At 54.2% G+C, this 56,454-nt stretch carries 57 protein-coding genes and 3 tRNA genes (2 of these 60 running past the window's edge); 10 read left to right on the top strand and 50 right to left on the bottom strand.

Annotated features, from left to right (window positions below):
- A protein-coding gene (gene nfsB, locus ACWKX3_RS11955) for an oxygen-insensitive NAD(P)H nitroreductase (protein ID WP_006177019.1) crosses the window boundary here: on the top strand, positions 1-348 show its 3' portion. Its footprint begins 306 nt before the window's first position; 348 of the gene's 654 nt are visible here — the last part of the coding sequence; its start codon lies beyond the left edge, outside the window; the stop codon is at positions 346-348.
- A gap of 49 nt (positions 349-397) precedes the next feature.
- Here the strand turns inward: nfsB and ACWKX3_RS11950 are convergent, their stop codons facing one another.
- The 4 genes from ACWKX3_RS11950 to ACWKX3_RS11935 all read right to left on the bottom strand — a co-directional run bounded on the left by ACWKX3_RS11950 (position 398) and on the right by ACWKX3_RS11935 (position 3,034).
- Complete coding sequence (locus tag ACWKX3_RS11950; protein ID WP_006177018.1) at positions 398-685, bottom strand: helix-turn-helix domain-containing protein; 288 nt, start codon at positions 683-685, stop codon at positions 398-400.
- Positions 657-995 carry a type II toxin-antitoxin system RelE/ParE family toxin gene (locus ACWKX3_RS11945; protein ID WP_220711169.1) on the bottom strand — a complete coding sequence of 113 codons (339 nt, stop codon included), beginning with the start codon at positions 993-995 and terminating at the stop codon, positions 657-659. Before ACWKX3_RS11945 ends, ACWKX3_RS11950 begins: the two co-directional genes overlap by 29 nt.
- Positions 996-1,133: 138 nt before the next feature.
- Positions 1,134-2,168 carry a YfhO family protein gene (locus ACWKX3_RS11940; RefSeq protein ID WP_220711168.1) on the bottom strand — a complete coding sequence of 345 codons (1,035 nt, stop codon included), beginning with the start codon at positions 2,166-2,168 and terminating at the stop codon, positions 1,134-1,136.
- Positions 2,165-3,034: a helix-turn-helix transcriptional regulator gene (locus ACWKX3_RS11935; protein WP_006177015.1), complete on the bottom strand. Its 870-nt coding sequence runs from the start codon at positions 3,032-3,034 to the stop codon at positions 2,165-2,167. Before ACWKX3_RS11935 ends, ACWKX3_RS11940 begins: the two co-directional genes overlap by 4 nt.
- Before the next feature lie 107 nt (positions 3,035-3,141).
- On the opposite strand from ACWKX3_RS11935, the gene ACWKX3_RS11930 reads away from it, so the two are divergent.
- Both ACWKX3_RS11930 and ACWKX3_RS11925 read left to right on the top strand, forming a co-directional pair.
- Entirely contained in the window at positions 3,142-4,578 is a 1,437-nt protein-coding gene (locus ACWKX3_RS11930) for an MFS transporter (protein WP_220711167.1), read from the top strand.
- Between the two features lie 66 nt (positions 4,579-4,644).
- Positions 4,645-5,889, top strand: coding sequence for a mechanosensitive ion channel family protein (locus ACWKX3_RS11925; RefSeq protein WP_006177013.1), 1,245 nt, complete (start codon positions 4,645-4,647; stop codon positions 5,887-5,889).
- Here ACWKX3_RS11925 and ACWKX3_RS11920 read toward each other — a convergent pair whose 3' ends face one another.
- From ACWKX3_RS11920 to ACWKX3_RS11880, 9 genes are all read right to left on the bottom strand, one after another.
- A complete protein-coding gene (locus tag ACWKX3_RS11920; RefSeq protein WP_220711166.1) occupies positions 5,890-6,861 on the bottom strand; it encodes a LacI family DNA-binding transcriptional regulator in 972 nt (323 codons plus the stop codon).
- Between the two features lie 75 nt (positions 6,862-6,936).
- Positions 6,937-8,079 carry a Gfo/Idh/MocA family protein gene (locus ACWKX3_RS11915; RefSeq protein WP_220711165.1) on the bottom strand — a complete coding sequence of 381 codons (1,143 nt, stop codon included), beginning with the start codon at positions 8,077-8,079 and terminating at the stop codon, positions 6,937-6,939.
- Positions 8,072-9,097, bottom strand: a complete 1,026-nt coding sequence (locus ACWKX3_RS11910; protein ID WP_454541856.1) for a sugar phosphate isomerase/epimerase family protein — start codon at positions 9,095-9,097, stop codon at positions 8,072-8,074. The genes ACWKX3_RS11915 and ACWKX3_RS11910 overlap by 8 nt, the downstream gene beginning before the upstream one ends.
- A gap of 15 nt (positions 9,098-9,112) precedes the next feature.
- Positions 9,113-10,351, bottom strand: coding sequence for an MFS transporter (locus ACWKX3_RS11905; protein WP_153688817.1), 1,239 nt, complete (start codon positions 10,349-10,351; stop codon positions 9,113-9,115).
- A gap of 761 nt (positions 10,352-11,112) precedes the next feature.
- A complete protein-coding gene (gene pheP / locus ACWKX3_RS11900) occupies positions 11,113-12,501 on the bottom strand; it encodes a phenylalanine transporter (RefSeq protein WP_006177004.1) in 1,389 nt (462 codons plus the stop codon).
- A gap of 100 nt (positions 12,502-12,601) precedes the next feature.
- Positions 12,602-14,788 (bottom strand): TonB-dependent receptor, encoded by a 2,187-nt coding sequence (locus ACWKX3_RS11895; RefSeq protein WP_220711164.1) that lies wholly within the window; start codon positions 14,786-14,788, stop codon positions 12,602-12,604.
- A 53-nt stretch (positions 14,789-14,841) separates the two neighbouring features.
- Positions 14,842-15,921: a YncE family protein gene (locus ACWKX3_RS11890; protein WP_454541855.1), complete on the bottom strand. Its 1,080-nt coding sequence runs from the start codon at positions 15,919-15,921 to the stop codon at positions 14,842-14,844.
- A gap of 276 nt (positions 15,922-16,197) precedes the next feature.
- Positions 16,198-16,662: a hypothetical protein gene (locus ACWKX3_RS11885; protein ID WP_454541854.1), complete on the bottom strand. Its 465-nt coding sequence runs from the start codon at positions 16,660-16,662 to the stop codon at positions 16,198-16,200.
- A complete protein-coding gene (locus ACWKX3_RS11880; protein ID WP_454541853.1) occupies positions 16,649-17,446 on the bottom strand; it encodes a winged helix-turn-helix domain-containing protein in 798 nt (265 codons plus the stop codon). The genes ACWKX3_RS11885 and ACWKX3_RS11880 overlap by 14 nt, the downstream gene beginning before the upstream one ends.
- A 574-nt stretch (positions 17,447-18,020) precedes the next feature.
- On the opposite strand from ACWKX3_RS11880, the gene ACWKX3_RS11875 reads away from it, so the two are divergent.
- The 7 genes from ACWKX3_RS11875 to ACWKX3_RS11845 all read left to right on the top strand — a co-directional run bounded on the left by ACWKX3_RS11875 (position 18,021) and on the right by ACWKX3_RS11845 (position 26,408).
- Positions 18,021-18,461 carry a winged helix-turn-helix domain-containing protein gene (locus ACWKX3_RS11875; RefSeq protein ID WP_006176999.1) on the top strand — a complete coding sequence of 147 codons (441 nt, stop codon included), beginning with the start codon at positions 18,021-18,023 and terminating at the stop codon, positions 18,459-18,461.
- A gap of 141 nt (positions 18,462-18,602) precedes the next feature.
- Complete coding sequence (locus tag ACWKX3_RS11870; RefSeq protein ID WP_042320891.1) at positions 18,603-20,540, top strand: methyl-accepting chemotaxis protein; 1,938 nt, start codon at positions 18,603-18,605, stop codon at positions 20,538-20,540.
- A 48-nt stretch (positions 20,541-20,588) separates the two neighbouring features.
- On the top strand, positions 20,589-21,431 hold the full coding sequence (locus ACWKX3_RS11865) for an EAL domain-containing protein (RefSeq protein WP_454541852.1): 843 nt from the start codon (positions 20,589-20,591) through the stop codon (positions 21,429-21,431).
- Positions 21,432-22,625: 1,194 nt separating this feature from the next.
- A complete protein-coding gene (locus ACWKX3_RS11860) occupies positions 22,626-23,282 on the top strand; it encodes a class I SAM-dependent methyltransferase (RefSeq protein WP_454541851.1) in 657 nt (218 codons plus the stop codon).
- 874 nt (positions 23,283-24,156) lie between these two features.
- Positions 24,157-24,423, top strand: a complete 267-nt coding sequence (locus ACWKX3_RS11855) for a hypothetical protein (protein WP_088209396.1) — start codon at positions 24,157-24,159, stop codon at positions 24,421-24,423.
- 67 nt (positions 24,424-24,490) lie between these two features.
- Entirely contained in the window at positions 24,491-24,787 is a 297-nt protein-coding gene (locus tag ACWKX3_RS11850) for a hypothetical protein (RefSeq protein ID WP_454541850.1), read from the top strand.
- A 742-nt stretch (positions 24,788-25,529) separates the two neighbouring features.
- Positions 25,530-26,408 (top strand): GNAT family N-acetyltransferase, encoded by an 879-nt coding sequence (locus ACWKX3_RS11845; RefSeq protein ID WP_454541849.1) that lies wholly within the window; start codon positions 25,530-25,532, stop codon positions 26,406-26,408.
- Between the two features lie 42 nt (positions 26,409-26,450).
- Here ACWKX3_RS11845 and ACWKX3_RS11840 read toward each other — a convergent pair whose 3' ends face one another.
- The 37 genes from ACWKX3_RS11840 to ACWKX3_RS11660 form a co-directional block, all read right to left on the bottom strand.
- Positions 26,451-26,972: a tail fiber assembly protein gene (locus ACWKX3_RS11840; RefSeq protein WP_454541848.1), complete on the bottom strand. Its 522-nt coding sequence runs from the start codon at positions 26,970-26,972 to the stop codon at positions 26,451-26,453.
- Positions 26,973-26,981: 9 nt separating this feature from the next.
- Positions 26,982-28,754: a phage tail-collar fiber domain-containing protein gene (locus tag ACWKX3_RS11835; RefSeq protein WP_454541847.1), complete on the bottom strand. Its 1,773-nt coding sequence runs from the start codon at positions 28,752-28,754 to the stop codon at positions 26,982-26,984.
- A 2-nt stretch (positions 28,755-28,756) separates the two neighbouring features.
- Positions 28,757-29,308, bottom strand: coding sequence for a phage tail protein I (locus ACWKX3_RS11830; protein ID WP_454541846.1), 552 nt, complete (start codon positions 29,306-29,308; stop codon positions 28,757-28,759).
- Positions 29,301-30,215: a baseplate assembly protein gene (locus ACWKX3_RS11825; RefSeq protein ID WP_454541845.1), complete on the bottom strand. Its 915-nt coding sequence runs from the start codon at positions 30,213-30,215 to the stop codon at positions 29,301-29,303. The genes ACWKX3_RS11830 and ACWKX3_RS11825 overlap by 8 nt, the downstream gene beginning before the upstream one ends.
- On the bottom strand, positions 30,205-30,552 hold the full coding sequence (locus ACWKX3_RS11820; RefSeq protein WP_454541844.1) for a GPW/gp25 family protein: 348 nt from the start codon (positions 30,550-30,552) through the stop codon (positions 30,205-30,207). Before ACWKX3_RS11820 ends, ACWKX3_RS11825 begins: the two co-directional genes overlap by 11 nt.
- Before the next feature lie 38 nt (positions 30,553-30,590).
- Complete coding sequence (locus ACWKX3_RS11815) at positions 30,591-31,700, bottom strand: contractile injection system protein, VgrG/Pvc8 family (protein WP_454541843.1); 1,110 nt, start codon at positions 31,698-31,700, stop codon at positions 30,591-30,593.
- Position 31,701: 1 nt separating this feature from the next.
- Positions 31,702-31,917, bottom strand: coding sequence for a tail protein X (locus ACWKX3_RS11810; RefSeq protein ID WP_454541842.1), 216 nt, complete (start codon positions 31,915-31,917; stop codon positions 31,702-31,704).
- Entirely contained in the window at positions 31,892-32,353 is a 462-nt protein-coding gene (locus tag ACWKX3_RS11805) for a phage tail protein (RefSeq protein ID WP_454541867.1), read from the bottom strand. The genes ACWKX3_RS11810 and ACWKX3_RS11805 overlap by 26 nt, the downstream gene beginning before the upstream one ends.
- Positions 32,354-32,358: 5 nt before the next feature.
- Positions 32,359-34,257: a hypothetical protein gene (locus tag ACWKX3_RS11800; RefSeq protein ID WP_454541841.1), complete on the bottom strand. Its 1,899-nt coding sequence runs from the start codon at positions 34,255-34,257 to the stop codon at positions 32,359-32,361.
- 114 nt (positions 34,258-34,371) lie between these two features.
- Positions 34,372-34,659: a phage tail assembly protein gene (locus ACWKX3_RS11795; protein WP_222892181.1), complete on the bottom strand. Its 288-nt coding sequence runs from the start codon at positions 34,657-34,659 to the stop codon at positions 34,372-34,374.
- Positions 34,660-34,715: 56 nt separating this feature from the next.
- The gene (locus ACWKX3_RS11790; RefSeq protein ID WP_088209410.1) at positions 34,716-35,222 is read right to left on the bottom strand and encodes a phage major tail tube protein; all 507 of its coding nucleotides are present in this window, start codon (positions 35,220-35,222) and stop codon (positions 34,716-34,718) included.
- Positions 35,219-36,700, bottom strand: coding sequence for a phage tail sheath family protein (locus tag ACWKX3_RS11785; RefSeq protein ID WP_454541840.1), 1,482 nt, complete (start codon positions 36,698-36,700; stop codon positions 35,219-35,221). The genes ACWKX3_RS11790 and ACWKX3_RS11785 overlap by 4 nt, the downstream gene beginning before the upstream one ends.
- 38 nt (positions 36,701-36,738) lie before the next feature.
- Complete coding sequence (locus tag ACWKX3_RS11780) at positions 36,739-37,356, bottom strand: phage baseplate assembly protein V (RefSeq protein WP_454541839.1); 618 nt, start codon at positions 37,354-37,356, stop codon at positions 36,739-36,741.
- Complete coding sequence (locus ACWKX3_RS11775; RefSeq protein WP_454541838.1) at positions 37,349-37,903, bottom strand: hypothetical protein; 555 nt, start codon at positions 37,901-37,903, stop codon at positions 37,349-37,351. Before ACWKX3_RS11775 ends, ACWKX3_RS11780 begins: the two co-directional genes overlap by 8 nt.
- A gap of 8 nt (positions 37,904-37,911) precedes the next feature.
- Entirely contained in the window at positions 37,912-38,574 is a 663-nt protein-coding gene (locus ACWKX3_RS11770; protein WP_454541837.1) for a hypothetical protein, read from the bottom strand.
- A gap of 1 nt (position 38,575) precedes the next feature.
- The gene (locus tag ACWKX3_RS11765) at positions 38,576-38,932 is read right to left on the bottom strand and encodes a head-tail joining protein (RefSeq protein ID WP_454541836.1); all 357 of its coding nucleotides are present in this window, start codon (positions 38,930-38,932) and stop codon (positions 38,576-38,578) included.
- Entirely contained in the window at positions 38,932-39,270 is a 339-nt protein-coding gene (locus ACWKX3_RS11760) for a DUF2190 family protein (RefSeq protein WP_454541835.1), read from the bottom strand. Before ACWKX3_RS11760 ends, ACWKX3_RS11765 begins: the two co-directional genes overlap by 1 nt.
- 72 nt (positions 39,271-39,342) lie before the next feature.
- Positions 39,343-41,463 carry a ClpP-like prohead protease/major capsid protein fusion protein gene (locus ACWKX3_RS11755; protein WP_454541834.1) on the bottom strand — a complete coding sequence of 707 codons (2,121 nt, stop codon included), beginning with the start codon at positions 41,461-41,463 and terminating at the stop codon, positions 39,343-39,345.
- Positions 41,411-42,931, bottom strand: a complete 1,521-nt coding sequence (locus ACWKX3_RS11750) for a phage portal protein (protein WP_454541833.1) — start codon at positions 42,929-42,931, stop codon at positions 41,411-41,413. Before ACWKX3_RS11750 ends, ACWKX3_RS11755 begins: the two co-directional genes overlap by 53 nt.
- Before the next feature lie 8 nt (positions 42,932-42,939).
- Positions 42,940-43,155, bottom strand: coding sequence for a hypothetical protein (locus ACWKX3_RS11745; protein WP_058610440.1), 216 nt, complete (start codon positions 43,153-43,155; stop codon positions 42,940-42,942).
- Positions 43,152-45,275, bottom strand: a complete 2,124-nt coding sequence (locus tag ACWKX3_RS11740; RefSeq protein ID WP_454541832.1) for a phage terminase large subunit family protein — start codon at positions 45,273-45,275, stop codon at positions 43,152-43,154. Before ACWKX3_RS11740 ends, ACWKX3_RS11745 begins: the two co-directional genes overlap by 4 nt.
- Positions 45,275-45,769: a DUF1441 family protein gene (locus ACWKX3_RS11735; RefSeq protein ID WP_454541831.1), complete on the bottom strand. Its 495-nt coding sequence runs from the start codon at positions 45,767-45,769 to the stop codon at positions 45,275-45,277. The genes ACWKX3_RS11740 and ACWKX3_RS11735 overlap by 1 nt, the downstream gene beginning before the upstream one ends.
- A gap of 286 nt (positions 45,770-46,055) precedes the next feature.
- Positions 46,056-46,334, bottom strand: coding sequence for a hypothetical protein (locus ACWKX3_RS11730; protein ID WP_454541830.1), 279 nt, complete (start codon positions 46,332-46,334; stop codon positions 46,056-46,058).
- A 259-nt stretch (positions 46,335-46,593) separates the two neighbouring features.
- A complete protein-coding gene (locus ACWKX3_RS11725; protein WP_454541829.1) occupies positions 46,594-46,872 on the bottom strand; it encodes a hypothetical protein in 279 nt (92 codons plus the stop codon).
- Between the two features lie 242 nt (positions 46,873-47,114).
- Complete coding sequence (locus tag ACWKX3_RS11720; protein ID WP_454541828.1) at positions 47,115-47,747, bottom strand: glycoside hydrolase family 19 protein; 633 nt, start codon at positions 47,745-47,747, stop codon at positions 47,115-47,117.
- Positions 47,747-48,025 (bottom strand): phage holin family protein, encoded by a 279-nt coding sequence (locus ACWKX3_RS11715; RefSeq protein ID WP_454541827.1) that lies wholly within the window; start codon positions 48,023-48,025, stop codon positions 47,747-47,749. Before ACWKX3_RS11715 ends, ACWKX3_RS11720 begins: the two co-directional genes overlap by 1 nt.
- The gene (locus ACWKX3_RS11710; RefSeq protein ID WP_454541826.1) at positions 48,015-48,404 is read right to left on the bottom strand and encodes a phage holin family protein; all 390 of its coding nucleotides are present in this window, start codon (positions 48,402-48,404) and stop codon (positions 48,015-48,017) included. The genes ACWKX3_RS11715 and ACWKX3_RS11710 overlap by 11 nt, the downstream gene beginning before the upstream one ends.
- A gap of 1,540 nt (positions 48,405-49,944) precedes the next feature.
- Positions 49,945-50,019: transfer RNA gene (locus ACWKX3_RS11705), tRNA-Gly, on the bottom strand.
- A 3-nt stretch (positions 50,020-50,022) separates the two neighbouring features.
- Positions 50,023-50,098, bottom strand: a tRNA-Thr gene (locus tag ACWKX3_RS11700).
- A 78-nt stretch (positions 50,099-50,176) separates the two neighbouring features.
- Positions 50,177-50,253, bottom strand: a tRNA-Ile gene (locus ACWKX3_RS11695).
- A gap of 291 nt (positions 50,254-50,544) precedes the next feature.
- Positions 50,545-51,021, bottom strand: coding sequence for a hypothetical protein (locus ACWKX3_RS11690; protein ID WP_454541825.1), 477 nt, complete (start codon positions 51,019-51,021; stop codon positions 50,545-50,547).
- Positions 51,022-51,252: 231 nt separating this feature from the next.
- Positions 51,253-52,035, bottom strand: a complete 783-nt coding sequence (locus ACWKX3_RS11685; protein WP_454541824.1) for an antitermination protein Q — start codon at positions 52,033-52,035, stop codon at positions 51,253-51,255.
- A gap of 84 nt (positions 52,036-52,119) precedes the next feature.
- Positions 52,120-53,043 (bottom strand): hypothetical protein, encoded by a 924-nt coding sequence (locus ACWKX3_RS11680; protein ID WP_454541823.1) that lies wholly within the window; start codon positions 53,041-53,043, stop codon positions 52,120-52,122.
- 43 nt (positions 53,044-53,086) lie between these two features.
- Entirely contained in the window at positions 53,087-53,479 is a 393-nt protein-coding gene (locus tag ACWKX3_RS11675; RefSeq protein ID WP_454541822.1) for a single-stranded DNA-binding protein, read from the bottom strand.
- On the bottom strand, positions 53,476-55,605 hold the full coding sequence (locus tag ACWKX3_RS11670) for a DUF927 domain-containing protein (protein ID WP_454541866.1): 2,130 nt from the start codon (positions 55,603-55,605) through the stop codon (positions 53,476-53,478). Before ACWKX3_RS11670 ends, ACWKX3_RS11675 begins: the two co-directional genes overlap by 4 nt.
- Positions 55,606-55,615: 10 nt before the next feature.
- Positions 55,616-56,263 (bottom strand): hypothetical protein, encoded by a 648-nt coding sequence (locus ACWKX3_RS11665; protein WP_454541821.1) that lies wholly within the window; start codon positions 56,261-56,263, stop codon positions 55,616-55,618.
- A protein-coding gene (locus tag ACWKX3_RS11660) for a hypothetical protein (RefSeq protein WP_454541820.1) crosses the window boundary here: on the bottom strand, positions 56,256-56,454 show its 3' portion. It continues 185 nt past the right edge of the window; 199 of the gene's 384 nt are visible here — the last part of the coding sequence; the start codon falls outside the window, past its right edge — the gene reads right to left on this strand; it ends in the stop codon at positions 56,256-56,258. Before ACWKX3_RS11660 ends, ACWKX3_RS11665 begins: the two co-directional genes overlap by 8 nt.

The following is a 56,454-nucleotide window of genomic DNA, read 5'->3' as shown; positions in this document are numbered from 1 at the left end:
GAAGCTGACGGGCGTTTCGCCACGCCGGAAGCGAAAGCCGCAAACCACAAAGGCCGCTGCTACTTCGCAGACATGCACCGCGTGGATCTGAAAGATGACGACCAGTGGATGGCAAAACAGGTTTACCTGAATGTGGGTAACTTCCTGCTGGGCGTGGCCGCGATGGGTCTGGACGCGGTGCCGATTGAAGGCTTCGACGCGGCGATCCTCGATGAAGAGTTTGGCCTGAAAGAGAAAGGCTTCACCAGCCTGGTGGTGGTACCGGTTGGCCACCACAGCGTGGAAGATTTCAACGCCACGCTGCCAAAATCTCGCCTGCCGCTGAGCACCATTGTGACCGAGTGCTAGTAACCGTGGGCCGCGCGTAGCGGCCCATTACAAGTAGGTTGAACAGGGTTCAATACAGCGTAATCTGCGGATGCTTCACTCCGCATACCAGCGCATAACGCGTTAACGTATCAAGGCTCGCTCGCGTGATGTTGGCTTCCATTCGTGACACCGTTGGCGCACTGACCCCCATCCGTTCCGCAACCTGTGCACGCGTCAGGCCTGCATGGCTTCGCCACTGCGCCAGCATCTCCTGCAGACGCGCTTTGCGCTCTTCTGCGTTAAATGCGGCCTGCACGTCTGCGTGGCTTAACAGCTCGGTTCTCAACTCATCCCAGTCGATTATTTTCTTGCTCATTCAACATCTCCTGTTGCCGTTTCAGTGCCAGACTTATCTCCGCAGACGGCGTTTTCTGCGTCTTCTTGATAAACACGCGCAAAAGAAAAAGGGTTCTCTCACGCTGGTAGACGTATATCCCACGGCTCTGGATAAGCCCGACGGTGCGTATTTCAAACAAGCCATGCGGCAATGGCTTGCTGTCAGGCTCACGCAAAACCGTCGGATTAGCGCGTAATTTATCAAGCTGGCGAATCAGTTTCGCCTGAACCACGGCGGGCAACGCGAGGATCTCTTCCCTCACGGCCTCATGGACGATGAGTCTGAACATCTTTATTCATCCCTGAAAATATTAACATATAAGGCAATTTGCATTAAAGGCTAATTTTGCCTTTCGTGATTTACCTTACCTGCATCATTCAGGAGATGCTGGACTCTCGCTTATTCCCTGAAAGCCCCTCGCAAAAAACTATTTTTCCCTGCTCCCGGCATGCCAGAGTTTTTCCGCATAGCGACCAATCACCGCCAGCGATGCCGCCAGAATCAGGAAGAACACGACCTTGTTCATCTCCTCCCAGAAATATTCGAAATAGCGGGTATAGAGATTGATGGCGAGGAAGGTCAGGCCAAAACCGCGCAGCATGCCGTCGTCGGTTTTCAGGCTGATGAAGATGCTCAGCACCGCCGCCACGGCGAAGAGCAGCGCCCACGGCAGCAACGATGCCTGCGTGACGCCGTACCAGTTGTCGATATCGTTGTTGCCAAAAATCGACAGGATCCACAGGGCGACAAACAGGTAGGTCAGCCCCATCGCCTTACTGGTGGTATAGAGGTGGCGGGGTTGCAGTACGCCGCGCAGGACATAGCACAGTGCCAGCAGCACGCCGCCGAAGACGATAAAGCGCACCGGGTAGCTCATGCCCAGCCAGTACGCTCCCCAGCCGGACATATAGCCCGTTTCGGCACCGAACCAGTTGCCGAGCGAAAGCAAAAAGAAGAGCCAGACCAGCCCCGAGCGCCCGAAATAGCCAACCAGGCCGTACACCGCACACCCGGCCAGGAACAACGGCGCAATGTGGCCGCTGCCGTTATCAAGACGTTCACCAAGCTGCCACAGGGCAATGGCGGTAAAGAACACCCCGAGGAACAGGATGGCTTCCGTGCTGTAGTGCCACGGGGTTTCTCGCCGCTGGCGGCTGAAGCCCCACAGGTAAAACAGCACGGCGGCAAGCAGAGGCAGGCCGATGCGGGCGATAAAGGAAGAAGAGAAAAATGCGATAATGCGCGCCATCAACTCACTGTCGGCAAACAGGCTGCCGATGGCGATGATCACGCAGGCGAGCGCGGTCCAGAAGGCGTAGCGGCTGAGCCGCTGCCAGTCCATCGTTACACGCCTCAGGGTTCCGGCCAGACGCTGATGTTCGTCGGGGGTTAATGCCCCATCCTGCTCCCACGCCGCGAGCGCCCGGCGTAAAACCCGCTCCTGCTTGCGCGTCACGTTCATTTTGCCTGCTCCGCCAGCCAGTCCATGACTCTCTCCCCTGCCTCGTCCACCGGGAGGTACACCAGCAGCCGCGAGCCGTTGCGCGGCGCTGAGTACCAGTACATCTGCTGTAAATGAAAATCCCCCAGCTCAGGATGGGTAAACAACTTGAGCTGGTTTTCCACACCGCGCACGTCGTTGCGCTGGTGCCACAGGGTTTGAAACTCATCTGAAACCGCAAAAAAGCGCGCCAGTTTGGCTTCCCACTGCGGATCGCCCCGGTGCTCGGCCATTGCCGCGCGGAAGTAGGAGACGAAGATCGGCAGCACGTCGTCGCGCTTGCCCAGCCTTGCGCGCCACGCCGGATGGGTGAGGAACAGGTAAATACAGTTGCGATCTTCCGGCGGGATGTCGTTGAAATCGACGCCCATCAAATGACCAAAGCTGTCGTTCCACGCCACGATATCAAAGTTTGGTTTCTGGATGCTGGCGGGCTTTGGCATCAGGGTATCAAGCAGGCGGCGCGTGCCTTCGCTGATCCCCTCGCAGCAGACCGCCTGCGGCGCTTCACCCGGCGGTAATCCGGCCAGCACGAAAAGATGGCGGGCTTCGGTCGGGGTGCATTGCAGCGCTTTAGCAACAGCTGCCATCACCGCGCTCGACGGATTGACGTCCCTGCCCTGCTCCAGCCAGGTGTACCAGGTTACGCCCACGTCTGCGAGCATCGCCACCTCTTCACGGCGCAAGCCCGGCGTGCGGCGACGCCCGCTGCGCGGCAAGCCGAGACGCTGCGGGTCGAGACTTTCGCGCCGTGCGCGTAAAAATGCCCCGAGCTGTTTTCGGGTGTCATCCTGAAGCGAGGTGACAGGTTCAGACATCAGCGCCATAAATCCCCCTGCATGGTAGTGCCAGTACCAGTATAAGCAAGAACTGGTACCCGTTTATCAGATAGACGATGCTACGTCTCTACGCCGTTTGACGCAATGGAGTTACCATGAACAGGTCAGTTATTTCACCAGGTCGTGCAGGCCTGATACTGCTGTTAACCGGGCAGATGCTGCCGCTTATCGATACCTCAATCACCAACGTCGCGCTGGACTCCATCACCCATTCGCTGCACGCCACCGCCACAGAACTGGAGCTGATTGTCGCGCTTTACGGCGTGGCCTTCGCTGTCTGCCTGGCGCTCGGCAGCAAGCTCGGGGATAACCACGGTCGCCGTCGTCTGTTTATGTGGGGCGTGGCGAGCTTTGGACTGGCCTCGCTGCTGTGCGGGATGGCGGGCAACATCGAACAACTGCTTGCCGCACGCATCGTTCAGGGTGCCGGGGCGGCGCTGATCGTGCCGCAAATTCTCGCCACGCTGCATGTGACGTTAAAAGGGCCGGCGCACGCCAAAGCCATTAGCCTGTTCGGCGGTATCGGCGGAATAGCCTTTATCGTCGGCCAGATGGGCGGCGGCTGGCTGGTATCGGCGGATATCGCCGGGCTGGGCTGGCGCAACGCTTTCTTCATCAACGTCCCCATTTGTCTGGTGGTGCTGGCATTGAGCCGCCGCTATGTGCCGGAAACCCGCCGCGAAACACCGTCGCGCATCGACTGGAGGGGCACCGCGCTGCTGGCGATGATCCTCTGCTGCCTGTTGTTCCCGATGGCGCTCGGTCCGCAGTGGCACTGGTCGTGGCCGCTGAAGGCTGCACTGATTGCCATTATCCCGCTGGCCTGGCTGATGGTGCTGAATGCGCGTAAAAAAGAGCGCGAAGATGCCCACCCGCTGATCCCGCCGCGCCTGATGCAGCTTGCGAGCATCCGCTTTGGCGTGCTGATCGCGATGCTCTTTTTCAGCGTCTGGTCCGGCTTTATGTTCTGTATGGCGCTGACCATGCAGACCGGTCTTGGCATGGCGCCGTGGCAGTCGGGGAACAGCTTCATCGCGCTGGGGGTGACCTATTTTGTCTCCGCGTGGTTTGCCCCGCGCCTGATTGCCCGTTATCGCACCAGCACCCTTCTGCTGAGCGGCCTGGCGATCCAGATCCTCGGCCTGCTGGCGCTGATCGCCACCTTCCGCCACTGGGGGATGAACAATACGGCCCTGACGCTGGCACCGGCGACCGGGCTGGTCGGTTACGGGCAGGCGTTAATTGTGAACAGCTTTTACCGTATCGGGATGCGCGATATCCAGCCGGACGACGCGGGCGCAGCAAGCGCCATTTTGAGTACGCTTCAACAGGCGGCGCTGGGGCTTGGCCCGGCGATTTTCGGCGCGATTTTGCTGCACGCGCTGCAAAGCCACCACGGGGATTACACGCAGGCGGTCAACGTCTTCCTGATGGTGGAAACGGCAATGATGATTGCCCTTGCACTGGCAACGGTGCGTATGCGCCATCGCCTGTGCCTGCCGGTGATCACGACCTGCCACGCGACGAAGTAATGCGCCAGAATTTGCATAATATATCCGCAGCCGCCATTATGGGGCTGCAACAATACAGGAGATGTTATGCAGGAATTAATTGCTCAGGTTGAAGAGTTAGGGATTGAAATTAATCACACCACATCGCTGGTGATTATCTTTGGTATTATTTTTCTGACTGCCCTTATCGTGCATTTTATATTGCACAAACTGGTGCTGCGCGCCTTTGAAAAGCGTGCGCAGGCCAGCAGCCATTTGTGGCTGCAAATCATTACCCAGAATAAGTTATTTCACCGTCTGGCCTTTACCATTCAGGGGATAATCGTCAACGTTCAGGCGGCGCTGTGGTTACAAAAAGGCAGTGAAGCGGCGGAAATACTCACCACCTGCGCGAAGCTGTGGGTGATGGTGTATGCCCTGCTGTCCTTCTTCTCGCTGCTGGACGTGATCTTTAATCTGTCGCAAAAAATGGCGACCGCGTCCCAGCTGCCACTGAAAGGCATTTTCCAGGGCGTTAAGCTGGTGAGCGCCATTCTGGTCGGGATTTTGATTATCTCCCTGCTGATCGGTCAGTCTCCCGCGATTCTGATTAGCGGCCTGGGTGCCATGGCCGCGGTCCTGATGCTGGTGTTTAAAGACCCGATCCTTGGCCTTGTGGCGGGCATTCAACTTTCAGCTAACGATATGCTCAAGCTCGGCGACTGGCTGGAGATGCCGAAATATGGCGCTAACGGCACGGTGACGGACATCGGCCTGACCACCGTGAAGGTGCGTAATTTCGATAACACCATCACCACCATTCCGACGTGGGCGCTGGTGTCCGACGCGTTCATCAACTGGAGCGGCATGTCAGCTTCGGGCGGCCGCCGCATTAAGCGCAGCCTGAATATTGATACCACCAGCATTCATTTCCTCGACGAGCAGGAGCAGCAGAAACTGATTCAGGCGAAGCTGCTGAAACCTTATCTGGCCGCGCGTCATGAGGAAATTAACCTGTGGAATCAGCAAAACGGCGAAGGGGAATCGGTATTAAACCTGCGCAAGATGACCAATATCGGCACCTTCCGCGCCTATCTGAATGAATATCTGCGCAATCACCCGCGCATCCGTAAAGATATGACATTGATGGTGCGCCAGCTCGCGCCGGACGCCAACGGTCTGCCCATAGAAATATATGCCTTCACCAATACGGTGGTCTGGGCGGAATATGAAGATATCCAGGCCGATATCTTCGACCATATTTTTGCCGTGGTGGATGAGTTTGGTCTGCGGATCCATCAGTCGCCAACCGGGAACGATATTCGCTCGCTGGCGGTTGTTTCAGCAAACTAATCAGGCGCTGGCGCGGGAAATAAAGCGCCAGTCCATCATCACTCTTTCCGTGGGCGCATCGGGGTTGTCGATCTTATTTAACAGCAGATCGACGGCCTTGCGCCCGATATCCCGCGACGGCTGTTCGATGGTGGTAAGCGAGATCATCTCCGCCAGCTCCGTACCGTCAAACCCCACCACTGCAATATCCTCCGGTACCCGCAGCCCTGCCTGCTGAATAGCGCGCAGCGCGCCTGCCGCCAGAGTATCGGAAACCGCGAATACCGCGTCCGGCGGATCCTCCTTCAACAGTTTTTGCATCGCCGCCATCCCGGCGCCGGAACTGAGATCGCTGGCGTATTCAACCGCCTGATAATCGAGATCGCGCAGGTGGATCACGCTCTTGTAGCCGCGCTCGCGCAGGCGGGCATATTTGTAGCTGAGGTCGTGGTTGATCAGCGCAATGCGCGTGCACCCGCTTTCGGCAAGCTGGCTGACGACGTGCTGAGAAGCATCGACGTCGTTAATGCCGACGCAGGACACCGCCCCGGCATCGGCGTATTCCGCGCACTGCACCCACGGCGCATTGCCGATAAGCGCGGAGAGTTCCGGCAGCTTCGAGAACGCATCCATGGTGATAATCCCGTCGACGATTTTCCCCGTCAGCAGGCTTAACCCCGAGCGGGAGCGTTCGATGTCCGAGCCGGAATTGCAGAGTAAAATGCGGTAGCCGTTCTTTTCGGCCTCTTCTTCGATGCCCTTGACCACCTCGGCACAGAACGGGTTGGCGATGTTCGAAACCATCACCAGAATCATATAGCTGCGGGCGGTGCGCAGCTGGCGCGCCAGCAGGTTCGGCTGGTAGTTGCTCTCCCGAATCGCCTGCAGGACGCGCTCGCGGTTTTTCGCTTTAACCGTGTCGCTGTTGTTCAGCACACGAGAAACCGTCGCCACGGACACCCCGGCCAGTTGAGCGATTTTCTGAATTGACATAGCGACGACACATCCTGCGGTTAGCGTTTTATGCAGGCTATCATAATTTCGCGGCCCGGCGAACCGGGCAGCGCGTCATCGTTCCACCCTCACCCAGCGCTGCTGCTGATGGCTTTTTACAATGGCATCAATGATGTACATGACGTCTGCGCCGTCGTGGAAGGTCGCAAACAGCGGCTGCGCGGGCATGATGCCCGCCTGCACGGCGCGGTAGAACTGCGCCATCATGTTTTTGAAGGCATCCGGCCAGCCCTCGATATGGCCGCCGGGGAAGTGGGCGCTGTCGGCCACGTCGCGGTTCATCAGACCGGGGTCGTCGGTGAGGATCTCGTTTGCCTGCGCGCGATGCCCCACCCACAGCCGCTGGGGCACCTCCTGATCCCACGCCACCGACATCTCGCTGCCGTTGATTTCCAGCATCAGGCGGTTTTTACGCCCGGCGCTGACCTGCGAGACGCTAAAACTGCCCTTGCTGCCGTCGTCGAAGCGGATCAGCACGGAGCCAAAATCTTCGGTGGTGACCGGTTTGTCCTCATACGCCGCGTGTGGATCGTGGCTGAAGGTCTGATTTCCCGCCACGCTGGCCTTGCGCGTCGGCCAGACGATAGAGAGATCGGCCATCACCTCGGTGATACGCCGCCCGGTCACAAACTGCACGGTATCACACCAGTGAGAGCCGATGTCCGCCACCGCGCGGGATGCGCCGCCGAGCGCGGCATCCACCCGCCAGTTGTAGTCGGTTTCCAGCAGCATCCAGTCCTGCAGGTAGCTGCCGTGTGCAGCAAATAGTCGCCCGAGGCTACCCGCGCGCATCATGCTCGCCGCCTGACGCACCATCGCAAACTGGCGATAGACAAAGCTTACGCCGTGTATCACACCCGCCTGCTCCGCCAGCGCCACCAGCTCGCGCGCCTCGTCCGGCGTCATACACAGCGGTTTTTCGGAAAACAGATGCTTACCTGCGCGTAAAATCTGGCGGTTAATCGCGGCGTGCAGGTGGTTTGGCGTGCAGTTGTGCACCACGTGCAGATCCGGGTGCGCAAGCAGATCCTCCACGCGGCCATAGGCGCAGGGGACGTTAAGCGCGCGCGCCTTTTCCTGCGCCTTCGCGAGCGAGCTGTCGCACAGCGCGACAACCTGCACCACACCGAGACGGCGCAGCGCCTCAATATGGGCCGGGCCGATAAAGCCGCTGCCGATAATACCGACGTTAATCATGGCTGCCTCCTGCGGCGAAATCATCAAACGCCCGCCCGGAAACCGGAATGATATGGCGGCGGATAAACTCGCTGCCTTCGCGGGCACCGGTATCGCCATCCTTCAGGCAGCACTCCCACTCCAGCACCGCCCAGCCATCGTAGTCGTACTGGGTCAGCTTGCTAAAGATACCCTTGAAGTCGATCTGCCCGTCGCCGAGCGAACGGAAACGCCCGGCGCGATCGATCCACGGCTGGTAGCCGCCGTATACGCCGCTGCGCCCGTTGGGGCGAAACTCCGCATCCTTGACGTGGAACGCTTTGATGCGCGCGTGGTAGATGTCGATAAAGGTCAGGTAATCCATCTGCTGCAACAGCATGTGGCTGGGATCGTAGAGAATGTTGCAGCGCGGATGGTTATCAAGCAGCGCCAGAAAACGCTCGAAGGTTACGCCATCGTGCAGGTCTTCCCCCGGATGCAGCTCAAAACAGACGTCCACGCCCTGTTCATCGAAGGCGTCGAGAATGGGCCGCCAGCGGTTTGCCAGTTCCTGAAACGCCGCCTGAAACCGCTGCGCGTTGTGCGGCGGCCACGGATAGAAAAACGGCCAGGCCAGCGAGCCGGAGAACGTCGCGTGCGCCTTTAACCCCAGCCTGGCGGAGGCCACCGCCGCCTGTCTGAGTTTCTCCGTTGCCCAGGCCTGGCGCGCCGCGTCGTTACCGCGCACGCTGCCCGGGGCGAAGTGGTCAAACGCATCGCTGTAAACGTCGCTCACCGCAACCAGCTGGCCTTCAAGATGAGTCGACAGCTCGCTTATCACCAGCCCGTGTTCCGCCAGCTTACCGGTAATGTCGTCGCAGTAGGCCTGGCTTTCTGCCGCGTTTTCCACGTCAAAAATGTGCGGATGGTTACAGGGAATTTGCAGGGCTTTGTAGCCCTTCCCTGCTGCCCAGCTTGCCAGCCTGTCCAGCGAGTTAAACGGCGCGTCCCCGCCGATAAACTGCGACAGAAAAATCCCGGGTCCTTTTATCGTCCTCATACCACCTCCTGATCCTTACGCCTTATCATCGTCATACCTGAACGTGAAAAGGAAAATGAGTGCAATCGCCGCGGCAGCCACCGCCGGGATCCACCAGAATGTAACCCACGCCTGCGGCACAGGCTGACCCACTACCAGACGGTTATACAGCGCGCCGGATATCTGCGAGCCGAGCAGCATCCCGATACCGTAGGTAAACATGACGATCATGCTCTGGGCCTGACCTTTAACCTTTTCGCCCGCCACGCGGTCGGTATAGATAAAGCCCACCACAAAGAAGAAATCGTAGCAGACGCCGTGGAGCAGAATGCCGAGGTAGAGCAGGATGCGCCCCTCTTCACTGACGCCCATCGCGAACATGGCGTAACGCACAAACCACGCCAGCATGCCGATGAGCAGCATATATTTCACGCCCAGACGGCGGAACAGCAGCGGGATCACCAGCATGAAGAAGATCTCGGACATCTGCCCGAAGGACATGGCGGTGCTGACGTCGGCAATGCCCGCATCTGCGAGATACGAGGCGGTGTAGGCGTAATAGGTACCGAGCGGTACGGAGATCAGCATCGCGCAGACGGAGAAGACCAGAAAGTGGCGCGTTTTGAGCAGCGCAAAGGCATCCGCGCAGAAAAGATCGCGCACTTTAACCGGCAGGCCTTTCGCTGGCGCGGGCGTGTGCGGCAGCGTCAGGCTGTAAAGCGCCAGCAGCACGGAGCTGGCCGCCGCCACCTGAAAGATGGTGACGCTTGAAGCCACGCCGGTCACGCCGATAAATATTCCCGCCACGATCCAGCCGATGGTGCCAAACACGCGCACCACCGGGAAGGTTTTATCGACGTTCGCCAGGCTGTGAAACGCGATGTTGTTGGTCAGCGCCAGCGTCGGCATGTAGCAGAGCGTATAGCCAAAGAGCAGGCCAATCAGCAATGCGCCGTTTTGTGCAATAAGCGCGCCGGGAACGAACCACAGGATCGCCGCGCCCGCCAGGTGCATCACCGCCATCACCTTCTGCGAGGCAAAGAAGCGATCCACCAGCATGCCAAGTACAAACGGCGAGAGAATGGAGGCGATTGGTCCGGCGGAAAACGCATCGCCAATCAGCAAAGACATGTTGTGCTGGGTCATTACCAGGCCGAGCGTGACCGACCAGCTACCCCAGATAAAAAACTGCAGAAACATCATCAGCGACAAACGCGGCACCAGCAGCCGGTGCTGCCCTATCGCCTGTCCACGACTTTCGGTTGTTGACACCATGATAAGCCTCACCCAGAGAAAGTAATCGATTACAAAACGGTTCAATTAAAAAGTAATCGATTACAAAATAAAGATCCTGGGGATCGAGACGGATTTGGGAGAGGGGTCACGATAAAGAAGACGCGTTTGCTGATTGGGTAATGACGTGTAGGCCCGGTAAGCACAGCGCCACCGGGCAAAGGCTTACGTGCGGTCTGGTGCCCTCGCCCCAACCCTCTCCCACAGGGAGAGGGTGAAAACCCTACCACGTATAGGCCCGGTAAGCGCAGCGCCACCGGGCAAGGGCTTACGTGCGGTCTGATGCCCTCACCCCAACCCTCTCCCACAGAGAGGGGGAGGCAAACCCCTACCACGTTTAGACCCGGTAAGCGCAGCGCCACCGGGCAAGGGGTTACGTGCGGTCTGGTGCCCTCACCCCAACCCTCTCCCACAGGGAGAGGGAGAAAACCCTACCACGTGTAGGCCCGGTAAGCGCAGCGCCACCGGGCAAGGGCTTACGTGTGGTCTGATGCCCTCACCCCAACCCTCGCCCACAGGGAGAGGGAGGCAACCCCCTACCACGTGTAGGCCCGGTAAGCGCAGCGCCACCGGGCAAGGGGTTACGTGTGGTCTGGTGCCCTCACCCCCCCTCTCCCACAGGGAGAGGGGCAACCCCCTACTACGTGTAGGCCCGGTAAGCGCAGCGCCACCGGGCAAAGGATTACGTGCGGTCTGATGCCCTCACCCCAACCCTCTCCCACAGGGAGAGGGAGAAATACGCATCACTTTTTACGTGACAGCTTGAACGCCACAAACAGGAAGACCACCCACACCGGCAGCAGCATGGCGGACAAACGCATGTCGTCGATGGTGCACATCAGCACGAGGATCATCGCCAGGAAGGCGATACAGATGTAGTTCCCCGCCGGGTAGAGCAGCGCCTTAAACTGTGTCTCGCGGCCCTTACGTCGCATTGCCGAACGAAAACGCAGGTGCGCCAGGCAGATCATGATCCAGTTCAGCAGCAGCGTGGCAACCACCAGCGCCATCAGCAGGCCGAACGCCTCTTTCGGCAGCAGGTAGTTGATCAGCACCACCAGCGAAGTGATTGCGCCGGAGAGCAGCAGCGAATTCACCGGCACGCCGCGACGGCTGACGCGAGTCAGGAACTTCGGTGCGTTACCCTGCACGGAGAGGCCAAACAGCATGCGGCTGTTGGAATACACGCCGCTGTTATAGACCGACAGGGATGCCACAAGGATCACGAAGTTCAGCGCAGACGCCACCACGTTACTGTTCAGATCGTGGAAAATCATCACGAACGGACTGCTGTCGGATTTCACTTCCACCCATGGATAGAGCGCCAGCAGCACCACCAGCGAGCCGATGTAAAACAGCAGGATACGGTACACCACCTGGTTGACCGCTTTCGGGATGCTTTTGTGCGGATCGCGCGCTTCGGCGGCGGTAATACCGATAAGCTCCAGACCGCCGAAGGAGAACATGATCACCGCCAGGGACAGGATCAGCCCCTTCCAGCCCGTCGCCAGGAAGCCGCCGTGCTGCCAGAGGTTGTCGATCGTGGCGCGCTCGCCGCCGTGACCGGAGAACAGCAGCCACAGGCCAAAGCCGATCATGCCGATAATCGCCAGCACTTTGATCAGCGCAAACCAGAACTCGGTTTCACCGTACAGGCGCACGTTAACCAGGTTAACCGCATTAATGATGATGAAGAAGGCGGCGGCCCAAATCCACGTCGGGACGTCCGGGAGCCAGTACTGCATATAGATGCCGGCGGCGGTCAGTTCAGCCATGCCTACCAGCACAAACATCACCCAGTAGTTCCAGCCGGAGAGGAACCCCGCGAACGGCCCCCAGTATTTGTAGGCAAAGTGGGCGAACGACCCTGAAACCGGCTCTTCGACAACCATCTCGCCGAGCTGGCGCATGATGAGGAAGGCGATGATCCCGGCGATGGCGTAGCCCAGCAATACCGCAGGACCTGCAATCTGAATGGCGGGACCGATGCCGAGGAACAGCCCGGTGCCGATCGCGCCGCCCAGGGCAATTAACTGAATATGTCGATTTTGCAAACCACGTTGCAGCGTCGGATGCTGATCCGACGAGGCTTCAGGGCTGTCGTTGCCTGAAGCGGATGACGCGTCTTTCACGTCCTACCCCTGTCTCTTTTTTAGAAGGGGCACGTTTTAACACTTCATGCTGGAGGTAGCAAGGGATTGGGGCATCCCTGCCCCGATAACGAGGTGGAACCTAGAACTCGTAGCCCACCGACACCTTAAAGGTGCGCGGCTCGCCCTGAGTGACGTAAGTGCCGGAATCGTCAACGCTGGTCCAGTAATTTTCATTGGTCACGTTGTCGATACCCGCACGAACGGTCATCTGGTTTTCATTGTGGTTAACGGCGAAGCGATAGCGCATGCCGAGATCCAGCGTGGTGTAACTGTCCAGCTTTTTGCTGTTAGCCAGGTCGGCGTACTGCGTGCCGGAGTGGTTCACGCGCGCGGTCGCGGTCAGGCCATCGATAGGCTTGATGTCGTATTCCGCGCCCAGTACGGCATAGAAGTTTGGAATGCCGATCGCATCGTTGCCCTGGTTGAGGCCGTTGTTGGTTTTGGTTAATTCCGCCTGCAGCCAGGTGGCGCTGGCGTTCAGGCGCATCCCCAGCATCGGCTCACCGAAGACGTTCAGCTCGACGCCGCGGTTGCGCTGCTCTGCATCCAGCCCGTAGCGTTTGGTTTCGCTGTCGAGGATCGCCGACGGCATTTTGATTTCGAACAACGCCAGGGAGCCGCCCACGCGGCCAAAGTCGGCCTTCACGCCCACTTCGTTCTGCTTAGAGTGCACGATACCGGTGCTCTGGCCGTAGTTAACGGCGGTGTTGGGCGCGGTTTCGCCCGGCTGCAGCGCTTCGGTGTGGTTGGCGTAAAGAGAGATCTCATCCCAGGGTTTGTAAACAACGCCGTAGGTGGGCATCCAGCGACTGCCGTCGAAACTGTCTGCCGCATTTTCCGCCCCGGTGATTTTGTTGTAGCCGCGAATAACCACTTTCTGATGACGCGCTCCGGCGGTGAACAGCAGTTTGTCGTCCAGCACGCCCAGCGTATCGCTCAGCAGCCAGCCCTGTGTGCGGGTGCGCCCGCTGGTCAACGGATCGCTGTATTTCCCGCCAGACCCGTTGAAGTTAGTGCTGTCCGGCGCGTCCACGCCGGTATTGTGATAGATGTTGGTGTACGGATTATCTGCCGCCGCCGACATTTTCCACGCGATTTTCTCGTTTTTGGTCATCGCGGAATACCCGACGTTGACCTTGTGCGACACGAAGCCGGTATCAAAGTTGCCGCGAATGCCCGCCATCCCGCTGACGGAATCGCTGATGCGATTGGTATCGAGCCGGCTGGCCGTGGCCGTGCCGCTCTTGTCCAGCAGCTTCGGCGCGCTGTAAAGACCTTCTTCATGCGCGTGCTGTGCGCCCAGGCCGGTGTAGGCCGTCCAGCTGTCGGTGATATCGTACTCGCTGCGCCACATGCCGAATTCGTTTTCGATATTGCTGTAGGCCCACTTCTGGGAGAAGTTACGGTCGTTTTTCGGCGGCTCCGGCACGAAATCCACCGCCGAGATGTTGACGCTGGTCGGGCTGCCGTGGAAGGTTTTCTTCTGATACCCCAGATCCAGCGAGGTGCGGAACTGGTCGCCTTTGTAATCCAGCCCGGTCGAGAGCAAGGTGGTGCGGCGGCGATCGTTGGCGACAGGCGTTTCCCCTTCACGGTGAACCAGGTTTACGCGTGCACCAAACTGATCGTTGTCGCCAAAGCGACGGCCTGCGTCCAGGGTTGTCCCAACCTGGGAATCCGAGGTGTAGTCCACGCCGACTTTGGCCTGCGGCGTGTCGCCCGCGTGTTTCGGCTCAAGGTTGATCATCCCCCCGACGCCGGAACTGGCGGCACCGTTCATCAGAGAGTTGGCCCCTTTGAAGATCTCAATCCGGTCAACCATCTGCGCGTCGACAACCTGGCGCGGCAGCACGCCGGAGAGGCCGCCAAAGGTCATGTCATCGCCGTCGAATTTCAGCCCGCGAATACGGAAACTCTCCGCGCTGTTGCCGTAACCCTGCACAAACTGCACGCCCGCATCATTAGCGACCACGTCGGCGATGGTTTTCGCCTGCTGGTCTTCCACCAGCTTCGAGGTGTAGCTGATGATGTTGAACGGTACGTCCATGGCGTTCTGCTGGCCGAGCATCCCCATGCGTCCACCGTTGGCAACCTGTCCGTCAAGGAAGGCGGGCACCAGTTGGTCGCCGCCGGGCTTAAAATCGCTGGCGGTGGATGACTGGACGACGATGGTGTCCTCTTTTTTGGTATCCGCCGCCAGGGCGGAATGTGTAGCCGCGCCGATAGCGAGCGCCAGCAGCGTTTTATGCATTGTGGTGTTGTTCATAAATAACTCATCAAAAGTGCGCGCAAAATTGGCCCGTCGCCGGGCCTTAGAATTTAGTTAAGCGAAATGCGAACGACGCTGTCCGGCCCGTTAGTGGAGTGATCTTTATTGAAAGGCTGTTTAACGGTGACGAACAGGGTCTGGCCATCGGCCGAGAGCAGCAGGCTGTTCGGATTCGGCGGCAGATCCCACGAATGCTTCACGGCAAAAGTGGTGGCGTCCAGGCTTAGCAGTTTTCCGCTTTCACGCTGAGTGATGTACAGCTCATTGCGTTTGGCGTTGAATTTCACCGCCAGCGAATCGCCCACTTCCAGCTGTTTGATCAGCTCACCGGTGCGGATATTCATCACCAGCGTGGTTTTGGCTTTGGAGTTATCGGTGACAAACAGACGACCGGTGGCAGTATCTTCCGCCAGGTTCAGCAGCAGCGCAGGCTTGTCGCCCAGCGGTTTCCAGCGTTTTTCGATTTTGTTGCTGCGCGGATTGATGACGAGGATCTCGCCGCCGCCGTTAGCCGCGTAAATCCGGTCCATCTGTTCAGACCACAGCAGCCCGGTCACCCACTGTCCGGCGTTTTTGATGGTTTTTTTCAGCTTCAGCGTTTTCGCATCAACCACCCAAATCACGCCCGGATCGCCCACGCCGCCAACGTACAGCGTGCCGTCGTGGAGCATGATTTCGCGCGCGCCGAACGGGAATCCCTCTTTGTTGCGCTCGGTGAACATCAGGCGCTGTTGGATTTTGCCGTCCGCGGTGCTGATGGTGCTAATGCCACCGTCCAGCGAGTTGGTCACGTACAGGGTCTGCCCGTCCGGGGAGATCGTCATCGCAAAGTTTTTCAGATCGGTATGGCTGCGCCCGAGGGTTTTCAGCGTGGCAGGATCAAGCTTATAGATCACCCCACCCTGCACATCCTTGAACCCTTCCGCGCTGGCAACGAACAGCGCATCGCCTTTCGGGTTAAGCACCATCTCGTACAGGCCATCAGCCAGGTCGCGTTTTAACACGCCCGTTTGCGCCGGGGCGGTAACGGTTTTCTCAGGAGCCGGGGCGGGTGTGGCCGCTTTCTGCGCTGCACAGCCGGAAAGAGAAGCAGCGACGAGCAGCGCCAGCGCAGACATTTTTTTGGTCATCAGGAACATCCTTTACCGTTCAAAGATTAGCGGGCGGGGATCTGCGTCGCATGTGGCTGCGATTGGGTGATGAAGGCAGGCTGTAAGGCCAGAGCAGGATCCACCGTTGTACTCAGTGTTCCGTGTGAGGCCTGCTCACTGTTTATGCGGGAAGAGTCCGTCTGCGCCCGCAAACACTAAAGAGAATGAGAACTATACTCATTATACTTTTATGATCAAGTGTAAATCTGCGTAACGGCTTCAATTAAAAGGAATGCCGGGATGAGAGAATCCCCCTCAGTTTTTGGTGCAGTAAAACACCGGGGAACTCCCAAAACGAAAAAGATAGCTGGAGGCGTTCATCGGAATAATTTCCAGGCTAAGGCCACGATCGCGGTGATGGAAGAAGTCGGGGATATAATGACGATAGGCTTCGTCTTTTTTCGGTAATTCATTCGTATCGCTGGAGATCAGAATAACGCGTTCATCTTCACGCCAGAAACGGAAAGCCACTTTATTACTGACGGTTATCGGAGACTGCCCTGCCTGACGGTATTCTCCCGTGGAATCATAATCGCCCGTGCCATTATGAAAAGAAAACGTCATCACGGTGTCTGTCCATGCGCTGTTTTCCACGATAATTAAGTGCCCCTCACAGGAAAAATTATTCTGCTGATAATGCAGGTAGCCTGCATACAGCAGCGGGGCAACAATCGCCAGCATAATGGCCAACCAGCGCGCGGTGAGGTTAGTCATTTTCATAATATTGCTCCCGGTACAATATCGATTCACACTGCGCACCTGCCAGTTCAGCCTGTTTATCGCAGACAATCACCGACGTGCCCTGCTGATAATGATTGAGGGTGATATAAACCCGTCCTCCGGCGCTGCACTGAACCAGGTAGCGTTTAACCAGCGAGGTGAATTTATTCTGGCTTTGCATTTTGTCATGCAGGGAGGAATAAACGTTACACCCCTCGACGTTGCCGATAAAATGATAGTCTGCAAACGGTGCATCACCCGGTTTTAATTGCTGATAAAGAACGAAACAGCTGACCAGAAAAAGAAGGGCGGCAATGCCGTAGGCTATTTTGGATGAAAACAGGCTTTTGCGCGGGCGTACAACGGGCGCGGGTAAATACGCCTTTTCTTCCTCAGGCTGGCCGTCTTTCGGGGCTGTTGCAACAGGCAAAATAAACTCTTCGAGCGTACCGGACTGCAGAGCTGCAACTGCCTTAAATCCCTCCTTTGGCACGGTCTGGACGATATTTTCTGCCAGGCCCACGGATTTAAGCGCCTTACGGATGGAGGCAATCGTCTGGTAGAGGGCATTGGTGGTGACAATCGCCCCCTGCTTTTCCCACACCGCCGAAAACAGATAACGCTGTGTCAGGACGTCGCCGTTGTGTTCCAGCAGCAGGAGCAGGCACTCACTGACCGGGCCGTGCAGCAGCACCGCGCGATTGGGATAGCCATCACGCGGGCCAAGCCGACGTTTGTCTGGCTCAAACAGCACCGAGCCATTGATCAGAAAAACTGGCCTCATGGCGACCCCACAACGGGTAAAAAAACGCGCGATGCATTCATAAAAATTATGATGCCCTTTCCGTTAGAACAGTCTGATTCAGATTTTAGTTGTTACTTATCAATCAACTGCATTTTATAAAGCGCGGCCATTCCACTTTCCAGCGCACCGGGGCCCCTCTCCTGAATCAGTATAAATCATTTAACTTCACTCCTGTTTTTTGCCGCGAAAACGTAATGTCAGGGTCATGGCATAAAACCTGTCGCAGCGGGCTTTTACACCAGGCCATGACAGAGAAATATGCTATGTATAAGTCAAAATATGCATTTAAATCTTGAGGTGTCGATCGGATATGCAATTTCAGACCAAAACAACGCCGAAAAGCCAATAGATAGAGCATTATTCCAAAAATACGACTTATCTCGACAAAGACTCTATGACAGAGGGGCTTCCCGTCGGTTTTACATAGCGCATAGGGTTGTGTATTGGAAAGCATTCATAGCAGCCATATAATCCTCCACACAAACGGTATGGATATTTTCGACGCTTATATGTAGGTGTGCGTGCTCGTCTTTATTTAATACAGGTACATGATATGGGCTATCGTCTATACGGATTTATGATTGGTGATGAAATTCATTTCGACATTGCTAATCGCAGGCTATACCGGCTTACGGGCAGTCATACCGAGAAGAGCATCGCTTTCGCGTCAATCTATTTTAACGAAACGATGTTAAGGCTGTTTCTTTATCTGCTGCAAAATGGCAGAACGAAACCGGTCAGCAAAGAAGAACTGTTTGAAGAAGTGTGGGAGGCGCATAATCTCAGCCCCTCCACACAGCGATTATGGCAGGTTCTGCACAATCTCAATAATAAGCTACGCATGCTTGGCCTGCCCGACGATTTTATTCGCAATATTAAAGGGCGTGGTTACATCGTTAATTACCCTGATGTAATCCCCGTTTATTACAGAATGAGCGAACTCCCGGCTCACTCTGTTAAAAAAGAGGAGAAGACAGATACCCTGAATGAGTGATGTCACTTCAGGTGTTTGCCCTGAACACGCAAGTGTGAGGGGCATTTTTTTATGTTACTTCCTCATAATTATAAATTACCCCCATTAATGCTGGTGACGATAGCACTGTTGCTCGGTTATAGCCGACGCTGGAAAAAACATATGAAGATATTAAATAGCTTTATTAATTTAAAAGTCAGTAAAAAACTATTCTTCGGATTCTCCGCTGTCCTGTTGATCACAGCAGCCATTCTGACCACCGGATTATTTGGTCTGTTTAACGTCCAGGATAAGGTAGAAAAAAACGGGCATACCACCGATCTCTTTAACGCCCTGTCGGCCGTGCGCCTCAACCGGACCAGCTATCAATATACGCTGGATCAAAAATATCTCGACCAGACCAACGCCGCCGCGCAGAGCATGCAGGCGACGGTTGCTCAGCTGGAAAAGTACGACTGGACGGCCGACGGCCAATCAACCGTTAATAATACTGCCAACGCCGTAAACAGCTACGTTGAGACGCTGTCCCTGTTTACGAAAGCGCTGGTTGAAAAGAAGGCGAGCGAGGCGAAGCTCAACACCCAGAGCCTGTGCGACAACGCCGGGCTTGCTACTGCCCTGAGCCGCAACGGTATTTTGCCCCCGCAGCAGGCGCTGACTGCCGCTCAAGTGGCCTTCACCATGAGCGACATTGATTCGCAGGTGACGCTGTTCAAACAGCATCCGAGTGATGGACTTAAGCAGGAGATCGTTTCACGCCTGCAAAGCGTTAAAAACGACGCTGAGCAGCTGATGCCGTTCGTGCCTGAAGAGCAGAAAGCCTGGTTGCTCGCCAGTCTTTCGGATACGAAGCGTATCGGTGGCGAACTGGATCACTATAAAGGCGTCTGGTCGAATCAATCTACATTATCGGATGACCTGAGCCTGAAGGCCGCAACGTTAACGCAGGCTATTCAGACGATGTTCACCCGCCAGCAGCAGAAAGTGTTTGATACCGTTGATCATATCCAGATGCAGATGGTTCTGGTCGCGGCCATCGGGATCGCGCTAGGTATGCTGTTGGCACTCGCCATTACCCGCTCGATTACGCGTCCGCTGAACGAAACCCTGCGCGTGGCAGAGCAGATTGCCAAAGGCGACCTGACCAGCACCCTGACCAGCACGCGTCGTGACGAACCGGGCCTGTTAATGCAGGCGGTTGATACCATGAATACCAACCTGAAAAACATCATTAACGACGTTCGGGATGGGGTGGATAGCGTGGCGCGTTCTTCGTCGGAAATTGCGGCCGGCAATATGGATCTTTCGGCGCGCACCGAGCAACAATCCGCGGCCGTGGTGGAGACTGCCGCCAGCATGGAGGAGTTGACCTCCACCGTCGCGCTTAACGCGGAAAATGCCAACCATGCGCGGCTGCTGGCAGAGGAAGCATCACAAAATGCGACCGAAGGCAGCGCCATCTCACAAAAGGTGATCGACACCATGAAAAACGTGCGCAGCAGTTCGCACCGTATTTCAGAGATTACCACCGTGATCAACAGCATCGCTTTCCAGACCAACATCCTGGCGCTGAATGCCGCCGTGGAAGCCGCTCGCGCGGGCGATCAGGGCAAAGGCTTTGCGGTGGTGGCAGCCGAAGTGCGCACGCTCGCCCAGCGCAGCGCGCAATCCGCCAAAGAGATTGAAAACCTGATCCACGAGTCCGTGGTGCACGTCGATACCGGCTTTAACCTGGTAGAAAGCGCGGGCGATGCCATGTCCCGCATTGAGACCTCCGTGGCGCAGGTGCGCGACATCATGAGCGAAATCGCCGCCGCCACCGATGAGCAAAGCCGCGGTATTTCGCAGATTGCACAGGCCATGGCGGAGATGGATACCACCACGCAGCAGAACGCCGCGCTGGTGGAAGAGTCTTCCGCAGCAGCAAGTTCGCTGGAAGACCAGGCCGTACAGCTGGAGAAAGTGGTGTCGATTTTCCGCGTCTCGAAAGATAACGCCGGGCGTGCGGAAAAACGTCGGGTAAATGGCGCCAGCACCGCCACCGCGACCACGATGAAACGTCCCGCTGCCAGCGACCAGGACGACTGGGTCAAATTCTGATAACTCCCGCGCGGTTGCCCCGAAGGTGACCGCGCATTGAAGGCCACCATGACTACCGTAACTAAATCACCCACTACCCTGCTCTCCGGGCTCAGCACGCTGCTGGCCCGTCTTTTTCCTCCGGCGCCCGAGAAAGCGCTGAGCGTCGCCATTCATCAGCGCCAGATCGTTCCGGTTTATCAGCCTTTCTTCGACAGCCAGACGGGCAACATCGCGGGCGTTGAAGTGCTGGCCCGCTGGCGGCACCCGCTGTACGGCAACGTTGCGCCGGACATTTTTATCCCGCTGGCGGAGGAGCATGATCTGATTGCACCCCTGACCCATTATCTGATCCAGCAGGTCATTGCCGAGCTTCGCCAACCGATCCCTCTCTTCCCTGAGGGGCTTTACATCAGCCTTAATCTCAGCCCGCATAACTGCCTCGACCCGCATTTCAAAACGGATTCGCTCGATCTGTTAAATGCCCTTGCCGCCAGCCAGGTGCAGGTGGTGGTTGAGATCACCGAAAGGCATCCGCTGCATTTCACCCCGCAGCTAAGCGAGTGGTTTGCCACGCTGCGTCAGTCCCGTATCGCCATCGCGCTGGATGACTTCGGCACGGGCTATTCGAACCTGTCATACATCCACGCCCTGCAACCGGAATTCATCAAGATCGACAAACTGTTCGTCGGTCAGATCCGCGAGAACGGCGACACCCGCCTTCTGGATAGCCTCATCAATCTGGCTAAAAATATGGATCTGCGGATCATTGCAGAAGGGGTGGAGACGCAGGCTCAGGCCGATTATCTGCGCGTAAAAAACTGTGATTACCTGCAAGGCTATTACTTCTGCAAACCGGTGCAAATTGATGAGCTGGTGAGTTTGGTCAGCCGGGCGGCAGAGACGGTGTGAGCGGGGGAAAATGCTGAGTGAGAATGGCCCTGTAGGATTGAATATTAGATATTAATTGTCTGAATTTAATAGGAATTACCTCATTCAATAATCTCACATACCCCCACATATACCCCCATATTCATCCGCATCAATCCCACGCAAAAAGAAACAACGAACATTGTGTGCATAAATTTACTGGAGCAACAAAAAAGCAACAAATTAATTGTTGAGACTTTGTTCACCATACAGACATAAAACACGCATATATACTCAGAAAACGTTGTTCCAATCGTTCCAGTTGTTCCAAAGACAGCAACATATTGTATTTTAAAGAATCATGCTCCAAAAAGTGGAACAACTCGGGGGTAAAAAAGTTGTTCCAGATGGCGGTTTTGGTACAACTCGGGCGGTGAATTTGAAGCATGAATGGTAATTTTGTGCAGATTTAAGGCAGTGCATACCGGGGTTCATTAAGGAAAAGTGAAGCGGGTGTTCTAAGGGGGAGTAGAGAGAGGGCTTAAATCATGTTGCATATTTGTTGCGTTTAAAGGACGTAAGACGGTTGTTTTTCGAGGTGATGCTTTTAGGTGTGGGTTAGCAATATGGACTCGAAAGTCAAACACGGTGATACGCCGAGTTTAAAAAGCTGCATACGTTTAACGTTTGGACATCGCAACCCATTGAATCATTTTGATTATCGTGAAACGCGAGAAATGGCGAGCAACAAACACGAACATTATTCGGGTTCGCCTGGACATCAACACTGCTTAGGTTCAGAGGTTCCGACAAAAAGCGTAGAGAGCTACGAAGATAACCAACCCTCTTTAAGAGGGGAAGCTCAGCGTATTGAGGGTCATTACGAACTGCTCAAAATTCGACCTACGAAATCTTCGTAGGTCACAGCATTACCGGGAGTCACCCTGTCCAAGCATGCAAGGGGCATCGAAGGGGCTTGCATGCGCTCAACCGTATGCTGGAGGATATGTTTGATGAATCCGACATGTGGCTGATTGCTGATTAAACACTTTGCGCCTTCATCCCGAAAAAGTACAATCCTTTACGATTGGCGATCATTTGATACTCGCACTATTGTACGATCGCCAGTCTGCCGTAGCTTGTGCTTGCATACCACAGGCTACGGCACCTGTAACCTTGTAATCTGTACAAGTTACTGATGTAATTCACTGCGACAACCGTTACAAGGTGAAATCAATGAATATTAAGACTCATGAAGGGGCCAAGGTCTACACGCCGTTAACTTTGAAGCTTTATGACTGGTGGGTACTGAATATTTCTAATCAGTTTGCTTGGAAATGCCCTACAGGACAGTTTCTGCTTCCACACTATTTAAAACATCTAGGTCACAAGCATCTCGATATCGGCGTGGGTACTGGATATTACCTGACTCATGCTCCTTCTGACTGCAAGATATCGCTGATGGACCTCAACACGGCAAGTCTGAACGCTGCTTCTGCCAGAGCCAGAGAGTCCCAAATACTTCAAAAAATTAACCACGATGTATTTGATCCTTATCCGGTTCACCTGAACAATCAATTCGACTCCATCTCAATGTTTTATCTTCTTCACTGCCTGCCAGGAACTATGGCAGATAAGGCTATAGTAATAGGAAATGCCAAAATGGCGTTAACTGACGATGGAGTACTTTACGGTGCAACTATTCTTGGTAATGGAGTAAAACACAATAGTTTCGGAAAGATGCTGATGAATACTTATAATAGCAAAGGAATTTTCTCCAATAAAAATGACTCCGAGGTATCCCTAAGAAAAATACTTTCCGATCATTTTGAAACCGCTGAAGTGAGAGTGACCGGCACCGTGGCTTTATTTTCGGCTTCAGGAAAAAAATAATCGTTACCGCAATCTGATCTTTTACACAGATCGGTTGCGGGACTTCACTCTGTTAGAGTTAGGGTAAAAGCACTATTGCTGTTAACTGCCTTTTTCGTCACACCAACGGTCGCCCTCTTCAGTGCTGTGTTAAATGCAATAAGCGTAACCGGGCATGGGGATGATTTGCTGCAGTTTGAGTGGCTCTGAAAGAGAAATACATCCTCCGGGTAACGTTTTCTCCGTATATGGATGATTTTTTGTATCCCTGGCCTTAACTCAATATTGCATTCTTTAAACTTACTCGCTGCTACGAACGTCTGTCTATCATTGGTCAGATCGTCATATTTAAGTCTGAGAAGGCGCAAAGGCCTGACCTGACTCAGATACAACATAGTCCAGAGATCTGACCATACATCAGAAATGGCCTCAAGATTTCGTTTGATAGCAAAGAATTCATTTAAAGTGAGAATATTCTCGTCCATTGACATAGTTGAAGCCATTCCTCTGACCATTATAGAATATAACAACTGCAAATAGGATACCTTGTTAAGATTAAACAATCAGTGTACCTAAAGCTAGTTACCTTCTAATGCTATTATTAACCTGCGGAAGGCCCTAGTTTCTGTGTATGCTGATTCTACTGAGCAAGATAAACCACAAATTTAGGTGGTAAAAAATCAAATACCAAAATCACGTTTAGTCAAACAGATGACTTCAATCTCCGCAATCCGTATGACACCGATCAATAAACTTAAATTGATCGTTATCACCGATCACAATGTGTGACGAAGATCACTTTTTAGCCGAATCGATTAAGCAAAATACTATTACTGTTTCGTCATACCAATGATGAGGCTGGCATTTTAGTGTTTCGAGTTCGAGGACTATACACATGCATAAATTACTCTCCCCTCGCCTGCAACAGGACATCCTGCAGGCCCTGTCCATTTTCTTTCCCTATCCGCCAACCGGTAAACAGTACTTCAGTTGTTTTGAGGACATCAGCGAGCTACAGATGGCTGTAAACATTGAAGCTCTTATTGAAAAACGCCTGATTTGCCGCCGGGCTATCTCACGAACTGATGATATCCCCTACGTCAGACTTGCTTATCTTCACCTGACAGAGAAGGGCTTTTCTTATGCCGTTGCACACTGCTGAACTGTCAGAAGGTTCAGGCAGGCCAGAGGCACTGTAGATTAACATCTGCTATGACTGGAGTTTGTAAATGAGTAAATACTTATCAGTCGCAACTTTTGAATGCGAAATTATTTTCTGGCTAAGGGCTCTCTTTCCCTGCCCTCCCGATGCGAAAGATTTCGTTCGCTTTTTTCCTGATGTCAGCATTCCGGAACTGATTAAATGCATTGCGGATCTGATAGACAGACAACTTGTGTCGAAAGCGGCACTGAGGTATGAAGACGGCGATGCATATCTGTCATTTCAGGGGCTTGTTCTGACGGCTGACGGATGCACTTATGCTCAGCAGCTTGCAAGAGGATGTGCCGGGAAGAGTAATTTTTAGCCGTCTCGTTGATAGACCATTTACTTTTTGTGGTCTATGTTTATTTTATTGAGTGATGTTTGCGGCCCTGTAACCATCCTCAACTTATTGGTCACACATATCTGCTTTTGAAACGTCCTCTTTACCCCATTGAGGATATTGCTCATCACTCACTCCTGATAGTCGATATCATTGATGAGAACCACTGCTTTCGCGTTCACTCGACAGCAGTGGTAACTTATTACCCTCACCATGAAATCCAAAAAGCACCTAAGTCAATGACCGTCCCCCCTCACTTCGAGGTAATTTAAATTACATCCAGAGTGCAGTACCTGCCGCTTGCTTGTTTAATAAGCGTTAACTCACAGTTGGTTAAATAATACCCAATGAGACGCAATCTACAGTTGCGCATGTTCTCCGGCTAACAAAAGGATATTGCTTCGTCCTTGTAAGCCCTTGTTTTCGCCAGCGCATTTCCGCTGCTCATTGCCGTTCACATCGTCATTGGTAGAATCACAGGCAAGCGTAGAGGAATGTTACAGCGGAGATGTTTCATTCGCTGCAGCTTACAAGGCTTAAGAAGTTCAGCGATGACCTGCTGGAAAACCTTAAAGACTACCTCGGCCAAGCTCAAAACTGGGTAAAGTTCAATTTAATTCACTTTAAGTTAAATACACCTTAAACAAATCTGACGACGTGCTTTACCATTAGAATATAGTTTTAGATTATCAACTTACGAAATTCTAAATGAACGATGGAAAGTATGTTAAAAGCAACCCTGTTAGGATGGAAAGAATGTAGCCTGGATGTTTATAAACAAGCATTTGCTATGTACGGAGGGAGTGTTTGTTGTCATCCAGATGTAATAACATATCTCAGTAACAAACTTGGCAAGGAAGTAAAGTACTTTTGCAAAACTCAGGACGACATTTTGATATGCGCATCGTACTCTATTCAGGGTGGGTTGTGTTTATTTTCACGAGATTATCCTTTCGTTTATGAAGACATAATAATTCCTTGTAATCTTGACGGAAAAGTTATCTTGCCTTTTAGAACCAAAAAAATGTCGCCAAAGCAAACAGGGTTTATACTTAATTCTTTCAGCAATAGATTATTTAAAAATAAAATATGTCACATTAAACAAAATTTTTCTTCAAAAACTTCTCGAAAAAGAAATGGAGAAAGGAATCGATTCATAAAAGCGGGCGGAGAAATTTTAAACATTGAATCCTTGTCTACAAACGATATTTGTGATGCATATCTCAAACTTTTCAGGTTAAGATGGAAAGATAAACTCAGACCATTCCCTGAGGAAAATCTGTTTGAAACCATTGAACGATTTCGGCATATGTTGTTTGGTGCGGTGCTGACATTAAATGATAAAATTATAGCTGTTGACTTGATTTTCAAAACTGAAGCAATCGATTGGGTATATTTCGATGATATAAATGGTGGCTATGACCCTTCTTATAGTGATTTGAGCGTGGGAAGCATTTTGCTCTGGGAGAATTACAATAGAGCGAAAGAACTTTGTCAGGTGGATAATAAAAAACTGATCTTCTCACTTGGGAAATATCGCGAGGAATGGAAATATAAAAAAGCATGGTGTGAAATATTACCCTTACGACGAACGATTTGTTGACTCTCACAGGGCTTAACATCAGTTTGTTAAGCCCTCGACAAGTCAAATTGACGGCCATTTTATAGTTTCAAACTCCTCTTTGCTGCTCACTTTAGAGAAATCTAATGCCTTAATTTCCTTAATGTATAACATCCATTTAATTAGACTCGTCCTATCATCATCGTTGATACTGCCGAGCTGCAACTCAGTTCGCCAGTCAGCTATTATGCTGTTTGCGCTGTTGAGTAAGCTCTGACGATAAGATTCCGCCTTGGTGGTATAATTAGTTGAAAAGACACCATTAATAAGAGTTGTATCTGACCAATCAGTCAGCAGCCCTGAAGGCATTTCGCTTTCTGGCATCTCCCAAACAGTCATGTGAACGGGGAACAGTCTACTGCCATCACCTGTGGCTGAGAGGATAACGCCATTGTCGTCTACACCTACATAAACCTTACCTGCTATTCTTTCCTCATCCCATGAAATTGAATACCAGTCTACCCCCTCACCATTGCAGATGTAATTTGCACCTGGAAATTCAGGATTTTCAGGTTGGTAAGAGTGGAATTTGCCTAAATTTTTCATTTTATCTCCTTAAGAGAAGTTTACCCACTTGCCATTCAAATAGAACTGAAGATAGGCGTAAACAACACCATTAATTCGGTTATCGCCATTGGTGTAATTATTTATATTTACTGCACCCTGCGGGACTTTGCCCCCAAAATCAGGGCCGTTATAGGTCACTCGTGAGCCAACGCGAAATGCAGTAGGATATTTACTGTCACTTTGCGCCTTTGTGTAAGCCTGCCCTGCCGGGGTGTAACTGCCTTTTGGCTGGAACCTGCTGTCGCTTTCTGCTTTGGTATATGCACCAGTTTTCGACATATACCCGGCGTCAGACTGCGCCTTTGTATAATATCGGGCATCAAAGTTGCTGTAGTTTGTTGGTATTATCTGACCAGTGAATGAAAATGTTGTGGTATTCCAATAGCCGAACATTTTACCATTAGCCCACAAGTCAACCTGACCATCCTTTGAGCTGCGTAGACCAGAGTCGTTATCACCAATATTTAAAATTGCATTGCCAATACCACCAATCTGAACGGGGCCATTTGCAATTACAGATTTCCCTTGTACAGGATTTAGCGTCACTGAACCGTCAGCTTTTAACTGAAAGTTATTATTTCCGCCTTTATAGTTATTTAAAACTGTGTCTGCGTTGTTGGTAGAACCTGCTCCAACATACCAGTGGTTAGCACCTGACGAATCACGGGAAATAATATAACTTGCCGCACCCGCTGTTTTTGGCTTTAAAAGGATTGTTTCACCATCAATGTTTATGGTGAGTTTACCTGTCATCGCATCACCAGCTTTTGCTACCGCACCAACATCCCCGGCAGTGGGTTTATTGGCCGCGTCATACTGCTTTGTCCAGGCTGACCACGTACCGCTGTACAGCGTGCGGATGTACGCACGTGAGCCGTTATAGATCCGGTAAATCTGCGTAATACCCGCATGCTTATAAACCTCCAGCGAACCGGCATTTGCCTCGGGATAGTTTTTTCCGGTTTGCGCCTGCGCGTTCGCTGGCTGGTAGTACAACCCTGGCGTGCTATAAGCGTTTAAGTCCTCAGAATTACCAATCGCCACCGCCTGACCGTTGAAGATATCCTGTGCGGTTACGTTGGTATCACGCGTAAGGTCATGACCATTAATCTTGCGGCCGGACGGTACACGCCCGTTAGCATTGTCATTGGCAGCCTTAACCGCCTTCGGGGTAGCCGCCAGCGCCTCAGACGAATTGTCAGTAGCACTACTGAGCTGAACAAGACCTTTACGCGCAGTCGTAGCATCCAGAACGCCTATGGCTTCACGTGAACTTTTCTGGGCTGCCTCGCCTTTCGCCGCTATTTCAGCAAGATTTTTGTCAATCCGCAGAAACAGGCCATCGCCGGTAGCGGCTTTAAGCTCAATGTTCGCTGACTCCGATACCGCAAGGCGGTACTGCAGATTCACGCTGACTCCGTTTTCCGGCTTCTCAATTGCGGCACTGTTCGCTATGGAATACAGCTCCCCCGCATCGGTCAGCAGGCCGACTTCCCGGACAACAAACCCGCCAACATTAACCGGCAATATCAGCTGAGCGATGAACTGATTCGCCTGGTCCGGGGAAACCTGCAGTGCAGAAATGGTGTTACGATACACCTCGCGTACCAGTTTCGTCTGCGCCGGATCCGGTTTTACGGCCTGACCGTTCCCGTCACCCACCACAAAATCTTTAATGATGACGGGCTTCCCGGTCGCAGAGGACTGCGCCTCCAGCTCCTTGCCCCTGTTGGTCAGAATGCTGTAATACTTCTCTGCCATGGCTACACTCCTGCCTCAATAACAACGTCAATCCAGGCGGTAACAGCACCGCCGGTATAATAATTTCCCTTCGCGCCCAGGTCGGCGATCACATCTATTGTCGTCAGCAGGCTGCGAAGATTTTTGGCTTTATCCACCTGGCGGCGTATACGCTGGTACAGCGCCTCATCAACGGCCTGCAGGCTGTAGACCTCCACGCGGAACGTATAGGGGTCTTTGCGTGGTTCGTCCTCCCACCACTCCACGACGGTCGTCGGCAGGCTGACGGCACTCAGTGACCGTCTTACCGCGCCGGCGGTACCACGATGCTGATGGACGTACGCAGCATTCTTAATCACCTGCCGTTTTTCCTCCTCCGTCCAGGCCTCTTCCCAGGAGTCCACCGCAAACTCCCAGGCAAGCCAGGGCAGGAGATGGGCCGGACAGGTGTCAGGATTTTTCACCTTCCGGACCATGTCAGTATCCAGCCCCGCAATCAGCTCTGTGCCTGCCTGTTCCAGCGCCCGCTCCGGTTGAATGGCTGACGGGGGAAGAAGGGATCGAAATTTATCCACTGGTGCCTCCTTTACGCGTAACGTTTATCGCGCTGCACCAGGGGGCCTGCCCGGCGGCGGCTTCCAGATCGGTCGTCGGGCTGATCAATTTGACCCTTGATACCCCAGGCTGCTGCAGGGAAGCGTATATCGCAGAGAGTGGGACGATGGCGTTAATGCGATGGGAAAGCTGGGTATAGCTCGTCAGCGTGCTGATGACATTCTCGAGCACCGTCTGCGCATCCGGTCCGTCAGGGATATCGAGTTCAGCCGTGACGGCATAGCTGGCAACGGTGGCACTTTTCACGCTGACATAATCAGTCAGTGGCCTGACTTCATCGGCACTCAGGGTATTCATCACGGTTTCGATCAGGAGAATCCCTGCCTCACCGTTGCCCGTTCGCGAAAGCACATACACATCCACCTCACCGGGTCGGTTATGGGTCTCCGGCCCGTAGGCATCCGCGTCCAGAACATCGTTATCGGCCGATTTGGCATGAAAACGGTACGCGTTGCGTGCACCGGCGGTGTTCAGTTGCGCCCACGAAAGCTGGATGCGCTCGCGAAAAGCGTCATCATTTTCATAGACAGGTTCGACGGGCGGTACCGCATCCGGATCGCCGGGGTCAATTACCAGGCGGGAAACGTTGAAGGCCGCCCCCAGCTGGTCGAGATCGGCCCCTCTGGCGCTGGCAAGGAAGACCGCCCTTACCGCGTCGTTGACACGCTGAAACGCCAGCGTCAGCTGGTAAGCATTGATTTCCCCCTGTTTATACGCCGGGTCCGATTCCACCAGGGCATCGAACTCCGGATCAAGCTCTCGCAGGCGCGCCAGCCAGCGACTAAAAATATCGGCGGCATCCGGTACCACAATGGCATCCGGAACCGCCAGCGCGGACAGGTTAATTACGTCGTAGCTACTTGCCATGGATCTGTATGCCTCCGGTGCTGACGGGAAGATTATTCTCTTTGTTGATCCCCTCGATATCGACGACACACCCTGTTTCATTGGCCGGAAAGGTGACAATTACACGCGTGACCCGCAGCCGGGGCTCCCAGCGTGCCAGCGAGGAGGCTGTGGCCGCGATAATCCGCAGCCGGGTGAGATCGTCGCGCGGGTTGTCCACCAGCGAAAACAGGTCACTGCCGTAATCACGAACCAGCACGCGGCTGCCCAGCGGTGTGGAAAGGATATCGCTGACGGACTGGCGCAAATGATCGCTGCCGGACAGGCGTTTACCTGTCCGGCTGTTTACACCGTTCATAATGTTTTTCCGTATGAGGATTGCCAGATGGCGGAGAGTTAACCGAAATAATCCGGGCCGTTTTTTTTCTTGCTGCCGGATTTTTTTGAAGGTTTGCGAATATCAACCACCAGGTTGTAGGTGTAGCTGAACCCGGCAGGCGTCAGGGAATACACCAGCGATTCCACCACCCAGGCACGATCTTCCCGCTCGCCAAAACCGGACGTGGATACGCCGGATTCTGCAGTGAGGGGAACGTGTTTCGGGCGACAGGGGCCTGTCACCGTCATTTTTTGTTCGTTACGCCGGGCCTGCGTTTTCTTCGCTTTGGCCTGCTGGTCAGCAGTGGCCTTCACGGGCTGCGTGTACGGATTTGCCAGGGAGGGACCATCATGATCAACCGTGGTGGTTTTTGTCCTGCCGTCAACTTCATCGTAATACCGCACGCCGATTTTCCCTGATGGCTTTCCGTTGCTGCCGGTGGCCTTTCCTGTGGAACTCCCCCGCTCGCCTTCGCTGTATGACCAGCTGGAGACCTCTTCGGGAGTGATAACCAGTGCGCCTGTCTGCCCGCCGGAGGCACTGGCCGTGGCCCCCTGGCGCAAAAAGAGCCAGTAGCCGCCCGATGGTTTGCTGACAGCGTTCCACGTTCGGGCAAGACGGGTCAGCAGATTCGCGTCGGATTCTGCCACCTGGTCCACGTGATCAATATGGATATTGGCGAGCTCAGCGGCCACCTTTGGGATCAGCCCGTTCTCTTTCGCCACGGTTTTAACCAAATCCGCCAGTCGCAGGTTATCCCAGCTGCGCGTTTTCTGGCTGATCACGTCTCCTGGCTGTTTCTGGGCGTTCATGGGCGCGGCGGTGGCATAAATCTCGATACGACGCGGCGGACCGCTGCTGCCCACGCCGGCCACCACGAACCAGCCTTTGTCCACCAGCTGGTCGTTAAAGCCCAGCGCCACGCGAAGCCGCGCGCCTTTTGTCGGCAAAGGGAGGGTTTCTGATAAAAGTGTGATTTTCAGTTCATCCGCTTTTGCCGTGGCGCCGCCGTAATCGGTCAGCGTCAGCTCTGCCAGGCTTTGCTGCAGCGCGCGGGTGATATCCTTCCCCTCCGCGCTGACGCTGAAAGCGGGAGCATATTCCGGTTTAACAGTCTGTTCAGTCATTTTAATCCCACAGGCTGAAGGCCGATTCCTGGACTGGCGGAGCCAGATCCGGCAGGGTGATAAGCAGGCCTGACGGATAAACCGCACCGACATCGGCCAGACCAGGATTCGCTTCCAGTACCTGCGTCACAATATAAGACAGGTTTTCCGTGCCGTAATGCGCCGCACAGACAGCATCCAGCACGTCACCGTCACGGGTTTGATATGTCGTCTGCATAATGTTTCAGCGTCATCGTCCAGTTTTTGTTTCGGTGTCCACCGCCAGGCAGAAAACGACTGGTCGTGTCGGAGAAGTCGATCACCACCCACCAGCCCAGCACATCCCCTTCACCGCTGACCAGCTGCTGTGGCCTGGTCTGGTCGGCGAGATCGTAGAGATCGTTAACCGCATCCACCCCCTTACGGAAAAAGGCATGAGATTCGCCCTCGAGCCGGACGGTTCGTCCGGACTTGCCGGTGTACTGCAGCAGGTCCTGTTTGCCGATGCGCTCCTGCTCGCTCCATCGCCAGCTGGCCTCCCGGGTCAGCTGGTTATACGCCGTGGTGTCGATGGAAAATGCAAATTCGCCCAGCATCATCATCACACGGGCAGCCTGGGCTCCCCGCGCTGCGCTGGCTCCTGCCTGCCCGTAATCTTCAAAGACCGGAATAATTTCACTCACCAGATTTGCCCTCCGTCCAGCATGCTGCTGTCACCTTTGAATATGGGGTTAGTTTTCGTCACCCCGACAACTTCATCACCGATCGCCCGTTCGTCCTGCCCGGGTGCGCCGTGGATTTCATAGTGAAACTCAAATCGTCGGTTGTCGGTGAGCTGTCGCGCCGGAGGTGCTTTGTCCGCCAGTTCCAGCTCCTGCAGTAACGCCCCCCAGTCACTTTTCTCCTCTTTGCCAGAGTCTCCGGGATCCGGTGCGGGAGGCAGCCGTAACGCTGTCGCTGGCGAATTATCGACATTCACGATTGGGTTAACGGTAAAAGACTCGTCTGATAATCCTGGTGATTTCTCCGCTGAGGACCAGTTGAGGCTTTTATCAAAAGCAGGTAAGGAAGGAAGTCCGTAATTATTCCAGGCTCCGGCAGATTTGTCGGATGTTTCACGCCCGGGCTGCGCGGGTATCGCCTTGTTCTGGTTGAGTGCTGAATCCCAGGAGAACGGTGCGGTGCTGCTTTCCGGCGTCACATACTTATCGAGTGTATTGTTGAATGTGTCCTCGTCGTCGCGGAAAAATCCACGGGTGTCCCGGTACGATTTTTTCACGTCATCAGGCAGGTCCGGCTTTTCCTTCAGTTGCTGCTCAAACCATTCGCCCTGCCCGTTGCGTTGCGCCGTCATGCGGGCGATATCGACCGAACCCGTCATTGCCAGCGATTTAAGGACATCGCGCTGATCGCTTCGCTCATCCGGCAGCAGCCAGGACAGTTTTTTTGCCAGCGCAAAGGCCACTTTCCCGACAAAAACGATCCCCTGTCCGAAGTTCAGCACGCCGGGATAAAGGTCATTACGCAGGAAGTTGACAATCCGCTTTATTCCGCCACCCTTAAACCACTCCGCCAGATCGTCCGTCAGGCGGCGAATATCCGGGGCCAGTTCGTTACCCAGCTGACCGGAGATTTCTGCCACAGCGGAGGAAAAGACGGTGCGCAGGTTTGTGACGGCGCGGTTGCCCGCCATTGCCCCTTCAGCCCCCTCTTTCGTGACGAGGTTGTATTTGCGCTGCTCGTCCATCAGATCCCGGTAGCTCTTGCCGGACTGCTTCAGCAGCATCAGCAGTTTGCTGGCCTCACCACCAAACAGCGAATCCAGTGCAAACGAGGCCTTAGACTCATCCTGCAGGCTGAGCGCACGCTCGACGATTTTTTCGAACTGCGCCATATCGCTGAGTCCGGCAAAATCACCTGCTTTAAAGCCCAGCGTTTCAAACGCATCCTGCAGAGAACCCTGCTTGCCGTTCTGCTTGTACTCACCCGACTTATGCAGATACTCCTCAAACAGATCGCCGATGTTCTCCCCGTTCATGTCGTACTGCTTCGCGAGCGTATCCCACGCATCAAACGTCGGGATATCGACACCATAGCTTTTCGCCACGCCAGCCCGCCGGGCTGTTTCTTCGTTGGTGGCCGCAGGAGCAATAAGGGTTCCCAGGGCAGAAGCCACCACGCCCCCGCCGCCAATTGCCAGCCCGGGAGCAACCATTCCGCCCAGTTGTCCGGCCATACCGAGCCCACGGCGAAACAGCCCTTTCCCGGCTCCTTTGAAGGCTGCCAGCCGTTGCGTCTTCTGCATATGCTGGTTCAGCTTCTGCTGCTCGGTCTCCGTTTTGCGGATTTCACGGGAAACGTCACTGTAACGCCTTTTCAGATCGCCAAGGCTTTGCCCGGCCAGTTTTGCGCGCTTAATCTCCGCCGCCAGCTTCGCCTGGTCTTTTGTCAGTTTTTCTGACTGCTTCCCGACGTCCTTCAGGCTCTTTTGCAGACCGTTCGCTGAACGGCTCCAGGAACTGTCGATATTGCCGCCAAAGGTAATGACGGCCTTAAGGTTCTGGCTTAATCCGGCCACGGTTTACCGCCTCCACTTCGTCGGTGAGAAAATCAGAAAATACGCTGAACGGCATATCCAGGTATTCCGTCATGGGAAAATGCAGACGCCGCCCCAGAAAACGCATCGCCCGGATTAACCCTCTTTCGGACGCTCCCCGGGCGGGAGCATAAAAACGTTAAACGCGTCCAGCAACTGGGCATAATCCGCCGCCGTCAGCTGCCAGATATCCTGTTCGCTGAGGTTGCACAGCAGCGCAATCATGCGCGCTTCTTTTTCTTCTTCACTGCCGCGGTCCTTGGAAAAGGCGATGCGGTCACGCACCAGCGGCTCGCGCAGCGTCACCTGCTCGAGCAGGCCGCCGTTCTCATACGAAACAGGGGAATAAAGTTTGATAACGCGGGTTTCACCGGGAAAATTCATAAAAACTCCTTAAAGTAAAACGGCCCGAAGGCCGCTGGTGTATTCTGTGGAATAAATCAGAGACGGACTTTCGCCGCCAGGCCGGACAGGACATCCACACCATTCACCCGGCGCGCGAAGCGCTCGGTATCAATGGCAAAAAGCTCGCGGCCATCTTTGGTCTGGCGGTAATAGCTCACGGCGATCTCCACCGTGATGGCGTTTTCGGACAGACTGTCCTTACCCCGCGCATCCGGCGTAACGGTCTGCACAAAGCCTTCAATCTCCTCGATGGTGCCAAGCGCGGTACCGTTCGCCAGATAGCCCTGATACGCCGTAAAGCGCGGACGGCTGCCGCTGACAAAACCAAAAGCGGTCAGCATGTCCGTATCCACGCCGTAGAATTTCAGTTGGCAGGTCAGCGCCTCCATGCCGTCATCCACGGGGGACGGCGCATCCTGCGCGCCGGTACGCAGGTCAGTTTTGACGATGGACAGTGTCGGCGGCGTGAATTCATGCGCCCCCTGAATACGGATCCCCTGCCGGAAGAAGGTCCAGACGCGTAGTGTGTTTTTTTCGCTCATGCTGCCAGCATCTCCTCAAGCGCATAGTTGTTATTCACCCGGACCCGCAGGCTGATAAGCTCAGTCGGCGATTTCGGACCAAAGTCATAGTTGATGTACAGCACGCCCGCCGCCATGCTCTCAGCGGTGTTAAGCTCTTCATCCAGCCAGGCGCGACCGCCGAAAATGGCACCGAGTCCGACCAACTGGCGCATCCAGGCGTTAATCGTGCCGATAATGTCGTCGGCGTTCTCCCGGTCCAGGGGACGGTCAACGTATTCCAGCATCGTTTCCTGAATACTGTCCTCGATGACGTCAGCGGTACGGCGAACCGATTCGAAACGCCACTGCGGATCGGTCCCGCACAGGCGGTTCCCCCAGTGTTTAAAACCTGCCCGGCGGATGATGGTGGAGACGTTCTGCATGTTAAGCAGGTTCGCATCGCAGTTTTCATCGCCCAGAATAAATTCGTCGATCTGCTCCACACCGAGGATGTTGTTGATGTCCTGGTTGGATTTGCTCCACCACCACCCCTTTTCAAAATCGATGCGGGCGCGCAGCCCCGCCGCAAAGGCAGAATACGGTCGCCAGACCAGCTGGCCGTCGGCGTTGCTGACCTGCACGCGCGGGCGCAGCAGCTCGGTACGCATGCCGTAGGACTGGCGGCGCTGGACCACCTCCTGCAGCGTGGCTTTGGACGCACAGTCAACATACGCCACCGCCCGCAGTTTGCCGGCCATGGTTTCCAGCGCCTTGCCGACGGCATCATCCTCACTGAATCCGGGCGCAATCAGGATGCGGGGCTGATACGTCGTCACGGTTTTCGCTGACGACAGCGCGCGGATCCCGGCCAGCAATGCAGCGCGCGTTTCAGATTCATCACCCTCCTCCGCCTTATTGTTTCCTGCCGCAACACGTACCACGACTGTCAGGGCATTGCGCTGGTCATTAATTTCTGTCAGCGCCTGCTTAAGCGTGCCGGTTTCCCCGAGGCGCGAGAGCATCGTGGTGCCAACAATCGCCACAGGAGTATTCAGCGGGAACGGTTCATCCTCACCGCCAGCAAGCTGAAGCGTAAATGGCGTAACCATGCCGCTTCCCGTTCCGTTGATAACCACTTTCACTGCCGTAACGGATTCCATTGCGTTTTTTACAGCGGCGGAATTTGCAGTAAGTTTCCCTGTTGCATCACATCCCAGCGTTATGTTCAGCGTGGTACCGTCCATTTCAGCGGTGGTCGGTACATCCTCTGGATCGTCTTTATCCGGCACACCTGCTACTGCATTCACAACAATCTGATTACCTGCGCGTCCCGATGCCGCTGCCGTGAAAATCATCTCATTGAAAAGCAACGGCGTACCCGCCGTTCCCGAAGCCGCGACGCCTGCTGATGCATCAGGCGCAGTACCCACCAGACCGATAATTGCCGTCTGGATCGTCGTAACCGCGACCGTACCGGATGTCAGTTCAATCGTTTCCACACCATGTAAATTCGCCATTTATTTTCTCCAGGCATAAAAAAACCTGCTCAAGCAGGTCACATTTTCTGATTAGGTTTTCCGGTCATGCCGCCACTGTCTCCACGGTGATCGTGATCATTGAACGTTTTACGGATCCCGCTCATTTTCCCGGTACCGTCCGAAATCTCCTGCGTAGCACCGATATTTCCGGCCACGTTCGTGTCGGCGTTTATCTGCGTTTTCCCCTGCACGGTCAGGGTATCGGTGATTTCCACCGGACCGTCCAGCGTGCCTTTCCCGATGATTTTGTAGGTCCCGCCCTCCGCCAGGGTGATGGTCAGGGCATGCGCGGCACGGTCATACCGGATCTCGGTACCGTCACCGTAGCGGGTGATATGTTCGCTGTCGCTGCCCTCCGGTACCGGCAGACCGCCGGTATTCCAGCCGGGAAACACCCGGCCATTATTCAGCTCGCCCGCCTCCGACAGCACCGTAACCGCATCTCCGACCGCATACGGATTGGAGTCAGCCCGGTTTGCCCCGGAAAAGCCCTGGCAGAGCGGCAGCCAGGTAGTGGTGATGTCGCCCAAATCCACCCGGCACTTCGGTATACCGTCATGCTTAACGGAATGAATAACCCCGCGCCGCACGATATTCGCAAGACGGCGCTGTAGATCGCCCTCGATATCACTCATCGGGTTTTGCCTCGTAAATCAACTGGTAATCGTCCACATGCGCGCGCCCGATATCCGGGGCCTTGCCCAGCCAGGCCGCTTTCAGAGGAGCATTCAGCTGTGCAAACGGATCGGCACCAAAGGCGGCTGACTGTGTGAAGGAAATTCGCCAGACCAGATAATCATCCATGCGCGGATCAAACTCATCGCGTGACGCATCGATAAAGACGGCTGGATCCAGATGCGTCAGGCCGAACTGCTGGCCGTCAATCCACTGCGTGATATCGGCGGCGGCCGTGCGCAGGAAAATTTCGGGGCGGCTGACGCCAGCCCCTGCCGCATCCACAACCACGAACAAGTCGCAGGCGAGATTCACGTTAAGCTGCCCCTCGTTGCCCCCGTTCTGCTCCCAGCTGTTAATGGAGAAATACACCGCCGGGGTGGTCAACCCGGTAAAGCGTGGCACGTTTTTTTCCGGGTAGGCATCTGCATCACGCACCCACGCAATTTTTTTCAGCGCGCCGGTGACAGCATCGTGATACTGCCCCAGCAGTAATGGCTCGGCCATGATCAACCTCAGACAGAAATACGGGCTTTCACACGCCCGCGCAGATCGGTTTCAAAGTGATGCATGAAAATATCCATCGCCTCCGCAAAGGCGTTATCTTCGATGTAGTTCAGCATCGGCTCATAAATATCCACTTCCGCCTCGCGGGTGCGGCGTGTGTCAGGATCGCGAATAACCACCGTTCGCCTGTTCTCACGACGGGAGCGTGCCACTTCCCCGTTTTCAAATGTGCGCGGGGTAAGCATGCTGCCCTTTGGCGTAAACCCGGCATTGTCCGCCTGGCGTCGCGCCTTGATAAACCGTCCGGTGGATTTATCCCGCCGGGTATGGTGAGGCTTGATCCGCCCGTTAATCCGCCCTTTCAGATCTTTGACCTTGATAGCATTCAGGCCAAACCAGAGACGAAAGTTATCCAGTTTTGACTGAGAGGCGCGATCAAGACGAAAGGAAAGCAGGCGTCGGCGCACAAGGTCCAGGCTGCGGGGGGCCAGTCCGTCCTTCAGGTCTGCCATCGCTTTTTTACGCAGGGTTGCGGCTGTACGTTTCAGGGCGCGGGAATACGCCGCCCGAAACTGTTTATGGGTGGCACCGATGTGCTCAGCTATCCGCCAGATGGCATCAACATCGATATCGACGGGCAAATCCCGCCGCAGTCTGGACTCACGCGCCATATCAGCTCCACTTATTGATGTCCGGCTGCACCTTACCCGGTGCGCCATACGCCAGCGTGACGCGGGTGCGGCCTTCTTCATCAGCCCCGACGTGCGTCACACGATAAGCCGTGCCGTTGATTTCCACGCCGTGGTGCTTCTCAAGCCCCGCAATATCGGCGGTCATCGCGCTGAATGCCGGAGCCCGGTCCTGAATTTGCCCCCCGCCGGGCACGTCAACCGGGGCATCGGGCGTCTCGAAAATCACGGTAACAGGTCGCACCTCAGCGTCGATGGTCAGAACGGCGGGCACCGCTTCGGCAAATGCCCGGGAGATCCGGGTATCTGCTTTTAACAGGCGTTGGCGAAAGCGGTTCATCAGAACCCCAGACGCACGCGGGTTTCAGTTTCGCCCGGATTGTTTGTGATCCACGCCGTGCCCGCCACCACCAGTGCGTCGTCGGCAGGCTTCACCGCCGTCAGCAGCCCGGCATCGTTCAGGTACAGTTTTGTACCTCGCTGCCAGGTTTCGTCCGGTACCTTGGGCAGGACAAAGACCCCCGTGGTATGGAGCACGCCCTCCCCGCCATCCGGGATATCCCCGTGTGCCACCCCCATAAACTGCCCGACTGCAACCGGTTCACCGGACTTAACGTCCTTACCCGTGCTGTTGCTCCAGTCCATCGTGGTGCCGTCCTGATAATAATTTGTCGCCATTGTTATTCTCCGCAAAGCTACGGGGCGACACGCGCCGCCCCCGGATATAAAAAAACCGTCAGATGACGGTCGTTATTTTTTGGTCACTTTCACCATGCCACGGTGGTCAAGCGCGGCCACCCCGGCATCGATGCGCACCTTGAAGGCGGCACCGTCAACGGTGAAGCCCTGCTGCTGCTCCAGATACGGGGTGTCGATGCCGTCGAGATAGGCCACCTCAATGGTGTCGCGCCCCTTCGCCGCTGCCAGGTAGTAATCCGTCTGGCTGCTGTCATCCAGTCGCGCCTCAGAAAGTACCGTGGCGAAATTCCGGATCGGGTTATCAATACCACTATTGACGTCAGCACCCGGCACGCTGGCCGATTTGATCAACTGGTTCGCACGTGACTCAATCGCCACTGGTGTCAGCACAAACTCAGGACGGATATTCAGGTGTCGCTCTCCGGACTTCTGTAACTTCATGGCCTTACGGGCAGTGTCCAGACCATCAATGCTCAGATCGGCGGCAACAAGGTTTCCGTGATCGGCGTGGAACAGCGGCTTGCCGTCCGACATTTTCGGGTTGCTGGTCAGCACTGCCCACACAAGGTCGCCGATGGTGGCACGCGCCGCGCCGCCCATCGCCATCGGGATACGCGTCAGCATATCCATGTCATCGTTGATGATGGTCTGACGGTCAAGGCTGAACAGTTCGCCGTAGGTCGCCAGGGCAATCGGTTCGCCGCGATCTTTCAGGGTGACATATTTATATTCCGCCCCGGCACGCACCTTACGCAGGGTCGGGAAGGCTTCCAGGCCGACGCGGTGCGCGGTTTTGAAATCGGTCAGCGTGCCCTTGCGGGTCCACTGGTCAAAGGTTTCGCTGGCCTCATCCCAGCCCATCAGCGCGGCTTTATGCGCCACATCCATCAGGATATTGCCGAAATCGCTGCTGCTGTGGGTGAACGCCAGGCCGACCATCGCCAGCGGTGCTGAGTGACCGGAAATACCGATACCGCGATCCACCAGGGAAGCGCGCGCCAGCTCACGCAGGGTGTAACCGTTGTAGGCGTTATCCTTCTCGGCCTGCGCATACCCTGCCCGGGTCATGATAGCCGCGCGGATGGAGTCACCCACCAGATTACCGTTGCCGGCATAAAGGTGAATGGCCCCCGGACCAGCGCTCGGGGTGGTACCCGCTGCCAGCGCCTGCAGCAGTTTGTCGCGGGCCTTTTCGGCGTTGCATGAGAAATCGGCCAGGCATTCCGCCTTCAGCGTCGCGAAGGCTGGAAAAGCCTCAAACACGGCTGAGACGGAATTCACGCGCTCCGCGTTCGCCGTCTGCATCTGCTGCTGCAACTGCTGGGCCAGCGCGGTGATATCGATGTTTGCCATCTGCGGCGCGGGCTGTTGTGGCGCTGGCGGGTTCAGGTTTGCCTGTACCGGCGTGGGCTGTTGTACGGGGGCAGGCTGCTGTGGCTGATTCACCGGAGTTTCGGCACGCGGCGCAAAAAGGGATTTAATCTGTTCTGGCATGTTCTGGTAATCCTTCAGTTTATTTTCATTCACACAGGCCGCGGCCTGCAGTTCAGGTTCAAGCGTGTCGGCGAAACCTTTTTCCACCGCTTCGGCACCGTTAAGCCAGGTCTCCGCTTTCAGCATCGCCTCCAACTCCTCCTGCCCCAGTCCGGTTTTGTTCATGTAGGCGCTGAGCATCAGGGCTTCATTCCGGTCAAGCCAGGCGGCATAGTCGCGCATGTCGTCAGAGTCACCGGCAATGCCGCCCCACGGTTTGTGGACCATAATCCAGGCGTTCTCCGGCATGTGCACCGTGGCGCCGGGCAGGCAGACAATCATCGAGGCCATGCTGGCCGCCACGCCGTCTACCCAGATATCCACCTTCGCTTTCAGCCGCGACAGGGTGTTGTAGATGGCAAAACCCTGCATGACATCGCCGCCCGGGCTGTGGATATGCAAATCCACCGCGCTGGCCTCAAATACCCCCGCCTCCTTACAGTCAGAGACGAACTGCTGGGCGGTGATGCCCCAGCCGCCGATCACGTCATAAAGGAAGATTTCGACGCGACCTGCGGCCAGCGCGCGGATTTCATACCAGCACTGGCCGTTTGCCGCATCGACACCCGCCAGACTGGCGCGGGGGTTAATCATCATCGTCCGGCTCACGCCGGTTATCGTCTGGTTTTGCCGTTGCATCTGGCATCGCTCCTTTGTCATTGGCGGCGTCGGAATCAAACACCAGCCCGTGTTTACGGTTAAATTCAGTTTCACGCAGTCGCTGGCGCTTAACCTCCTGAGGATTTTTCCCCCTGGCCCGCGCCCATTCCGCTTCAGTACCCGCGCCGCCACGCACAATGGCTTTCCACGCGCTGGCCTCTTTACCCGGATCAATCCACGGCATCACAGGCCCGAGATAAAGCGCGTTATAGAGGGAATTCGGATCCACATCCGGCGGGACTTCAACGCCGCTCAGCAGTGCCATCGCCACCCAGGCGCGGTATACAGGACGGCTGTGCTGGCCGACAAACCACTGCTGCAGAACGTTGTAACCTTCGAAGCTTTCCACCAGCTCCTGGCGCTGGGAGCTGTAGGTGCCGTTATAGTCCCGGGCAATACTGGAATAGCTGCCGCGCGTACCGGCGGCCACGGCCCGCATCTGCCCGTTCCGGAATTCATAGAGGTGTACATTCGGACGGTTTGACTCCACCATGCCCAGGTCCTCGCCGGGCCTGAGTTCGTCATAAATCATCCCCGGCGCAATATCGTAGTGACGCTGGCCGCCGGGCGTTGAAAACTCACCGTCATCGCCAAGAGACTGCGCATCGCCACGCTTGATATAGAACCCCAGCGCGGCGGCAATACGGGCGGCCACGCGCTCGCTCTCTTCGTAATCCTTGATATCAGACAGCCGTGTAATTACACCGTGGATCAAGCTGATACCGCGCAGCTGGTGCAGGCGCTTGCGTTGCGCCAGGTGAAGCATGTTGTCGGCAGAGACCGTTTTGAGTTCGGCGCTGAACCTCGTCATGTTCGCCGGGTGGTATTTGTAAACCCGGTACCCGACAGGACGGCCCCACTCGTTAACGATGATGCCCTGGCGCACCTGCTGGCCGGCGGTGCTGTTGAGGTTGAACGGCACAAAATCCGCCTCGAGCATTTCCAGCGAGAATGGCACAGAAGTGGCGTGCTGCAGGCCCGGCACATTCCCCCTGACCAACTGCGTGAACACTTCCCCGTCACGCAGCGCAGAACGCAACAGCAGACGTTCAGCCTCCGGGCGGGTAAACATGCCGGTCACTTCCGGACGCACGGACCATTCAGCCCAGAGAGCCGAAAGCTGCCCGGCAAAATCGGAATGGAGATTGCCCTCCAGATCGAGAGGCTGGGGTTCAACATGGATGCCGTGAGCCCCAATCACCCTGTCTTCCATTTTGTCGAACAGGCCGATCACCAGGTCATGGTTTTCATCCAGCCAGCGGGCCTGTTCCCGCAGGGACTGGCCTGCGGCAAATACCGATGTGTCCGCTGACTGGCTCTGTTTTTTCGCCTTGTGCAGCCGTGAGGGGTTTGCCGCTTCATAAGCATTGAGCCTGAGACGGTCCCGCGCGCGTGCCGCTGCCCACCCGGGAGAAATAGCTCCCAGTGTTCTTTCAAGAATGCCCATAGAATGCCTTACAGAAAGTTAGCGAGTTTGTACGATCCGCCGCGGCTGTTAACCGTCCGCCAGCGCCGCTCCCAGTATTCAAGCTCGTCGCGCAGCGCTTTCGGATCGTGGTTGGTAATGGCGCGACCGTTTACGCCGGTAAAGGAGATACTCTTGCCGTCCAGCGAATCCTGGTAGGCCTGGCGCACCATCAGCAGCGTTTTCCAGATGTCGTCTTTCGTCACAGCAACCAGCCTCCCCTACCGGAAGACCCGAGCCAGTTGCCGGAGAGTGCTGTGTCCTTTTCAGGTTCCGCCTGGACAGGCGACTGAACAGGTTTTGATTTTTTCACGGATATCTCCCGGGGGCGTTCCCCTTCAAAAATATTTGGATTGTGATCCTGCGGCTCCGCCCATGCTGGGGGGGTTTCCCAGTCTCGAATTTTTTCGTAGCCGCGCAGGACCGCCACGGCATGGGCATAGCAGAACAGGTCAAAGGCTTCGTTGGCACCCTTGCCGGGCTTGCGCCATTTTCCGTCCACACCACGCTCTTCGTAGGTGAGTTCTTCGTAAAACCACTCCCCCAGCCAGTCGGGAAAATGGATATAGCCCGCGCCGGGTGTCTCGCGGTCCAGATTGTTGCTGAGCTGATCCTTGAGCAGGTCGGTCTGCAGCAGGTACACCGGCACCTCGCCGCGCGCGTCGGCGCGACGGTCGCTGCGTTCGGTATTATTCGGGTGGGTTTTGGTGATGACTTTCTGGCGTTTTGTACTGTCTCCCTTGACCAGGTAAACACGTTTACCCAGGCCATTACGGCGGCACTGGTGCCAGAATTTATAGGCGTTGTCGGTCACGCCCTCTTCACCGCCGCTGTCGACGGCCATCGCCAGTACCGGCATACAGCGCGTCGGATCAGCCTGCAGCGCATAGGTCTTCTCCAGCACATCGGAGACGAGCAACTGCCAGTCCTCCGGATACGCGCCGGGGTGAACAGGCTCCGCCTCGCCATGCTCATTGCAGCGCAGGGACTGGCGGATGTTGTAGCGGTCCACCAGCCAGCGCTCGCCGTTTTCGCCATAGCCAATAATCTGCACGACGAAACGGCGCTTTTTGCCGCCCTGGACGTCCACGGCCGCCAGCAGAAAACGCACTTTTGGCGGGACCAGGCGTTTGCCGTAATCCTCCGCTCGCAACATTAACGCATCGGCGCGTCGCTGTTCGCTGGCCGAGCGCGGCAGGTACGGCAGCCCCCAGTCGGTGTTAATTACCGCCTTCAGGGTTTCTTCGCTGCCTGTCGCCTCGTATTCCTGCTCAGCTGTCAGCAACTTATACACCAGCTGCGCCCAGGTCTGGTATGCGGCTGCGGGTCCTTCCATCCAGAACGATGCTATGCGCGAACGGCGAGGTTCGCCGGAAATATTGCCGTCACGGTCAATGCTCTGACCTTCACGCAACCAGACTCCCACCCCGTTCAACTCGCGCTTTTTGTCTGCCGTGATAATGCCGTTGCAATGCGGGCAAAGCAGATGGGCCGACTCGCTGGCTTTCACCGGATCAGGCTCATCGCGGTAGCCGGTCATCGCCTCCATTGCTGGCTGAAAATATTCACCACAGTGCGGGCACGGCCAGTACCACCGACGGCGATCGCCCCGGTTGTACAGGGAAAGAATACCAGTGGTCGGTGGTGCCTCATGTAGCGTCTTACGTCGCCACTTACTGTCGCGTATGTCACGGCCCGGCGAGCTCTCCACCAGCGTCATCCCGGCAGACATAAAGGTAGTTGTACGCTTCGAAGCCAGTGAGAAGCCATCACCTTCTCCGTCAATATCCTCAGGGAAGCGGTCATAATCTGTCAGCGCTACACACTTAAAATCTGACGATGACATGACGTTAATGGACGGCCAGCCAATTTTCAGGAAGCTACCGGAAAGGAAATATTTATCATGAACGTTGTTGTCATTACGCCGGGGGCTGAGGTTTTTTCTGACCTCCGGACTGCAGCGAAATGTTCGGGCAAGACGCTTTTTTGAGTGCTCCTGCGCCTTATCCTGCGTCATTTGCACCAGCAGCATATCCGACGGATCGCAGACAATGTTGTAAACCACCCATCCGTCAATCAGACCATTTGTCTTACCCGTTCGGGCAGGTCCGACGAATATCACGGCATCGTATTCACGGGATGCCAGGCAGTCCATTGGCTCCAGAACATAAGGCGCCACCATCGGGTCCCAGGGAACGGAATTACCTCCGGAGGTGGGGACACGCATATATTTTGCTACCGCCACTGATACAGGCATTCTGCGTGGCGCTTTAATCAGGTGTCCGGTGTCACGTTTCAATGTGAGGGCGGTCGCCAGTGCCGACATTATTCCTCCTCCGGGATGTCCTCCTCTACTTTTTCTTCGTCACTCATGACCCGCCGGGCAATTTCATCGCGGAGATCGTCAATAATCGACTGGACGCGGGAAACCGCTGCAGGATTAAGCGCACAATCGCGTTCAAGAATATCCGGCAACGTCTCAAGTACCTGAATCATGGCCTTCGCCATTTCAGCAAACTCACGAGCAACATCTGAAGCAGGAATAAGCTCTCCAACTTCCTGTTCAAACTTCAGCCTTTCTCTCTCTGACTGATACCAGGCTTTACGGTCCTGAGGTTCCATTTCCCCTTCAGCAACCGGGGCAGGCATTTTCATCAACTCAGCAAGGACATCCGTCAGGCCATACAGCTTCAGGTTGCTATCGTTGCCACCTGCAGGGCGGACATTTTTCAGCCTGGCTGACACAGTCTGGCGATGCACACCGGACAAGGCCGCCAACTGGCTGACGTTAAGCTGTAGTCGCTTTAATTCATGATCCATGAATAGCTCCAGTGGTGAACAAAAAACAAACAAAATCGACACCGGGAAATTTTTTATTCCGATGTTTCAATGAATTGGAGTGGTGGTGATGACCGATAAAAATGCAAAAATTTGGCTTTTTCCGCGTGTCCTCGCCCCCTCGGTGTTCTGAATCGTCAGGAGTACCTTTTACAAATGATGTTAATTTTCATTTACAAGTTGAGAATTGTCTGTAAAAAAGCCCCGCGTGAGCGAGGCTATAGATATGCTATTTTATTTTGATTATGAAATCTGATTTGACTAGAATTCAGAGACTATTTTTTTGAGACTGTAAATTTTTGAGCTGCTCTTCCATTTCTACTTTCTTTTGCAAATCTGCTTCGCCGCCGATTTGTGCCCGCAATTTATCTATTTTCATTTGAATGGCAAGTTTATTTTGTTGCCTGATTTGCTCACTACTTACTTCGTTGATAATTTTTGTTCGGACCGCATTACTTTTTTGCTCTAACTCGGCAAGATGCTGTTCAACATCAGCGAAAGCAGACGATGATACGAAAACAAATAGCGCACAAATTATATGTTTCATGAAGTTCACCTATCCATCCTAGATGAAACTATTTTAATAATTTTGCCGCATTTTTTCTTAAGGATAATGTTACATTTAGTTAATCAGCAAGCCATCTCAGCTAAACTGACAGTGAATGTATGATAAGAGGCTCTATTTTTTCAAGCAGTTCGCCTGCCACGCTTTGTTATGTGCCAGGATGTCACGTTTGCTCTGCTTATCCAGAACGTCAATATCGTGGTTTGTCAGATAGATAATCCGGGTCCACAGGCAGCCCGTATCAACCACCATCGGGGCGGGTGAAGTTTTCGCGCAGCTCGCGATCAACATCGTCATCAGGCATGTGATTAACAGTCTGCAGTGCATTATTGGCCTCTTTAGTGACTTCAGCTTTACGTTCTGCCACCGCAACGGTCGCCGCGGCGTTCTCTTCGGTGCGCTGCTGATTTGCTTTTGCCTCTGCCTTTCCGCTGCCGCGAATATTCCCAGCAACAAACCCGCTAAACGCGACGGCCACCAGCGCAGCAATACCGCCTAAAATCATTTCGATGATGCTCATAGCTACCTCGTCATATTAATGGTCACCACCAGCGCACCTGCCCGATGAAATAACCGACAGACAGAATGAACAGCACCGACCAGATAAGAAGGAATTTCCAGTTGGGCAATTTTTCAGCCATCTCTCGCAACTCCCGTATCAGTTTGCTAAAATCAATCACAGCTTCTCCCTGTCTCACTCAGGTGTAGAAACAGAAAACCCCGACTGTTGGCGCAATCGGGGTTTTTGCTTTATGGGTTGGCCTAAACTAACAGCACGGCTTGTGCCTGATTAAAGCGACGCCGACGGTCATCAAGGCCGTTTTTACCGCCGTTGATAAGCAGTGTGACGCGCTCCACGTCGCCGGAGTAGAGCAGGCATCCGTGAGAGACGTAGAACCATGCAGCTGAGCGAGCAGCATATTCATCCTGTTCCAGCAGTTCAGGCTGGGTTACAAGGTCAAGCTTCAGCGCGTGGCCACAGTTGCGGTAATTGCTGAGCCCGGTGATTTGTTTCAGGCCGCGACCGCGATATTTCCAGCCATCACCGGCAACCTGATTGCCCAGGTGTTCTTTTCCCCACTCACCACCGTATACCAGATTGGCAATCGCTTTCTGGTTGGCCGGTTGCGTTGCCGTTCTGCCGAGCGCGGCGGCCTGCTGAGTAGTAATGCGGTGCCTGCCAAATGTGGGGACGAGGTTTTCCGCCGAATAGTTCAGGTTTTCCACCAGCCAGGTGAACCCTCCGGACTCCTGCCCCATCTGTGCGATAAACATGGCCTGATCCAGCGGCGCCATGATGCCGAATTCCTTCATTGCAGCATCGATATGCGGAAACCAGCGCGCGGTCAGTCCGGCAGTAATGCCAGCCGCCTTCTGAAATTGTGTTTGGTTCATTAGTGCCTCAGATGATCTACCAGACGTGCCAGATTTCCCCGAACCTTCATAACGGCGACGCAGATTAGGAGGTTTGCCACCACCACCAGGTAGTTGGAATCACGATAAAAGCCGAAGATAAACTGCAACGGAATAGCGGCGTAAACCAGTACGGTTACATACGCCAGGATAGAGATAAAAGGACGATGCCGGGCACCTTGTCGCTGATAGAACATCAGAACGACGACGATCACCGCGCATATAAATGCATTAAAGAATGCTGTCAGCTCACCTGCCATTTCCCCCTCCTCCGCGTAACCGCGAGAAAAAGCCGAACAGGCTGTTCAGGTCCTGGTTATTAAGAAAAGTTAGGATTTTTATACACAGCGCAGACAGAATCACTGCACCAAGTGCATCAAGCGGTTTTTCATATCGCGATACAGCATTTAGCCATGAACCAACAAACCCGGCCCCTAGCACTCCTACAATAAATGACGTCAGGAAATATGCAGCCAGTCGGGCACGTGTCAGGTTTGCAGCCGTCGCGACGTAGAACACCGCGCCACCAAACGCTCCGAATACCACACCGAAATCTGTATGAGTAAAGAAACCGTACAGGACTGAACCCAGCAGGCCGCCGCTGAGAACAGCGCCGGCTCCTGTTAATGGATCGGACATTGAGCCCCCTCTTCTTACTATGGATCCTCTCAGAAAAATTGAGGGGAAATAAAAAAGGCCACCGGATGGCAGCCTTATTTGATAATGTTTTTAATATCGCTTCATTGTGTTGACCGGGGCTCTTTCAGACCAGTCAGGTCGCTCACCAGCCATAATGGCACGCTGTTGAGACGGTGTCACCGACTGGGTTATTTCAGGCATTGGCCTGTAATCTGGCTTTTGGGGAGGACTGATAACAACCTCAGAACTACAACCAGACAGGAGGAAAAACGCCAATATAGATAAATTAAACTTGATCACTTCACCCCCTTCCATTGGGATAAGATTGTGCAAAAGTAACGTGGTGCCGGGTTTCCTCCCGGTGCCCTTACCCCAGTCAGTAAAGGCGCGTGCATACCTGCAGATGCAGTGACTGGACGCCCTTTCGCTTAGAAAGGACTCACCATCTACATAATTTATTTCTCAATCATTCACGCCGTCAATAATTATCTCAACACGAAAAAAAGACCAGCAAGAAGTTGCTGGTCAGGGGTCATGCAGTTGTCTATGCGTGTTAGGCGTATCCCCGCCCAGTGTTTTGAAGTATCGAGAGCATTATCGAATGCCACTTTAATTATAGCACTTCGACTGAAACTACACTCTGTCATAGGCACTCAGAAATGTCCTTTTGCACAGCGCTATTTAGTGGGTTTAATCCGTGGTTTGAGCAAGGTAATTCTCCCAACCACCAGCAAACCATCAGCGATGATTGGACGTCAGTGAATTTTAAAAGTGACATCATCATAGTTCAGTATTTCTCATCACAAACCAACCACACACAGATTTTCGATCTTTTTCAATAAGTTAAGATCTATACTTAAGTTAAATCAAGGAAACGTTCAAGATGACTAAGGATTCTGGTATGTGGATAGTAATGGACAGTTTGATTGACCCATCGACAGGTACTGTATTCTCGTGGATTACCTCAACTAACAAGATGAATTTGATACTCTGGCATAGCGGGAAAATACAATTTCTACCTGGAGATGAGATAACAACTATAAGTGAAGGTATTAGCAGGGGTTCAGAACATAATAAATATAAAATATATCATATAATTCCCTTCAAGCCCTCTCTGTGGTCAATACTGATATCCAATCTGAGGTGCCCTAAAAACAACAAAACCTTTTCAAGCTGTCCAATTACTTGTCGTATAGAGATTTGTAGTTACAAAAGTGACAACTAATTATTCGGCAAAATGCTTATGTCACTATCTATCCCACATCCTGCAATGCGAATTATTTTGACTAACATCTATCATTCGAAATGCAGTCGCGAGAAAGAAAAACCTCGCCGAAGCGAGGCCAGATGCTAGAGAGGCACCTCATCCAACAAACCACCCCGGTTGGTTGGACTTCGACGAGATGCTTTTGGATGAGCGCTGAACCCAAAGGTAAGTCTTTTAACACAGCAATTTTGCAAAAAGCAGCGCTCATTCAAAACTGGGTCGCTTTTCAGTCACTCCTGGGGAACCCATCATCGTAGACTGAAAAGCTTTAACTGGAGCGGGCAGCGGGAATCGAACCCGCATCATCAGCTTGGAAGGCTGAGGTAATAGCCATTATACGATGCCCGCATATGGTGCCGACTACCGGAATCGAACTGGTGACCTACTGATTACAAGTCAGTTGCTCTACCTACTGAGCTAAGTCGGCAGTGGTCCGCCACCGGAGCCTCGAACCCCGTACTACAACCCTTAGGTTGCCGCTCTTCCCGATGAGCTAGTGGCGGTTTGGTGGCCCTTGCTGGACTTGAACCAGCGACCGGGCGATTATGAGTCGCACGCTCTAACCAACTGAGCTAAAGGGCCGGGAGCGAGATGATACATAAGCGAAACTACCCTTGCAAGAATAAGGTCTTGTGACAACCGACTATACGATATGGGTGCTGGTGCAAAGCACCTTCGCAAATACTCGATTGCGGGCCAAACATTCTGGCTCCCATCAGACCACCAGACGCTACCGCCGTGCCAGGAACGGGATCGGATATTTAGCCCCTCTTATTGCTGTGAATACTCTCAGAACGAGAGAACAAAAAAGGCCACCCGAAAGCAGCCCTTAATCCAAAACATCTAATGTTGTTAGCTTTCTGCTAAGTTCCGTTAATTAGGAAACCTAGAATTTATTTGTCTCATAACTGCTTCTTTAACGAGGCCGCAAGCTTCGTAGTAGCCGTTACCTTCCCCACCAAGAGGAACCTCCTCCTGTTCAGAGTTACCAACAGTGACAATAACGCTACGATTACTTATAGACATCCTAATTGGAACGTAAATCCACTGACCGCCTTGAATGTTCTCGTTTATTAATGTTGCCATTAAAAAAGACACGTTATTTTGATTATCAAGTGCAAGAGTTTTGATAGATTGTTGAGCATACACTCCTTCGTCACTCATGTTCATGAGTCTGGCGTAAGGGGAATCTCTTTGCCCATCAGACCAAGAATCATAAGGTGTATGTAAGGATTGTTTATATTGTGTCAGAAACTCTTCCGCTTCATTGCGAAGCATCTGAGTTAGTTCTTGGACTCTTTTTTCAACTTGCTCTCTTGCTTGAATAAAATCTGAAAACTTAATAAGCATGATTAATTCCTTTATTAAAGAAAAGGAATATCATCTCATCAGCTAACCGTAGAGGGAATGATAGCAAACATAAAAACTTGAGGTTCTTCCAAGTTTATAAATAAAAAACCCGCGTTGAGGCGGGTTTGATGTCGTGTAGGCGTAATATCCCACGATGGAAAGCATACAGGACAGTTTTATGCAAAGTCAACCCTAACACGCAAAAAAGTGTCGCCATTTGTTCCGATCACATCAATAAGTTGTTGCCTTCTCGAATTCTAAAGCAGCATGGCGCTCCCCCTGGCGCAGAGTGTCCACCAGCATTTCATAGAAGGGTTTCCAGTTACGTGACCATGAGGACTGATGGAGGTCCGGGAGACGCTTCAGAATGGCGCGGTGTACTGTCGCCGAGGAGATAGCAGAGAAGCCATTTCCAGAGCAACGTTCACACGTCTTAAAAACCGGCGCGCCGCGGTCTTTTGTGGCTTTGCGATCCAAAACTTCGCCTTTACCGCCACACCTGCACCGTGCAAGGATCACTTTCTTTCCTTCGCATGTTCCGCAAACCCTATTCACTAGCTCATTTTTAATCTTTGGGGCCACCACTTCGGCACCGTCGGCGTCGAAAATACCAGGGTGTTTAATCACATCCTCATTCGCGGAGATAAACCCGGTCCCATTGCAGCTGTGACACGTCACGCTGGTAGCCGCCGAACGGGAGTAATCGGCAAAGGCAAATTGTGCCAGCACCAGCATACAACTCCCCAGTTCTGTGCCCGCCACCTTGCGGATATTTTTTGGTGCTTTTTCAATCGCATACCGCACAAGAGCCTGTACCGCCATCTGTTCGTCGGTTTTACTGATGCCCGCCTTTCCGAAGAATGCCGCCAGGCCAAAGCGCGCACGGCTGCTGGTGGTGCCTATCGCCGCCATTACATCTGTTCCTGTAAGGCGGTCCGGAGAGGTTCCTTTCACGTCGTCGCTGATGTGCATTCCCTGAGGGCTGAAGTGTTTAAGAGCAGATTCAAGCTTCACAATAATTGCCTCCGGAAGTGGGATGCATTTATTATCTCAATTATTGCAACACACATCCACCTTGATGCAATAAATGCAATACCACTAATCCCCCTGATGAGAGCCAATCAGGTTCAGATATACGCCGTCCTGACGCCTGCCCATATCCGCAAAATTTTCACTCTCCAGATACCATTTAAGTACATCAAGCGCCTCCCCTCGGCTAACCGGCCTGATAGTTTCCAACTGCTTCTCCAGCCAGTTTTCCCTGTTCCAGAGGTGAGAGTTTTCCCATAGATGGTCCTCAGGGTACAACTCTCTGTGGGCCGCGCCACGCATCTGAGACAACCAGTCCCAGTACTGATATTCCCGAACCACGTCACTGAGGGTATAAGGCGCGGGTAGCACATCCGTATAAACAAACTCCCCGTCACCTTCCTGCAGATAATCACAGTAAATCTCCCGATAAGACCCATACCTGGACTCAATCAGGCATTCAGCCGGAACAGGTTCAAAAACAGCCTCATGACTGCCGAAGGCAGCACGAACCTTAGCGGCCTTCTCCCGTTGTAATTTCGCGTTATTGATGAAGTGATGTGGGATATCAAGCCACATTGTCGAAAGCGCAGCTGTCCAGCCCGCGCCGTTCTGCTGCAAGTATCGTGTATATCGTTCCTGTGCTTCTTTCGGGGAGATGCTCAGCTTCTTCAGCGCTGCTTCTGCTGCTGCAATATGGGCTGGTTCACCAGTCTTGATAACCTCCAGTACCCAGAGATAAGCATCCGTCTGTTTATGTCCGGTGATAACCCGTTGCAGGGGCAAAGGTTTGATAGTCGCCAGTTCCGTGCTGTATTTCGGCTCCGGGATAGTGAAAAGCGCCCGGTGCTCAGGATTGTCGCGAAATAATCCAGAGCGACGACAGAGGCTTTTCACCGTATTTAGATTGACGCCAGTTTCACGTGAGATGGTTTTATACCCTCTGCCGCTACGTTTAAGGCTGAGGATTTGCTCTTTAATATCGTTGTTCATTACACACCCGGTATGCGGGCGGGTTGCCCCGCCCCGCCTGTTATCAAAAAGGTACATCATCCGCAAAATCGTTACCCGGCGCAGGTTGCCCACCAGCATTTTTCTTCCGGCCGCCCGGGCGCACGGTCTTTGCGCTAATGACAGAATCAGCCACCATCTGATAACCCGTCTGCAGGACGCCATTATTCCCCTTCCACTGACTGGCCTGCATAGTGCCCGACACGCTGATCAGATCGCCTTTCTGGTGTTTCAACAGATAGTCCGCTTGTTTTCCGAACGCCGTCACCGCCAGCCAGAATGTCAGTTCGCCACTCTCGGCATCCCGACAGGGAAGAGCCACAGCCAGCCGGGCATATGCCATGTTGTTGCCGTTGCTGATGGCCTTGCTCTGCACGTCGACCACCAGTCGGCCATGCGCTGCAATATGTGCTGTCATTTCGTCGTCTCCTCACCTTCGTCAAGCTGGACAAGTAAATAAGAACGCATACGGATGTTGCCCAGGTGCCTGAGCCGCGGCGTCAGCGTCTGGTATCCTTTATCGCTCGGCGACTTCTTCAGTATTCCGGCCTCACATAACGTGCGGGCAAACTGTCCGCTGTCGAACCCCTTCGCCACCTCAGACTTGAATACGCCGGGCAACACATAGAACAGCAGCGGATCGTCCACGTGATTACCCTTATTCCGGTACCCCGCCAGCTCACTTATTGGCAGACTTTGCTCGTCATAGGGTAAAGGGGCGAACCGTCGCATACCGAACGTGCTCAGGAACTGCACCGCCTGCTCGATGATCTGCTCAATTTCTTTGTTGCCGGTACCGAACACGCCAATCCAGGCGTTATAGCTGTGCTGCAGGGCATCACGACAGGTCTGCTCATCCCAGCCGGTAATTACCCTGCCCAGCAACAGGGCAGCTTCCAGAATGGCAAAACGCGAGCCAACACGGTGAACCTGCTCACCATAATCAGCCGGGATAAGATTCCGCCATCGCTCCTCTGCCGAACGTACCGCAGCGACGGCTTCATCGCGATGCTCAGCAAGCCAGCGGATCCACTCCCGCCCGGCAACACCATGATTATTCTGATACGCATCTTTCAGGGCATCGGCATGCTGCTTGCCGTTTTCGTAATCATGGAACCGTACCGCCCTGCTCATTGGAATATTAAGCAGACGTACCAGTTGCCCGGCTTTGGCCTTACGCCCGGCACCCGCGACAAATGTCTCCATATCCACTTCCCCGGTGCTGATCGCAACGGTCCGCCAGCGCTTCAGTTCCCGGTTACCGCCTTCTTTGGCCCCCTGCAGCTTCCCGGTACCGTTGAACAGCGCGTAGGCAGATTTCCACACCTCCACGGGGTCAGCACCCTGCCCAATTTCATCCAGCGGCATCAACGCATCATTATGTGCCGCCGCCTCGTTCGCCAGCCCCAGCGCTGTCCCGTACCAGGTCAGGCGCAACATATCGGGATTGCCATACAGGCTGGAGGCCACGTTTGCTGTAGTGGTTTTCCCGGCACTTGATTGCTCGTAAAAGTGAATACCGAAACCGTCGGCACCAGTAAGGCCAATAAGCGGTGCAGCCAGCGCTGCCGCCATGGCTGTCATCATGGAGTAGTTACCTCTGGCGAGGCGCGCCACGCTATTACGCCAGCTTTCAGCATCCCCCTTTATGGTGTAGCCCGCAGCGGCAGAACTACGTCCATTAAAGAGCACCGGGTGTTCAGGCTTTCCGATAATCTCACCGTCCGGCATAATGTAGGCACCGCACTGCCAGCCAGTAGCATGAGCGACGCGCCAGAGTTGCCCGCTGCCGCTTCTCTGCATCCAGTCGGCCAGGGTAGCCCTCAGGTTACTTTTTGTGGTGACGTTGACACCGCCGCCCTTCAGGGTACGCCAGCCTTCCCGTTCACCGATATCCGCCTGAGGAATGGCACGGATTATCGGCACGTCTTCACCTTCAGGCTGCCAGCGCAGGATAAGATAGCGGTCCTTGCCGTCAGAGCCGATGCTCATAACGTCCAGCGGTGAACACAGCCAGCTCTCGTTGAGGGTCACTCCACCGCTTTCCTTGTCCACTTTTGGTGTTACCCAGTACACCCCGTCGTCGCGGCTTTCAATCCGGGGTTTAAGATCATCATCGGTCACAGCCTGGTGTTTTTTTCCTTTGTCGGGCAGAGAGACCACCACGCTATTCCCCTGCTCAGCATCTGCCTTTAGTGAAGGCAGTCGCGCCGTCCAGTCCTCCAGCAACTCCTGACTTTCGGAATAAAAACGGGCCTCCTGCACGCCGGCAAGGGCAAGCTTCGTGGCGATAAGACTGAGGTGCTTTTCGGATATTGCCCCGGCCCGGTAGACCCGTACATAGCGCCGATCGGCGTCAACGATGTTCAGATTTTGCAGTTCATCGAGCTGCTTTTTACCGAGATAAACCGGCGGGATCGTGTCGCCGATTGTATTGTGGCGCTGCCAGTCCTCAGCGAAGGTCCATGCCTTTTCCCCGGCAAAGATAATTGCCTCGGTAAACGGATCTGGCGGCAGTTTGTTCAGGTTCGGTGCGTTCTTCATCATCTTCCCCTCAGTGAGCCACTGGTGCTGCCGGAATACCTTCCGTTTTGAGCGTTTCAATAAAGCTATCGTGAAGAAGCGCCATCCCTTTAAGCCCCTCTTCGGACATATCGATGCCTGTTACAGAACTGATGTCGATCATGCTCCGGTAAATTGCTACAGCCATTTCAGTCGCTTTATCCGCAGGGAACATTTCATATGCCAGCCCCTCAACATGGTTCGCCAGGGCGAAACGCTCCGACCACGGGTAAATGACAATGCCCCCCTGTTCACCGCTATAAATGGCGACTTTCTCCGGCTCTCCCTGCTCATTTTTCACTTCAACGGCACCGTTGGTATCAAACATTTCGCAAACATAAGCAGCTGCCACAACCCAGCGCCAGAGCACAAGATTTTGTTGATCCGTCACGACCAGACATCCGGCGTGCATGCCGTGCCAGATGGCAGCAACCAGACGCAATCCCTCCACTAAATCGTTGTCATACTCTCCGCTGTCGAGCTTCTGAATATCAGTTTCCGGAACGACCGCATCGGATCCGTTTTGGTTGCGGTTGAAATAGAGAACGAAGTTTTTTTCTGCTTCCAGACGACTCATCAGGATATATTTACCTGTCTGGCTGTTGTCGCTGAAGAAATAATTGCTATGTGTTTTACGCATGATAAATCTCCAGACCAAAGTTATTATCTTTCGGGTTTTCCAGTGCGTAGGTCACCGCTTCTTTCATCACTTCATTCATAAACTCCACACCATCGGAGGTGAGGCGACTGTTATCCTTGCTCAGCATCACGGCATAGGTCTCCGCCAGCATCGTCACGCCTTTATCCCGGCCGAACTTGCGGAAGCACTGA

It is taken from the genome of Enterobacter sp. UPMP2052, from assembly GCF_053709675.1.
Note: the sequence above shows the minus strand (reverse complement) of the source record. Positions and strands in the feature narration are given on the sequence as shown.

What these genes read in the sequence shown, in the direction of transcription:
- ACWKX3_RS11950 (WP_006177018.1), bottom strand. Translation starts at nt 685, where the DNA reads ATGAGCAAGAAAATAATCGACTGGGATGAGTTGAGAACCGAGCTGTTA.
- ACWKX3_RS11945 (WP_220711169.1), bottom strand. Translation starts at nt 995, where the DNA reads ATGTTCAGACTCATCGTCCATGAGGCCGTGAGGGAAGAGATCCTCGCG.
- ACWKX3_RS11940 (WP_220711168.1), bottom strand. Translation starts at nt 2,168, where the DNA reads ATGAACGTGACGCGCAAGCAGGAGCGGGTTTTACGCCGGGCGCTCGCG.
- ACWKX3_RS11935 (WP_006177015.1), bottom strand. Translation starts at nt 3,034, where the DNA reads ATGGCGCTGATGTCTGAACCTGTCACCTCGCTTCAGGATGACACCCGA.
- ACWKX3_RS11930 (WP_220711167.1), top strand. Translation starts at nt 3,142, where the DNA reads ATGAACAGGTCAGTTATTTCACCAGGTCGTGCAGGCCTGATACTGCTG.
- ACWKX3_RS11925 (WP_006177013.1), top strand. Translation starts at nt 4,645, where the DNA reads ATGCAGGAATTAATTGCTCAGGTTGAAGAGTTAGGGATTGAAATTAAT.
- ACWKX3_RS11920 (WP_220711166.1), bottom strand. Translation starts at nt 6,861, where the DNA reads ATGTCAATTCAGAAAATCGCTCAACTGGCCGGGGTGTCCGTGGCGACG.
- ACWKX3_RS11915 (WP_220711165.1), bottom strand. Translation starts at nt 8,079, where the DNA reads ATGATTAACGTCGGTATTATCGGCAGCGGCTTTATCGGCCCGGCCCAT.
- ACWKX3_RS11910 (WP_454541856.1), bottom strand. Translation starts at nt 9,097, where the DNA reads ATGAGGACGATAAAAGGACCCGGGATTTTTCTGTCGCAGTTTATCGGC.
- ACWKX3_RS11905 (WP_153688817.1), bottom strand. Translation starts at nt 10,351, where the DNA reads ATGGTGTCAACAACCGAAAGTCGTGGACAGGCGATAGGGCAGCACCGG.
- ACWKX3_RS11895 (WP_220711164.1), bottom strand. Translation starts at nt 14,788, where the DNA reads ATGAACAACACCACAATGCATAAAACGCTGCTGGCGCTCGCTATCGGC.
- ACWKX3_RS11890 (WP_454541855.1), bottom strand. Translation starts at nt 15,921, where the DNA reads ATGACCAAAAAAATGTCTGCGCTGGCGCTGCTCGTCGCTGCTTCTCTT.
- ACWKX3_RS11885 (WP_454541854.1), bottom strand. Translation starts at nt 16,662, where the DNA reads ATGAAAATGACTAACCTCACCGCGCGCTGGTTGGCCATTATGCTGGCG.
- ACWKX3_RS11880 (WP_454541853.1), bottom strand. Translation starts at nt 17,446, where the DNA reads ATGAGGCCAGTTTTTCTGATCAATGGCTCGGTGCTGTTTGAGCCAGAC.
- ACWKX3_RS11875 (WP_006176999.1), top strand. Translation starts at nt 18,021, where the DNA reads ATGGGCTATCGTCTATACGGATTTATGATTGGTGATGAAATTCATTTC.
- ACWKX3_RS11870 (WP_042320891.1), top strand. Translation starts at nt 18,603, where the DNA reads ATGAAGATATTAAATAGCTTTATTAATTTAAAAGTCAGTAAAAAACTA.
- ACWKX3_RS11865 (WP_454541852.1), top strand. Translation starts at nt 20,589, where the DNA reads ATGACTACCGTAACTAAATCACCCACTACCCTGCTCTCCGGGCTCAGC.
- ACWKX3_RS11860 (WP_454541851.1), top strand. Translation starts at nt 22,626, where the DNA reads ATGAATATTAAGACTCATGAAGGGGCCAAGGTCTACACGCCGTTAACT.
- ACWKX3_RS11855 (WP_088209396.1), top strand. Translation starts at nt 24,157, where the DNA reads ATGCATAAATTACTCTCCCCTCGCCTGCAACAGGACATCCTGCAGGCC.
- ACWKX3_RS11850 (WP_454541850.1), top strand. Translation starts at nt 24,491, where the DNA reads ATGAGTAAATACTTATCAGTCGCAACTTTTGAATGCGAAATTATTTTC.
- ACWKX3_RS11845 (WP_454541849.1), top strand. Translation starts at nt 25,530, where the DNA reads ATGTTAAAAGCAACCCTGTTAGGATGGAAAGAATGTAGCCTGGATGTT.
- ACWKX3_RS11840 (WP_454541848.1), bottom strand. Translation starts at nt 26,972, where the DNA reads ATGAAAAATTTAGGCAAATTCCACTCTTACCAACCTGAAAATCCTGAA.
- ACWKX3_RS11835 (WP_454541847.1), bottom strand. Translation starts at nt 28,754, where the DNA reads ATGGCAGAGAAGTATTACAGCATTCTGACCAACAGGGGCAAGGAGCTG.
- ACWKX3_RS11825 (WP_454541845.1), bottom strand. Translation starts at nt 30,215, where the DNA reads ATGGCAAGTAGCTACGACGTAATTAACCTGTCCGCGCTGGCGGTTCCG.
- ACWKX3_RS11820 (WP_454541844.1), bottom strand. Translation starts at nt 30,552, where the DNA reads ATGAACGGTGTAAACAGCCGGACAGGTAAACGCCTGTCCGGCAGCGAT.
- ACWKX3_RS11815 (WP_454541843.1), bottom strand. Translation starts at nt 31,700, where the DNA reads ATGACTGAACAGACTGTTAAACCGGAATATGCTCCCGCTTTCAGCGTC.
- ACWKX3_RS11810 (WP_454541842.1), bottom strand. Translation starts at nt 31,917, where the DNA reads ATGCAGACGACATATCAAACCCGTGACGGTGACGTGCTGGATGCTGTC.
- ACWKX3_RS11795 (WP_222892181.1), bottom strand. Translation starts at nt 34,659, where the DNA reads ATGAATTTTCCCGGTGAAACCCGCGTTATCAAACTTTATTCCCCTGTT.
- ACWKX3_RS11790 (WP_088209410.1), bottom strand. Translation starts at nt 35,222, where the DNA reads ATGAGCGAAAAAAACACACTACGCGTCTGGACCTTCTTCCGGCAGGGG.
- ACWKX3_RS11785 (WP_454541840.1), bottom strand. Translation starts at nt 36,700, where the DNA reads ATGGCGAATTTACATGGTGTGGAAACGATTGAACTGACATCCGGTACG.
- ACWKX3_RS11780 (WP_454541839.1), bottom strand. Translation starts at nt 37,356, where the DNA reads ATGAGTGATATCGAGGGCGATCTACAGCGCCGTCTTGCGAATATCGTG.
- ACWKX3_RS11775 (WP_454541838.1), bottom strand. Translation starts at nt 37,903, where the DNA reads ATGGCCGAGCCATTACTGCTGGGGCAGTATCACGATGCTGTCACCGGC.
- ACWKX3_RS11770 (WP_454541837.1), bottom strand. Translation starts at nt 38,574, where the DNA reads ATGGCGCGTGAGTCCAGACTGCGGCGGGATTTGCCCGTCGATATCGAT.
- ACWKX3_RS11765 (WP_454541836.1), bottom strand. Translation starts at nt 38,932, where the DNA reads ATGAACCGCTTTCGCCAACGCCTGTTAAAAGCAGATACCCGGATCTCC.
- ACWKX3_RS11760 (WP_454541835.1), bottom strand. Translation starts at nt 39,270, where the DNA reads ATGGCGACAAATTATTATCAGGACGGCACCACGATGGACTGGAGCAAC.
- ACWKX3_RS11755 (WP_454541834.1), bottom strand. Translation starts at nt 41,463, where the DNA reads ATGCAACGGCAAAACCAGACGATAACCGGCGTGAGCCGGACGATGATG.
- ACWKX3_RS11750 (WP_454541833.1), bottom strand. Translation starts at nt 42,931, where the DNA reads ATGGGCATTCTTGAAAGAACACTGGGAGCTATTTCTCCCGGGTGGGCA.
- ACWKX3_RS11740 (WP_454541832.1), bottom strand. Translation starts at nt 45,275, where the DNA reads ATGTCGGCACTGGCGACCGCCCTCACATTGAAACGTGACACCGGACAC.
- ACWKX3_RS11735 (WP_454541831.1), bottom strand. Translation starts at nt 45,769, where the DNA reads ATGGATCATGAATTAAAGCGACTACAGCTTAACGTCAGCCAGTTGGCG.
- ACWKX3_RS11730 (WP_454541830.1), bottom strand. Translation starts at nt 46,334, where the DNA reads ATGAAACATATAATTTGTGCGCTATTTGTTTTCGTATCATCGTCTGCT.
- ACWKX3_RS11725 (WP_454541829.1), bottom strand. Translation starts at nt 46,872, where the DNA reads ATGAGCATCATCGAAATGATTTTAGGCGGTATTGCTGCGCTGGTGGCC.
- ACWKX3_RS11720 (WP_454541828.1), bottom strand. Translation starts at nt 47,747, where the DNA reads ATGAACCAAACACAATTTCAGAAGGCGGCTGGCATTACTGCCGGACTG.
- ACWKX3_RS11715 (WP_454541827.1), bottom strand. Translation starts at nt 48,025, where the DNA reads ATGGCAGGTGAGCTGACAGCATTCTTTAATGCATTTATATGCGCGGTG.
- ACWKX3_RS11710 (WP_454541826.1), bottom strand. Translation starts at nt 48,404, where the DNA reads ATGTCCGATCCATTAACAGGAGCCGGCGCTGTTCTCAGCGGCGGCCTG.
- ACWKX3_RS11690 (WP_454541825.1), bottom strand. Translation starts at nt 51,021, where the DNA reads ATGCTTATTAAGTTTTCAGATTTTATTCAAGCAAGAGAGCAAGTTGAA.
- ACWKX3_RS11680 (WP_454541823.1), bottom strand. Translation starts at nt 53,043, where the DNA reads ATGAACAACGATATTAAAGAGCAAATCCTCAGCCTTAAACGTAGCGGC.
- ACWKX3_RS11675 (WP_454541822.1), bottom strand. Translation starts at nt 53,479, where the DNA reads ATGACAGCACATATTGCAGCGCATGGCCGACTGGTGGTCGACGTGCAG.
- ACWKX3_RS11670 (WP_454541866.1), bottom strand. Translation starts at nt 55,605, where the DNA reads ATGAAGAACGCACCGAACCTGAACAAACTGCCGCCAGATCCGTTTACC.
- ACWKX3_RS11665 (WP_454541821.1), bottom strand. Translation starts at nt 56,263, where the DNA reads ATGCGTAAAACACATAGCAATTATTTCTTCAGCGACAACAGCCAGACA.